The sequence below is a fragment of the Candidatus Poribacteria bacterium genome (assembly GCA_026702755.1).
GTDB lineage: Bacteria > Poribacteria > WGA-4E > WGA-4E > WGA-3G > WGA-3G.
In genome coordinates, this window is sequence record JAPPBX010000087.1 from 57672 (window position 1) to 114139 (window position 56468).

Below are 56468 nucleotides of genomic sequence, written 5' to 3' on the forward strand. Positions count from 1 at the left end.
CGATGGAACGATACATCTTTGGGATGCCGATACGGGCAAGCATCAGACGGCACTCATTGGGCATACATGGACGGTTTGGAGCGTTAGTTTCAGTCCCGATGGCAAGACCCTCGCAAGTGGGAGCGGGGACGATACGATCCACCTCTGGGACGTAGCTACCGGCAAGCGTCGGGTAAAGTTTGAACCTTTCGCAGGGACAGTTTTCAGCGTGGCATTCAGTCCTGATGGCAAGACGTTGGCGCATGGAAACGACAACAATACGATACACCTCTGGAGTGTAGATACCCGCGAACCACCAAAGATCCTCACAGGGCATTCGCGGCGGGTCTGGCAGGTCGCGTTCAGTCCAGATGGAAAAACCCTCGCAAGTGGGAGTGGTGACGGCACGGTGCTGCTGTGGCGGCTGCGTTAGCACTGCCGAACGGCTCCGTAATTTGACAAAAACCTCATTGCATGATACAATATACTGAACATAAATCCAAGAAACTACACCAAAACAAGCGTGGTTACTTGTTGAACCACCTGTCCTAACCACAATCTTGTTCTATTTTTTTGTAAGGTAAGGAAAAAATCGTCTATGACGCACGCAGAACTAACTTTAACGGAACGTCGCCCGTTTCAAACCCAACGCCGAGATACTTGGTGGTTACAACCTTTAGCTGTATTTATCGGGTTGGGACTCTTCGTCCTTTACGGACTCTTTCGCGTTTTTGAAGGTGATCATTTCATTCATGGCCCCTACCTGTCCCCTCTCTACTCACCGGTGCTTTTCGGGACTGAAGGTGTCGCGCATAGCGTTGAGCACAGTTGGTTTGGTAAGATGCCGTCTTGGGTGCCAGGTTTCATTACTCCGGCAGTCCTGATTATGTGGATGCCACTCGGATTTCGCTTTACCTGCTACTACTATCGTGGCGCGTATTACAAAGCGTTTTGGGCAGACCCACCCTCTTGCACAGTGTCAGAGCCTCGCAATAATTATAGGGGCGAACACTCGTTTCCCTTGATTATACAGAATATCCATAGATATTTCCTTTATATCGCGCTCATCTTTCTCGGTATCCTCGCTTACGATGTATGGAAAGCACTCTGGTTCGACGATGGGAATGGTGGAACGACTTTCGGTATTGGCATAGGCACTATCATTTTGGCAGGTAATGTCGTCCTTTTAGGGGGTTACACGCTTGGATGCCACTCTTTACGACACTTAGTCGGCGGTGGTATTGATTTGCTCTCCAAAGCACCCATTCGTCGGGGGGCATATAACTGTGTCAGTTGTTTAAATCATCGGCACATGCTCTGGGCATGGATGAGTCTCTGTTGGGTCGGTTTTTCCGATGTATATGTCCGTTTTATAGCACCGGCAATAGGTCAAGACTGGATTACATTTTAATAGGAGTTACAAATTTCCTCTTAAAATCCGCTGATAAAGGAGATTTAGGAGGTTAAATAACTAAAATATCTACTGTTTTGATAATATATCTTGCTTGTGGAGACAATGTGCCTAAATCCTGTTGGCTTATGTAGAAAGTATGTGCTACTGCTGTCACAAAGTCAATAAAAATGCAGGTTAAATTTACCATTAACATTTATTTTTAACATGAATTGTCCTGTTTACTTACAATTTTGAAAATGATCATATCAGTATGTATGGAGAATACATGTTACATTTTGATTATTTGAATCCCGGTTCTCGGATTAATTTGCCAGAAGTTGCAGCATGCCTGAATGTTCAAATTCCAGAATTTGAGATTCTTGCAAGTCATCCTGGAGGTATGGGTATATGTTTTCAACTCAAAAGTCTGTCCAATCTTGAAACTTATGCCCTTAAATGTATTCGCCCCGACTTGCTTGGGGACCAAGATTCTTTTGAACGCTTCCACGAAGAATTAATTGAAGAAACTCAGACAGTTGCAATGCGCCGCCTTGCAATCCGTAGGGATGTCCATAGCATTGAAGAAGCAGCTGCAGTTTTAAGAATACGGAGAGATCATCTACGGAATCGCGATTTACCCCGGGCAATGAGTCTTGCAGAAAAACAGTATAGCCTCATTAAGGAAGGATTGGTTTTAAACCCTCTTTTCCCTTCCTTACGAATTTCTGAAATTCAATTCCTTCGATTTGCTCTTAGTGGTGATAAAATTCTCAATGCTTGTCAAACAATGATGGACGATCAAAAAATTCACCGCACATACCGACAACTCGCTTTTTTGGAAGAGGTTGAGGAGATTAGTGAAGGTCAACATTTTAAATTTGCTCTGGAAATGATAGATAAAACCGTAAGTGAGGATGCATTTTCAACAAATTTTGACGCGACACTCCAAAAAAGACTATTTTTTATCAAACACAAAATTTATGCCGAACGATACATGATAGGAAGAGACGACCAGTCAGGCAAACGCATATTCATCCGAGAAATTATTGATTACTTTCTTGAAAAGGAGGATGGGAAATATCCGCATCCTGTCATGACAGCGCTAGTGCTTGAATGGATGGGACACATTAACGAGGCGGAAGATCTATTTCGTGAGGTTATTAAAACTTCCGAAGATTCATGGGAATCAGGTAAAGAATTGGTATTACTTCTTCAGCGAGATGGACGTTTGAAAGAAGCTTTATCTGAAGCGAATCTTCTTGTTGAATCAGCCCCTTGGCGAGCTGAAAGTTTTGACGTGTTAAGTTACCTTGCTGAAAAAGTTGGTGATACTAAACTGGCAAATCACGCAAAAAAGAAGGGCAACCTGATCTTTGATAAAGAGAAAAAACTTTTCGAGAAATTAAGAACTCTTATATCGTAACCCTATACTCTGCACTTCTGTAGTTCTCCGGGGCCGCTCACGTTTTAAATCTATAGAGAGGTATAAACCATGGTTACTTTGGATGATATTTTAGTGGATCACATAACAACTAAAATTGAACAAGACAATTTGGTTCCACAACTCCTATATTTATGCAATGAAAACTTAATCAATGAAATCAAAGAAATCGGATCTAATATCGCATTAGATGTTGCTTCTAAAATGCAAGGCACGAATCCATACGATTTATCTATGCGAATAACTGCTGATCAAGAGAACGAATCTCTACTTTCTAATTCCAAGGCAGCACAAGAGGCTAACGCACGACATGATACGACACTGAGAATATGTGATCGAATTGCAAGTGCTGAAGTTGCAATGAAGGTAATGGAAGACTTGAGAAGTAAATATGGGGAGCCTCAATAGAGCAATACTTGAAATTAGAAGGATAGACACTAGAATTAGCGTTAACACACTGGATTATTCCTCGGAATTAAACAGTTTGTCAGTTCGGTAGAGCATAGCGAAACTTAAGAAAAAATGCATACTTCTACCACGGAAAGACAGCAATTTTAGACAATATAAATTACATGCTGGGGAAAGTGAGGGAATTTTAATTTGGCATCTTACGAAACCCATGAATATGATGTATTGATAATCGGAGCCGGTGGTGCCGGACTTCGTGCTGCGATTGAAGCCGCTGTAGGCGACCTTAAGGTAGGACTTGTCTGCAAATCTTTGCTTGGTAAAGCACACACCGTTATGGCAGAGGGTGGTGTCGCCGCTGCTTTGGCGAATGTTGACGAAAGAGACAGTTGGCGTGTGCATTTCGCTGACACGATGCGCGGCGGCCAGTATCTCTCCGACGCACGAATGGCGGAACTTCATGCCCAAGAATCACCAGACCGTGTGCGTGAACTTGAAGCCTGGGGTGCACTCTTTGACCGGACACAGGATGGAGGTATCCTCCAGCGAAACTTCGGTGGACACCAATACCCGCGCCTTGCACACGTCGGTGACAGGACGGGATTGGAAATGATTCGCGCCCTACAAGATCACGGTATTCACCAAGGCATTGAGGTGCACATGGAGAATACGATCATTTCGCTCCTCAAAACCGGGGACAGAGTATCGGGTGCTTTCGGTTATGAACGCGAAAAAGGACGCTTCAAAGTCTTCACCGCAAAAGCCGTCGTTTTGGCAACGGGTGGTGTCGGAAAGGCATACAAAATTACGAGCAACAGTTGGGAATACACCGGTGATGGACACTCTCTCGCATATCACGCTGGCGCAGAACTGATTGACATGGAGTTCGTCCAATTTCATCCGACCGGTATGGTATGGCCCCCCAGTGTTCGAGGTATCTTGGTTACAGAGGGGGTACGTGGTGAAGGCGGTATCCTTACAAACAGTGAAGACAGACGCTTCATGTTTGACGATATTCCCGAACTCTATGTAAATCAAACAGCAGATAATCCTGAAGAGGGCTGGCGGTATACACAAGGCGACCGAGAGGCACGTCGTCCCCCTGAACTCCTCACACGCGATCACGTTGCACGCTGCATCGTCCGAGAAGTACAGGAAGGACGTGGGAGCCCACACGGTGGTGTGTTCTTAGATATTGCGTGGATAAAGGAGAAAATTCCAAACGCCCCAGAACATATCCGTAGAAAGCTGCCGAGCATGTACCATCAATTCAAAGAACTCGCCGACATTGACATCACGGAGGAACCGATGGAGGTCGGTCCGACAACGCATTATATCATGGGCGGTATCCGTGTTGATGCGGATTCACAGATGACAGCGGTTCCAGGACTTTTCGCTGCGGGTGAATGCGCTGCAGGTTTACACGGTGCGAACAGACTCGGCGGTAACTCACTATCTGATCTACTCGTTTTCGGTAAGCGTGCTGGCGAATATGCAGCGCAGTTTGCAACGGAAAACGAGGCGGTACCACTCGATGAAGCGCAAATTGATGAAGTCGCTGTGCACACCTTAAAACCGTTTGAGAATCCACCAGATGACGGCAACGGAGACAAGATGGGACCTTATGACATTCAGGCACAACTGCAAGAAAAAATGCAGGAACTGGTAGGGATTGCCCGAAGCCAAGAGAGTCTCACACAAGCGTTGGAGGAGATTCAGAACTTACGCGAAAAAGCCGAGATCGTCCACGCTATCGGCAATCGAGAATACAACTCCGGATGGCATACCGCGCTTGATCTCGATTGCCTACTCACGGTCTCCGAGGCGATCGCGCTTGCGGCATTAGAACGTAAGGCGAGTATCGGCGCGCACTCACGGGACGATTATCCAGAAAAAGAGGAATCCGGTGCGGGGAAATACAACACAATCGTCAAGAAGGCAGACGACGGCACAATGGAAATCCGGCGGCATCCGGTTGCTGAACTTCGAGCCGACCTGCAGGAAATCATAGACGAGATGGGATAGATAGTTTTCGGTTATCAGTTGTTGGTTAAAGAGGTTTCAGATGACGATAACCTAAACGGGAAAGGGAGGAAAGCAGTTGATGATTGTCTGGGGATAGTCGCGTCACAACAGACGTAACCGATAACTCTCACTGCGAGGCAAACTATTATGGCGAAAGCAACATTTAGAATCTGGCGTGGCAATGCAGATGGTGCGGAATTTGTCGATTATGATACCGAGGTTTCTGAAGGCATGGTGGTCTTAGACGCTGTGCACCGTATCCAAGCTGAACAGGCGAATGACATGGCTGTTCGCTGGAACTGTAAGGCAGGAAAATGCGGCTCCTGTTCCGCCGAAGTCAATGGGCAACCGAAGTTGATGTGTATGACGCGCCTCAACGACTTACCCCTTGATGAACCTGTCACAGTCGAACCGATGCGGGCATTCCCACTCATTAAGGACCTCGTTACGGACGTGTCGTGGAACTTCAAAGTCAAAGAGAAGATGAAACCCTTTACGCCACGGCCGCCTGATGCGGAAGATGGCACATGGCGAATGGAACAGGAAGACATTGATCATGTCCAAGAGTTTCGGAAGTGTATTGAGTGCTTCCTCTGCCAAGATGTCTGTCATGTTCTCAGGGAGCACGACTTGCATGATGAATTCATCGGACCCCGATTCTTTGTTTACGCCGCTTCTTTGGAAATGCATCCAATTGACACCGAAAACCGGCTGGAGGAACTGAAGGATTCGGATGGCATCGGGTATTGCAACATCACCAAATGTTGTACCAAGGTATGCCCGGAGCATATTACAATTACCGACAATGCCATCATTCCGCTCAAGGAGCGCGTTGTCGATCAATTTTACGATCCGATCAAAAAACTTTTTCGCGTCTTTAGTCGTTAAGCATATTGCTTAGATTAACGAAAAAATGAATTGACTTTCCTCAAAGTTTGTGGTAGACTTTCCACACCTTTGACGAAACCGATATACGAGTTTACAAATTCGACATAATGATACCCATAGTTTCTTTTGACCTATTCCGGAGATCTGATAATCATGAGAACCAGCAAGAATGATATTTTAAGAGTCGGCGTGATTGGACCAGGTGGTGCGGGACGTGGGAACACACTCGGTTTCGCAACTCGTCCTGATGCAGAAGTTGTCGCCGCCGCGGATACACACGAAGGAAGTTTGGATGCTTTAGAGAATGGACTTCAAGAGAGAGTCGAAGACTATAAAGCAAACAGTTTTAAACGCTACCTCGGTGATTACGAATTCATTGAGATGCTCAATCATGAAGACCTTGACATAGTTGGCGTTTTCTCGCCCCATTCCCTGCACGATATTCATGTGAAATATGCCCTCCGCGCAGGTTGCCATGTCATTGTCGAAAAACCGATGGCGAACATCGTCGGTGATGCAATCACCATAACCAGAATTGCGATGGGGAGCGGGTTACACCTCGTCGGTGGGTATCAACGACATTACGAAGACACCTATATGGCAGCCAGACGCGCAATCGCTGAAGGACGTATCGGAAACCTACAGAAATTTGAGGTTTACATGGCACAACGATGGGGCGCGGGCGGATGGCGCGGAGACCCACGCTTCTCTGGCGGTGGACAGCCTAACGACTCTGGCAGCCATCTCCAAGACATATTCTTGTGGATGATCGGTGCTTTGCCAACTGAAGTTTACGGAACAACCGACATGAAATTTGAGGACGACGACGGGAATCTCGTTCCGAAGTTTGTTGAAATTAATTCTTACTCCGATGTAGCCTTAGATAACGGTGCCGAAGGCACCATCACGATCCTTGGTAACACACGCGTCGGGTTTGAAGAATGGGTAATTCTTGAGGGCGACGAAGGTACGATCGAAATCAAAGGGGGGATCCGGTACATCCCCAAGGGCGGTGAGGCAGAACCTCTTACTTATCCGCGTCCAGAAGGCTATCCGCGCAACAAAGTCGATCAACTCGTCGGTTTGGTGAAAGGTGAGTACGACACAAACTATACCTCCGGTATCAATGGTGTACGCACCAGTTGGTTGACAAATTCGATTCTGGAAGCAGGAAGAGGACCCGATGCGAAAAATAGGGTGGATTGCGATGCCCTCATCCAGAAAGAGGGTTACACGCGTCAAGACGTTTCAGCCTTGATTGATGAATGTGCGTCCAGATCGTGCTATTAGAACACGCGGATGTCCATTCTCGCAGCCGTCCTTGAACGAAGCCAACACCAGAAAGGAGAAAAACTGTGAAATTCCTACGACAGATTGCAGATTTCCAAAAACTCGGTCTTAAGAGCATGAGGTATTACGCGTTTATTACAGCCATTTTATTCATAGCAGTGCAAACTGCTTGTGTGACCGGCGGTGGTGGATTGCGCAATGCGGAAAAACTCGCTGAAAGCAAAGACTACCACGGTGCGCTCGAGGCTTATCAAAGCATTGCGAATACCGAACCGGGGACACCGGAAGCCCGTCAAGCACAACTCGCCATAGGTAAACTCTCTATTGGTCAGATGAACCAACCCGCAGAGGGTATCAAAGCCTATGAAGCCGTCATAGCCACCGCACCAGAAAGCGACGAGGCAGCCGAAGCATACTATGAACTCGGCATGCACTATTTTAGGGAAAAGGATTTTAAAGCCTCAATAACACAATTCGACGCAGTCGTCAATAACTTTCCGCAGCTGGAACTGAGTCAAAACGCGCATCTGATGTTGGCGAAAAGTTACGAGGAAGCGAAAAACTATGAACAAGCAGCAGAGGCTTTCGATAGTTTTGCGAACCGTAATCCGAGAAGTGAGCGCGCAGCGATAGCCATTGCGAACAAAGGACGAATCCAGCAACAGTTCCTCAAAGATGAAGAGGAAACGAAACGTACGAATCAATTGCTCGTTAAGAGGTATGGAAAGGTTGAAGGTGCTGAAGAAACCGTTGAAAAGGCAAAAGAGATCTTGAGAGAACTCAATGCCACCATTCCAGAACCGGACAATCCAGAGGCAACACAGTACGGCAGAGAAATAGCACAACAAGAAGCACAGCGGGCGGCCAGACGTGAACGTGACCGACCCCGCGGCGAGGTTGGGAGAAGTCGTGCGATGGGTAATCCGAATGCCCAAATCGCAGATTCCGGATTCGGGATTAGTGCCGGAGAAGTCATGCGGAATTTCGGTGGACAGGGCGGCATCGCAGGCGATGAACAAGGAAGTTACTACGACGCGGAGCTTATGATCGCCAATTTCTTTTATGGGGACGAACACTACCGTGACGCAGGTGCGTTATACTTCGACGCAATTGCGCGGGCAGAAGCCGCGGGAGAGAAGATTGACCCATACAACTATCTCAAACTCTCAATTTGCTACCGAAAAGTTGGGATGCATCAACGTGCGAAACAGGTCTTGAAAAAAGCTGCAAGTCGAGATGGTGGGGTCATTGAAGCGGTCATCAACACCGGACGGAACCATTACACCTCGGAATCATACGAGAAAGCGTTAGAAACCTACAATTCTGTCATTGGAATGGCTCGAGGCAGAGATTCCGAGATTTACTGGCTAATCTCGCTTACCCATAAAAAGTTAGGTGAACCAGAGAAGGAACGAGAGGCTCTTGAGCGCGCTGTTGCGGTAAATCCGCAGAATGCAGATGCGCTACAAAGCCTTGCTGAAGTCCTCCATTACCGGTTGAAGGACCGGAAAACCGCTGGCATCTTCCAAGACCTCGTTGATGAGAAAGGTGATACATATATCGGCTCCAAAACACTTGGTGACCTTACCTACAAGTACGGGAATTATGTGCAAGCCCGCGCCAAGTATAGAGCCGCCGCTCGAACAGCGAAACGGCTGCTCAATCAGTCAGAAAACGATGCAGAAAAGCGAGAACTTCGCAATCAGATAATTTATGCAACTATTCTCGCCGCACGGGCGACCTATCAGCTGAACAAACTGGAAGATGCCCAGAAAATGATTGACGAATTGGCGGTGGAATATCCTGACCACGCTCTGATCCCTTACGGCAAAGGCGAACTCGCGCTTCTCAAGGGTGATGGAGAAACCGCTATTGCAGAATTCCAAGCGTCGATTGAGAAAAACCCACTCTCTGACATTCCAGTGTTAGCTCTTGGAAATTACTATGTTTCACAAGGCTTTAATGATGATGCCATAGCCCTTTGGGAAGGTTATTTGGAAAAAAACCAATATAACCAGAACGTTCGACGTAGCCTTACAAAGTTGAAGGGTGAGGGCGAAAACACCGAAAACGGCGAAAATTAAGTTGGTAAAGTGCGCGGTTGAAAACCGCGCCTATACCTCACGATTTAGAAATAACCAACTTTTTTGAAAAAAACTTGACCTTTTATAATCAATTGGGTATAATTAACAATTAAGATTCTTAACTTCCTAAGCGCGAGCGCGCTTTAATTCACAGATTCCCCTAACGAAACAACGCAAGATGCTGAGGAAAGCGCGCTTTGAGGGAAAATGCGTTACTGGTTGTAAGGTATTATGTGCAACACCGGTTTCGATCTATTCTTTATCTATTCTTTATAACGTGGAAAATATAGAAGTGCTGCCTTTAGATCGAAAGCATCTTCTAACACACCTTGTGAAACAACCATACAAGAAACATTCCCGCGGGCAACATTGCACCTACTCCATCAATACCCTTGTATACCCAGCATTTCGCGCCGTTGTGTATCCCAACGGTAATCTCTCAAGCATTCAGTTGGGGTGTTACATCAGATTAAGTGGCTTTGTCAGTAAACTCGGCTTTCGTGCCTTGTTCCTCCTATGCCTATTATAGTAAAACCTGTAATTACCTATACACCAGCGCAATGGCGAGGTTAATGAAGATTAAAAAATTAATTCGGTAATTTCTTGGCGAAGTCCAGTGCGGTTCCAAACCGCACCTACCGGGTCTGGGGCGAATTAGAATTACCGATTTAAATAATTAAACTTCATCAAACCTCGCCAGCAGCGGATTTTACTATAAATGGCACGGTAGTGAAACCCGGTAGCTGCGGTTTTCAACCGCGCACCAAAAACGATAGAAACCAATTTCAGTAAATTAGTCTATAGGATCAGCCCCGATTCCATTTTAACCTTTTCTTTGTATCCTATTCTGGTGAAAACCTTCAAATTGCGAACCCATTTTTAACATACCGCATATTTGAGTGGAGACAGAGAATTCGTCAGGTTGTCAGATGAACACCACGGTGGAACGATTACCTTGGAACCGGGCACAATGAGGAGTATCAGAAATTATGGAGAGCTTGGACATTGGCAAGCTCCAAGAAATGGAGTTCTCCGAACTCAAAGACTTTGCCTTGACTCTCGGAGTAGGTGAATATACCGGGTTTCGGAAAGAGGAATTAATCAACGAAATTATAGAAGCCAAATCCGAGGGGGACACCCAATTTTACGGTGGCGGCGTTCTGGAAATCCTGGATGACAGGGATCAACGCTACGGCTTCCTGCGTTCATCGCGTTCCAACTATTTGCAGAGTAATGAGGACATCTACGTATCCTCATCGCAAATTCGGCGATTCGATTTACAGAAAGGGCATGTTGTTGAAGGCTTAATTCGTCCGCCTAAGAAGACGGAAAACAAGGCTGAACGTTACTTCGCAATGCTACAAATTGAGAAGGTGAACGGTGAAACGCCAGAAGCGGTTAAGCAGCAGATCCTCTTCAATAAACTTATCCCTATTCATCCGTATGAAAAATTCAAATTGGAACACGATCCGTCAGAATTCGGAACCCGCATGATAGACTTAATCGCGCCGATCGGTAAAGGTCAGCGTGGATTGATTGTCGCTCCTCCGTATAGCGGAAAAACGACGTTGCTGAAAAATATTGCCGCTGGTATTGAAGCGAACCATCCGGAAGTCATTCTCATCTTTCTGCTTATTGATGAGCGTCCTGAAGAAGTTACAGATGTCGCTCGTTCTGTCAAAGGCGAAGTCATCAGCTCGACTTTCGATGAGCACCCCGAACGACACATTCAGGTTGCAGATATGGTGATTGAAAAGGCAAAGCGGTGGGCAGAGTACGGAAAAGATGTCGTCGTTCTATTGGATAGCATGACCCGATTGGCACGTGCACACAATGTCATGACCCCACACAGCGGAAAAACACTGAGTGGTGGTTTAGATGCGATGGCATTTGTGAAGCCGCGCCAGTTCTGCGGTGCAGCCCGAAAATTTGAGGAGGGTGGAAGTTTAACAGTTATTGCCTCCGTACTCGTTGATACGGAAAGCAGGCAAGATGAATACATTTACGAGGAATTCAAAGGTACTGCCAACATGGAAATCCACATGGAACGTTCCTTGTTAGATCTTCGCATCTTCCCACCGATTAACATCGAAAAATCAAAAACACGCCGTGAAGAACTCTTGTTGGCACCAGATGTCCTTAACAAAGTCTGGGTATTACGGAAGTTCACAAGTCAAATGGACAGTGCGGAATCACTCGAAATGCTTGTTGAGCAACTTGGAAGAAATGCCACGAACGAGGCGTTTCTCGAACGGATGGTAGACAATGCGACCTACGGCAACTCATCCGTGAGAAATAACGCGCGTCCGAAGCGGTAAATGTGAATGCCTATCCTCTGCGCTTTACACGCGTGGCTATAAAAATACTGGCGTTAGTTTTACCCGAATCGTAATCAGAAAATTCGGAAATTTTAAACTCAAAGGAGAACACTATGAAACCCGAAATTCATCCGGAAATGGTAGAATGTGTTATCACATGCGTTTGCGGCGCGACTCATGAAACGCTCGCGATTCAACCGCAAATGCGTGTAGATATTTGTGGGAAATGCCACCCATTCTACACCGGGCAACAAGCCCGATTCATTGACACTGCCGGACGCGTTGAAAGTTTCCGCCGACGTTACGGACAGACTGAAGCAGATAACAATTAGAAGTATCATCTCATAGGTCAGTCTATTGATCGGTGTTTCACGAAGATATTCCCGTGCCTTAACAACAGTAGGCACGGGAAATGCCTTATTGCTCACGAAAGAGCACTCACACCCTATGCAGCGAAATACGGATAAACGTCTTTTATTCTAACAGTTAACCGCAAGTTCTAACTTGCAAGTGGTACGAAAAAAATGTTTGAAAAACTCAAAGATATTGAAAACAGATACGCTGAAGTCGAACAGGCACTTGGGGACCCGGCACAAATTTCCAATCAACAACGTTTAATGGAATTATCGAAAACGCACGCGGAACTCTCCCCAATTGTGTCTGCTTATCAAGAGTACCAGCAGTTAGAATCAGCAGTCGAAGATACGCGTTTCCTGATAGAATCGGAAACGGATGCTGAAATGGTAGCGTTAGCACAGGAAGAGTTGGACAGTCTCACTGTGAAACAAGAAGAACTCACCGAAGAACTTAAGCTACTCCTGATTCCGAAAGACCCAAACGATAAAAAGAACGTCATCATCGAAATTCGGGCAGGTACGGGTGGTGAAGAAGCGAGTCTTTTTGCGTCCGAATTGTTTCGGATGTATAACCGCTATGCTGAACGTCAAAACTGGAAACTGGAACTACTCAATTCAAATGCGACAGGACTAAAAGGGTTTAAAGAGGTTGTCTTCTCGATTGAAGGAGAGAACGCCTACAGCCAACTGAAATATGAAGGCGGTATACATCGTGTGCAGCGAATTCCAGCAACAGAGGCGAGTGGACGCATTCACACATCCGCCGCAACGGTAGCCGTTCTCCCAGAAGCAGAAGAACTCGATTTGGCAATCGATGAAGCGACCGAACTGCGAATTGATACCTACCGATCTTCCGGTCCTGGAGGACAAAGCGTTAACACAACCGATTCCGCCATTCGTATTACACACATCCCCACCGGTCTGGTTGTGACATGCCAAGACGAAAAATCGCAACATAAAAATCGCTCCAAAGCGATGAAGATTCTCCGCGCCCGCCTCCAGGAACAAAAAGAATCTGAACTCAACAGTGAAAGAGCCGAAACCCGCAGATCTATGGTTGGCAGTGGCGACAGGAGCGAGAAAATTCGCACCTATAACTTCCCGCAATCTCGTGTAACCGACCACCGGATCCAATTCAGTACCTATCAACTCGATGCCGTTTTAGACGGCGACATACAAGTGTTTATTGAACGGCTAACAACTGCAGATCAGGCAGAGAAGTTGAAAGAGGCTTAAAGCCTCTAACTACGGAACACAAGCTTATGTCGAATAAAATCTGGCGCGTGGTGGACCTACTCGATTGGACGGTGGGGTACTTTCAACAACACGGCATTCCAAATCCGAGATTAGATGCCGAAGTCCTGCTCGGGCATCTGTTAGAAAAAACCCGTCTGCAGCTCTATCTCCACTTTGAAATGCCGGTCTTCCAAGAACATCTCACGCCGTTTCGGGAACTGATAAAAAAGAGAATCGCACACACACCCGTTAGCTACCTAACAAATCGAAAAGAGTTCATGTCTTTGGACTTCTACGTAGATGAACGGGTCCTCATTCCACGACCGGAAACGGAACAACTCGTTGAAACCATTCTCACAACAAAGACGGAGACCCCTCAGCGTTTACTTGAACTTGGTACAGGCAGTGGTGTCATCGCTACAAGTCTTGCGTTGCAACAACCGGAATGGGAAATCGTGGCAACAGACATCTCTGAACCTGCCCTCACAGTCGCTCAGAAGAACGCTGAAACACACGCGTGTACAGAGCAAATCAAGTTCCTATCTGGTGACCTATTTGAACCGATAGAAGCAATAAACACAAACGGAAACACGCGTTTCGATTGGATCGTCTGTAATCCCCCTTATGTGAAAAATACAGAACGGGACACCCTGAGTCCGGATGTCCGAGACTACGAACCGGAGATTGCCCTCTTTGCGGGTGATGACGGACTGGTTGTCATTCGTCGATTGATCGCTGAGGCACCCAAACACCTCGCACCCGGTGGAAAACTCACCTTCGAAATTGGTGAAACACAAGCCGACAGTGTTCGAGCTCTTATCGATGCTGAATCTACCTATTGCACATACGAACTGTTCAAAGACTATGCCGAGAAGGAACGAATTGTTCTTGCAAGTGTGCCATAAAAACGCGTTCTTTGTTTTTCTGCTGCAGTCATAACTGTCCAATTCGGGTTTCTATCCATAAGTTTTGTAAAAAGTTATTTTTCCCTTGACATATTTTGTGAAAATTTTGTATAATAAATTAACCTTTTTCTTTTAGGTCGTTTAGATAACATGAGTAGCGCGTTAATTCTCCACAGCGTGTCATCTTATCTGTTTTTTGAAACGCAACCGGTCTCGTTAACGTTATATTGTATTAGCCTGCTGAAAAGGATCCTTTTAGGCGAAGGAGCAGATTAGGATGGCGCGCCAAATATCTAACGATTTATCTGCTGTCGAAGATACCTACCTCGCGACACAAGCGAAAGCAGGCAATGATGCCGCGTTCAGGCAATTGTTCGACAAGCATTATAAATGGGTTTATAACAAAGCTTACCGGATGCTTGGAAACTACCAAGACGCTGAGGAAGTTGCCTCAGATGTATTCATTAAAGTTTGGCAAAAGTTAGGCAAATGGGATACAGAACAGGGTAGTTTTCAAGCGTGGTTAAACACGGTGGCTCGCAATACGATCATCGATGCGATACGGAAACGGGACCGGATTCGGGAACGTCCGCTCAGTGGCTTACCCGACGATGATGAACAGCCGTTGAGTAAGTATGAAGACCCATGCCCGGGTCCCGAGCAAGAATTAGAAGCCGCGGAAGCGCAACAGATTTTGGAGAGTGCCCTTGAACAGGTCACGAAACCAAACCATCGGATCGCGTGGATGTTGCGGCACCTCGAGGGTTATAGTATTGCAGAGATTGCCCGCATTCTCAACCGTAAGGAAGGAACGGTGAAAATCTGGATCTTTCGGTGTACGGAAGAGCTGCGGAAAATTCTGATTGCAAAAGGCATTCAGTGGATATACTAATTGGAGGATTAACTCATGCGCTTCTGGAAGAAATGGCGGAGAGCCGGTGTCTCGGCTGACGACCTGAAAAAGGCAGAAATGCTGGAAGCTTATACGTGTTGGCTGAAAAACGAAAAGTTATCACGTAAGCAGAAACGTCTGCTAAAGGAAGTCAATAACTTTCCGGAACTTCAGCCATTGAAACAATTAATAGACTTCTCACACTACCGCTTTGAGGAAAGAGAGAATGTCCAGCCGCCGCCGGGTGCCGAGCAGCGCGCGAGAGAACGCGTGATGGCGGAAATTCGGGGCGAAGCACTGGAAACCGATACGGCTTCGGTAGACGGACTGGAGCTGCAACCCGGTTACAGCCCACAAGGTATGGGCAGCGAAACAACTGAGATCATGCAGGTTGACGCGTCTTTACCCAACGCAGACGCATTGCAGAAGTGGGATACCGAACAATCGATTACATCGCCAGAGATGTTGAAACGTTACAACGCAATCCGGACGCTTTCCCGTTTGCACATCCGATTTGAACAGAAGGATGATGATGTGTATGTTACAGATTTGGGTAGCTCCAACACAACTTATGTTGATAGCACACGCGTTGAAACGCCGACTCTTATTCAAGACGGCTCTACGCTAAAATGTGGAAAAGTGAGTTTCAAAGTCGTCGATATTGAAAGGTCATAATTATATAGGGAAAAGGATTGTGTTGTGCATTAGGGCATAAGCCCTTAATGCACTACCATTCCTCATGAAGGCAGTGCAGATAACGCATACCAATCCATTGGCATTATCACATTTTCAGCAAGCAACGCTCAGTTATAAACAGGCTTGCTACGTTGAATCTATCCAACATTATCTCGCTGGCTTGAAATTGGGAGCGGCACAGCATCACTATATTTATGCCGATCTCGCGAAAGCTTATGAGATGATTGGAGAATGGGATACGGCATTGGCATGCTTAGACATAGCCCTTCGGTTATGTCCAGAGTCGCCAACAGCTCTTAGGCGTAAAGCACGCATTCTTGATGAGAAAGCATGTTATGATACACTGATCTGTTTGGACGGCTTTAAGAAACCGCCGCCTCGAAAATTCCTTAAACAATTGCAAGAGAACACCACAAAGTTCTCTAAACAGGTTGTAAATTCGGAATTTTTCAGTCTCACCTGTAATTCCGAGATAAATCCGCAAACGGTGTGGAACATCTGCCGACTCATTTACCGAACCTATTCAGAACTCGGTGAAACATTAGGGTGTTACCCCGTTTCTCCAGTTTCTATCTCAATTGAAAACACAAACGGTGTTGCCAAATCTCGATATTCTCTGCCAAAGTGGGCAAGTGGATGCTACGATGGTAGTATCCGTTTGGCATACTGCACAGCTGGCGAGCCTGTCCTTAGTATCCTATATGCCCTGCTACGACATGAGTGGGTTCATTTGCTGGTTCACCATCTGGCAAACGGACATTGCCCTGCATGGCTTGATGAGGGACTGGCACAAAGTCTCGCACGCCCTATGTTCCAGTCTGAAGGGCTTGAATTGCAAAAAGCAGTTCAGACGGAACGTCTACTTCCGTTTACGGTACTGAGCACACCATTTAGCCTACTCAGTCCGAAATGCCGGAAATTGGCATATATTCAATCCACAGCGATAGTAGAATTTCTCATCCAACAATTCGGTTTCCCTAAAATCCGCACGCTGCTTTACCAATTGAGCAAGGGTACCACGATTGAGACTGCAATTGAACAGGCGTTTGAACGAAGTTTGGTGGAAATCCCGCTTGCAGGCACGTTCTAAGGCACAATTCGCAAATCTCCCACACTGAAACATCCAAAATGACGAAACTCGATATCGGTATTCTCATTCTTGTTGGGTTGGCTGGCGTAAGTTGCTGCCGTGCTGGTTTCACCCGAAGTGTATGGGGTGTGTTCGTTATCGGTCTGGGTTTCTTCATCGCCTGTCAATTTTGGAGCCAACTCGCGTTGTTTCTCCAAAAGTTCGTGAAGGATCCCACTTGGGCAAAATGGCTAAGCATTGTTGTTATTGTACTCGCCACTTCTATTCTTGTTGACTCACTCTTTGAGCGTATCCAGCGGATTCTTGAAAAGGGAGTTCTGGGCTGGGTAAACCGTTTACTCGGACTCGGCTTCGGCATTGCTTCAGGTGGACTCGTTATTGCCGCTGCACTTATCCTATTGAACACATACAGCAGCGAAGGCTTTAAAAAAGAGATTGAAAATTCTCATCTTGCCCCACAACTCATAGACATCGGTAATAACGTTTGGGCAGTTGGCAAAGAACATGTGCAAAAGCAACTGGATACCGAATGAAAACCATCTGCTCTGCTTCAACACAATATAGGCAATATAGGCGTGTGAGTTGTGCCTTGTCTCTTATTTTCTTCTGGGTATTCTGCTTACCGACTGGAATGGCTGTCGGAAACCGTCAGCAATCAGCAGTCAGTAAAGAGATTCTCTTTGATGATGGTTTCCGAGTGCTGAACGCTGATCGCTATTTTGCAGATTCGCTTTTCCAAGCGGGTGATTACCTTAACGCTGCTCATGAGTATAAGCGACTCCTCTTTTTACATCCTGATACCCCTCAAATAGACTTCATAGCATTCCGTGTTGCCGCATCTTATCAGAACGCAGGTAAATTAGAAAACGCGATCCGTGCTTATCAACTGCTGATCGACACATATCCGAAAAGCGTCCTCGTCGCGCGTGCGAAAAATAATATCGCGCAGTGCCATGTTCTGTTGGGAGATAGCGAGCGAGGGATCGCATCACTCACACGTTTTCTCTCGGAACATAAGGAGAGCAGTTTGGCACCGCGCGCACATTTCACAATTGGGATGCTCCACATAGATAAGGGAGAATGGACACAAGCAAGCCATGTGTGGAACGAGGTTTTTTCAACTTACCCAGAAAGTCCTTTTGCGAAAATCAGCGATAGATTAGCACGGACAGTCAAAGACGTTGACACGCTCCCGCGCCGTTCTCCGACGGTTGCAGGCGTGCTTTCAGCGTTGGTCCCGGGGAGCGGACAGGTTTATAGCGGACGGACGATGAACGGACTTTACGCCTTTGTCAGCGTGGCAGTTTTAGGGAGTGCGAGCTTCTATTACGCCGACCAAGAACGTTACGAAGTTGCCGTTCCTGTCGGCGTGCTTGGGCTGTTTCTCTATGGCAACAGTATCTATCAGAGTGTCCAGACAGCACGCGCCTTTAACATCCAACAGGAACGATACTTCCGCAATCGGCTCCAACAGGAAATCCGAGATTCAGGGTTATTCGGGACACTATCGCCTCCAAAAGACGAGATAGCATTCGTCCTATGGAAATCCAGGTTCTAAAATGATAACTGCAAGTCTTTTAATCTCCATCATAGTTTTTGCGACGAGTGCGACTGCTGATGGAACAATTCAGCAATACCGTTACGCAGAGCAACTTTTTGAATCGGGCGACTATCAAGCAGCGAGGCGTGAGTATAAACGCCTTCTGTTTTATCAACCTGATACAGAATTCAGGGATGTAGCGGATTATCGGATCGCACAGAGTTATTACTACCAAAAGGAACCCGACCGTGCTGAACGTCTGTTTCATGAATTCTTAGGCTCCTATCCAAATTCGCCTTTCCGGTTTCAGAGCCAGTTGATGATTGGACAACTCCAATTTGATGCAGGCGCGTATTCACTGGCACGGACCACGCTCTTTGAACTTCTGCACGCAAGTGAGGACACAGAAGTCGTGGCAGCGGCACACTATCTACGCGGCTGGTGTTATGTCCATACGAGCGAGTGGAACAAGGCTATTACAGAATTACGGCGAGCGGATACGCTTCAGATTGATACGTCCCAGAGAAAAAAGGCGCGTCGATTAGCGGATACGCTCCTTGCAGAAACACCGCTGCCACACAAATCACCGCAAATGGCAGGATGGCTCTCCACAGTTGTCCCTGGAAGCGGGCAGCTTTATGTCGGAAGCGTTAAAGAAGGTGTCCTCGCGGCAGCACTGAGCGGAACGTTCATCTACCTTGCGGTAGATGCGATTCGTGAACGCCGATACGTTGACTGTACCGGCATCGCTTTAGTTGGTTGGCAATTCTACTGGGGGAACCGCATCAATGCCAGACAACTCGCTTCCGAATACAACAAAAACTACGAACAGGAACTCATCCAAACGTTGAAACGCCAAGCCAAAGGGGTTTCACCGTAGTGGCAAATGTTGTTTCTTTACCACGCCGCCTGCTTAAGGAATTCCAACGCCATCAAAGTATGCCCCTCTGCATTCGGATGAACGCCATCTTGGGTTGTCCAGAGCGCGCCGGGACGCGCGGCGACTGCCCTGTCAAAAGCGGCATTTGTAGGTATCAGTCTTGCATCAAATTCCACCGCGAGCCTGTGAATACTTTCATTATAAGCATCAACAGCCAATGGACGCGGCGCGTCAACATCTTCTTCAATATAAAAAATTTCAAATAGAAAAAGTGAGGCTTCTAATTCGGTTTTCGCACGCGTGAGAATCCGCCGATAACACTCTTCCCAAACCGGCAAGTAATCCTCTGTCGAAACGCCTTCCGCGTGCTGCCGACTCGCATTGTTAATGCCAATCTTTACCGAGAGCCATTTCGGTTTTTCGTCAATGACATCAACATCCCACCGACTTTCTAAACCCTCAACGATGTCCCCACCGATGCCTTTATTGACATAAGTGATCTGACGTTCTGGGTATTTTGCGGTGATAAGTTCAGTTATTTTGCGGACGTAGCCATTCCCCAACGGAGCGGCATGCGCATCTCGTCGCCCACAATCCGTAATGCTGTCCCCGATAAAGAGCACCTTATCTCCAGATTCAAATAATAAATTACTCACAAAGTACCTCCGAGATATGATATACTAAATTAGCAATCAGCAATCAGTAACAAGAGGCTTCTGTTAAACCAAAACCTCTTTACTGAAAGCCAAAAGCGAAGCGGCCTAACTGCTGACCGCTATCTATAATTTATCACATTTTGGATGATATGCCAATATGAAAAACATCGGTGTTTTACACGTCATCACGGACACGACGCTTCAATCTCGATTTACACACCCGGAACTGGCAGAACTCGCAATTGAAGGCGGCGCGGATACGGTGCAATTCCGGCAGAAACACGGAACGACGCGTGAATTGGTAGCAATCGCACAACAGATGCAAGCCGTATGCACACGGCACAATGTGCCGTTGATTGTGAACGACAGAGCCGACATCGCGCAGGCTGTCAGTGCGACGGGCGCGCACTTTGGACAAGACGATATGCCTGTCTCCATAGGGAGACAAATCCTATCTACAGAAGCCATCATCGGGGCATCCGCCAGAACCGAAGAGAAGATATTTGAAGCGATTACAGAAGGTGCCGACTATATCGGATTCGGACCCATCTATGGCACCTCTTCAAAACCGGATGCAGAAACGGCTAAGGGGTTAGAACGACTTCGCCGAATGTGCGACATCGCAGCGTGTCCCGTTATCGCTATCGGTGGTATTAGCGTACAAACCGCGGGCGAAGTTATTCGGGCAGGTGCACACGGTATCGCGGTGATCTCTGCTGTTTGCGCACACCCCGAACCAGATATCGCAACACAAGCGTTGCTCAACGAAATCCAAGGGGCAAAGTAAACTGAAACATACGGAAACAGATATGGACGATATAATCACAATTGAGGGTGCCCTTAAACTTTTCAGAGAAATTGACGAAACCTATAAGCCTGACTTGGATAAAATTGACGAGGCGTTTGTTCAGAAATTGTGGCAGGAGCAACGCTTTTTCAATACCAACATGGAGACAATTGATCGACGCCCCATTCGCGTCCTAAAACCCGGTGTTTGGAACCATAACGAAGGTCCCGATTTTATGCACGCTGAGGTTGAGATTGATGGGAAACTTCAAGTTGGTGATGTCGAAATTCACGTCCAATCTTCAGAATGGTACGCGCATAAACACCACCTCAATTCCAGATACAATCGCGTTATTCTGCATGCCGTGTTTTTTAACGATGACTTCAATCTACGGACGCGGCTTCAGAACAATAAACGCGTCCCGACCCTCGAATTGCTGAAATGGGTCGCTGTGGATACAGGGGATCTATACGATGATAATCAAGCCCCAGAAACAACTGACGGACGTTGTAGAATAACGGGGAAACAACTGAACATGGAGGTGTTGAAAAACGTTTTTGAATCTTTGGGACGTGAGCGGTTTTTGGAAAAGGCAGAATCAATACGCCTGTTAAGAACGCGCCTCGATTTCGAGCAACTCCTCTATGAAGGTATCATGGAGGCACTCGGGTATGAACGGAATAGCAAGGCATTTCGCGAGTTGGCGCAGCATGTTCCTTTCACTGATCTTGATGAGAAATCAGCGTTAGAAATTCAGGCGATCCTCTTCGGCGTTGCGGGACTCCTACCCTCACACCGAGAGAAATCGTTTCCACCTGAAGTAACAAACGATCCGAGTGTTATCGCATTAGAAGAATTGTGGTGCGCTTCAGAATATGCTGAACTCCCCTCACGCATGACAGAAGCACGCTGGAGCTTTACAGGAAGGCCTGTTAACCGTCCTACCCGACGGATCGCTGCGATGAGTCAACTCATTCAGGCGTGCCAAGGCAGCCTCATGATGTACTTTCTGCCAACCTGTGAAAAGGCGGCAGATGTAGATACACTAAAACTATTACGAACCATCGAAAAAACACTTCGCGCACTGCTGATGCTCGAACCGATCGGCTACTGGGAAACACATTTCGATTTCGGGACAGGCGGTGCCCGTAAAGCAATTCTGATTGGTAAGGATCGAGCCGTGGACATCATTATCAATAAAATTTTACCGGCTGCCTACGTTTGGGCTGTCGAAGCGGAGAGTCAGAAATTGCAGGAGGCGATTCTGCGACTCTACAGTACGGGTTCCAAGTCAACAGGGAACAAGATTATTCGCAAGATTGACAAACAGATTTTCACGACAGATGCACAGCAGATGCGTCACCTGAAACCGACCGCTAAAATTGAGCAAGGCATTCTCCGTCTCCACAAAAACTATTGTGCGGATTGGCTCTGCGACCTATGCCCTATTTTGGAACATGACGCGGTTCTCTCGGAGGAAGGTTAGCATGGATTCGCACGTTAAACCCTTGACAGATGAATCCTATTGGACGACGCTTTGGGATGGGCAACAACATAAAGTTCGTCACCTACGCTGGGCTTATGTAGCGAATCGCCAACTCGCCAAGTTGTTCGACCAGGCACTTTCAGGTTTTAAACAACCGAGGTTAATTGAGCTGGGGTGCGCCGATTCGCTGTGGCTCCCCTATCTTGCCCAGAACTATGAAAGCGATTGTTACGGTGTTGATTTTTCGGAGTTAGGGTGCCAACTTGCACAACGGAACCTTGCCCTTGCCGGTGCAAACGGCACAATCATCTGTGAAGATCTGTTCACATTTGCCAAAAAGCAGCGCGCAACGTTTGACTTTGTTTATTCAATGGGGTTGATTGAACATTTCGACACGCCGCAAGCGATCTTGGAGGAGATGTACAGCCTCCTCAAACCGGGTGGAACAATGCTCACGGTAACACCGAATCTGCGCGGTATGTATACACCGATCGCCCGCGTCGCGAGTCCGAAACTCCTCGCGACACACAAGGTAATCCTGCCGACTGACCTCGATGCAGCATTACAAGACACAGGATTTCACGTTACAGCATTTGGATATACAGGCGGTCCCTTGAAATTGAGTGTTGTTGATTATTCGCCGTGGCGGGCAGTTATTGGTAGATGGGGGCATGAAGTACTTTGTAAATGTGTCAATCTGACGGATATTGTCGTTGGTAATCTTTTAGTGGGATTCCGCGTGCCAAACCAGCAGTTGACTTCGCCTTATGTGTATGCACTCTGCACAAAACCAAATAGTGTGTGATTCAAGAACATGTTTTGTTTTTTTGAGGGTATTGCCTAACTAAAGGAGGTTAACTTATGTTTCTCCGTTTGTTTGCATGGTTCTGTATTTTGAACCTCGTTTTGAGCGTAACGACTGTAAAAGCGGCTCAAATTGCGCTTGTTGATTTTGCTGACCAGTGGACAAAGGTTGACGCGTTGCGTCAGACACTGGATGAATTCAAAGTTGAGTACGATGATTTAACAAAGTCGATTGAAGGTGGGAAACTACCTTTCAAAGCGGAAAATAGAACTTTCTTAATCGGTAGCATGGTAACCAACAGTGCTGAACTCCACCAAAACCTCGACAAGAATGCAAAAACGATTCAGGATTTCGTCGAAAATGGTGGTGTCGTCTGGGAACCGACCCAAGCTGATCAGAACGAAGCGAATGTGGATTGGTTGCCGCCTGGACTGAGTTGTGTTCGGACTGATGCGGACCTTCCAGATGTTAAAATACTGGCAGCGGACCATCCGCTCTTTAACGCACCAAACCGTATAACTGAGAACACATTTAAAGGCTGGGGACATCAAGGCTGGCCTACTGTTTGGGAAGTCATCGGTTCTCAAAAGGGATTTGACGTGTTGATGGAAAGTGGGGGACGACCTGCTATTATGGAAGCAGAATTCGGACAAGGTAAGTTTTTAATGATGGCAATTGCGCCTGATAAATACCATATCGCAGGTAACGATGACAACACGAAAGACATGGCAAAACTTTTCATGGAGAATTTGCTGTTCCATGTTGAAGAATTTGCCGCTGTCGAAGCGGGTGGTAAGGTCACAACGACATGGGCAAAACTAAAAAGGTGACAGGAGATAAATCATGTTGTTCAATATGCCAATACTTTTGTGCGTGATCGGTGCGTCACCAGAACCAGCGGCAAACGAGTCGGACATGGATCCAATCTTGCTCGCCCATCGCGGTTTGGTACGGCACGCGCCTGAGAACACTTTGCCCGGTTTTGCAGCGGCTATCGAGTTGGGCCTGTCGATTGAGTTAGACATCTACCAGACGCGCGACGAACATCTTGTGGTCATCCACGATGGGACTGTGGACCGTACGACTAACGGTACCGGCGAAGTGGTTAATATGACATTGGCAGAAATCCGAAAACTGGATGCTGGAAGTTGGTTCGATCAACGTTTCACTGGCGAGAAGGTGCCAACATTGGAAGAAGTGTTCCAACTCATTCGCGAGCGTCAGCGAACACCATTGACCATTGGACTGAATATGAAAGTCATCTCTCCAGGGATTGAGCAGAACATCGTGCAGCTCGTCGAAAAATACGACCTGCTCGACCAGCTCTTCGCCTTCGGTCAACCCATCGATTCGACTCGCCGCTTCAAAGAAGCCAATCCAAAGCTGCGGACGACAACGCAACACATTCGTAATACCGAGCAGTTCAACGCAGACCTGCAGGATCCACTGGCTGACGACCTGTGGGTGGTATTCGTTCCGGATGCGAAAGCGGTTGAGCAGGCTCGTCAACTCGGTAAGCGCGTCTGGATTAGCCTGCACATCGCCGAGAACCGACCCGACACCTGGGACAAAGCCCGCACCAACAAAGTAGATGGCATTTGTACCGATTGGCCGCTGGAGTGCGGTCTACATTGGCGTTTTACTGAGAAATCCACAGACAATGAATAACAGCGCGATAAGGCATCAACCAAAGGAGGGAAAAATGTTTCCATCTGTTATGAACATAACGAAAAAGGTGATTCTAAACTTAGCCGCTGTTTTAATTGCTGGACTGGGAATTGGAATTCCTGTTGCTGCCCAGACAGTCGTCATCGAAGATGGGTTAATTGGCTACTGGAGTTTCAATAAAGACACCATGAAAGGTAATACGGTAAAGGATGTCTGGGGCGATCAGGATGCCCAGATGATCGGAAAACTTCAAATCGTCGAGGGTAAGTATGGAGAAGCCGTGCGATTGGAAGGAGGCGCAGGTGCCCGTGTCCAAATCACCGATGACATCAAAAAGGCTGAGCTCCCCACAGAGGAGATGACTGTAGAATTATGGGTGTGGGATGAGCAGTTCATCGAATGGGGTGGGTACATGGTAGCCGTTCAGGACAACGGTGCTTTTGAAAAAGGTTGGCTGATCGGCACTCGATGGAAAGCGTTCAGCTTCGCACTCTCTTCAGATGGGGCTGATGATGGCGATGGTCTCTTAACTTACCTCAATTCCGCCAACACGTATGATGTGAATGAATGGCACCATGTGGTCGGAACATACGATGGTAAGGAGATGAAAATCTACGTAGATGGGAAACTGGAGGGCACTTCGAGTGTGCAATCGGGGGTAATCAATTACCCGGATCGCATTTTCTTTTCCATGGGTGCTTATAAAGATGACAACGAGGACTTCGTACACAAGGGGATGATCGACGAAGTGCGTCTCTATGACCGCGCGCTCAGTGAAAAAGAGGTATCGAACAATCTTGAAGCGGAAGGGTTGGCAGTAGAAGCTGCTGGAAAACTGAGCCTCACCTGGGGTCAAATTAAGGCTGCTGCGAATAGATAACCCGTGTCCGTTTTGGAGGGAAGAAATAATGCGTGTCTCTTTCACGGAACAAAGGGTTTTCAATGTGCTTGGAGCCATTTTGCTGGTTGGCTTATTGTTTTTTAGCTGCACAGCCCCGATCAGTTCCCAGGTTCCGGGCGTGAAACATGTGGTGATCATTGGGTGCGATGGGTTGAGTCCTGACGGTGTCCAGAAGGCGAAAACTCCCAATATGGATGACCTCATGCGGCGTGGTGCTTATACGCTGCGAGCGCGCGGCGTGATGCCAACCTCCAGCAGCCCCAATTGGGCTTCAATGATTATGGGTGCCGGACCTGAACAGCACGGTATCACGTCCAATGCTTGGAGGCCCGACAAATTTGAAATTGCACCGACAGCAGTGGGGTCAGGAGGTATTTTTCCCACGATCTTCGGTGTGCTGCGTGAACAGCAGCCATCAGCGGTAATTGCCTGCTTCCACGATTGGGGTGGTTTCGGAATATTGTTTGAACGGGAAGCCTTGGACATCATTGAAGATACGGATGGACCAGCCAAAACCACCGAACGCGCTATCGCCTATTTCAAGGCAAAGCAACCTGAGTTGACGTTCATCCATCTCGATCACATCGATCACGCAGGGCATAAGTACGGTTATAGAACGTCTGAGTATTACAAATCTGTCGAAGAGGCAGATCGGCTCATCGGAGAAACCCTTCAGGGACTCAAAGCGGTGGGGATGCTGGAACAAACGGTCCTTATCGTTACTTCTGACCACGGGGGTGTCGGAAAAGGGCACGGCGGTGCTACGATGGCAGAGATCGAGATTCCTTGGATTATCGCCGGACCTGGGGTTACACCTGCAAAAGAACTGACCTCTTTCGTGAACATTTATGATACAGCAGCGACGGTTGCCCATATCTTCGGGTTGACTGCACCCGACTGCTGGATCGCGAAGCCGGTGTTGGAGGCGTTTGAAACACCATAATCGGCACTGATGGGTCTAACCCCAAAAAGATTTCAAAATCTTTTTTGAATGTTTTTATTAAATCTGTTATTATTTTTATAATTGATGCGGGTTTTCGGCACGGTTAAAATGTCTTCCGCTAACTCCCGTATCATTATTTAATCAAAATCCTCAACCTGAATAGGAGGATGTCTTATGAAAACTATATTGTGTCTTTTGGCGATTACGTTGCTTTGTACCTCTGTGGCTGTAGCAGAGGAAACCTTCTTCTCTGCATTGGAGAGCAAAGCAGAAGTAGAAAAAGAGGGCGGCACGGTTGATGGCGGGAGCTTCAAACCCGGTAAATTTGGTAACGGTTTTGTCAGCGAAGCGGTTGGCGATGTTATCCACTTCCCCGTGGAAGACCGCTTTGTTAACCTCGATGAAGGCACCGTTGAGTTGTGGGTAACGATGGGGTTGGATGCCAGCGACATCAAGGGTGAACTTTTCACCTTTATGACTTATAAACGCGGTACTGATGCCGTATTTCTGCAGTTCAACAGTGGCGGGATCGCACAGATGCGGATTAAAAGTGCGGGGTCATGGCACAACGCCAATAGTGCTAAACTCGACTGGAAAACGGGAGAACACCACCACATGGCAGGAACATGGGGACCTGACGGTTTGAAACTCTATTTAGATGGGAGACTTGAAGGTGAAGCTGGTTTCAAAAAGGGACCTACCGTCTTTGCACAAACCTTTGAGATTAACAACGCATCTCCACCGGATCCAAAATTTCCGACGAATTGTGTCGTTGATGGGTTGCGGCTCTCTGACCATCAGAAGGAACCCGATGAATTTGTGATGGACGATCCAGCGGATGTCCAACCGATTGGTAAACTCGCGACAACGTGGGCACGCATCAAACGCGCCAAGTAACAACCACGATAGGGACAGTTGTTGTTAACATTTGCACTATACAAGGAGAGCTGATAAAGCATGTACAAGACGGAGAGTCCGCTTTTCACGGCGGGGACGGAAGGCTACCATACATTCCGAATCCCCGCGCTTGTCCGGTCAAACGAGGGAACACTCTTGGCGTTCTGTGAAGGTAGGCGACACGGTGGTGGTGACTCAGGAAACATTGATATTGTTCTGAAACGGAGTTTTGATAACGGCGAAAGTTGGCAGCCGATGCAAATCGCTGTCTCTACTGGGACCGATACGGATGGCAATCCTGCTCCAGTCGTTGACCGTGATTCAGGCACGATTTGGCTCGTTTTCTGCAAAAATCTCGCTGACGGTGCGGAAGGGAAGATCGTTGCTGGAGAAGCACCACGCACCGTTTGGGTAACCGCCAGCACAGACGACGGGGAGACGTGGGCGGAACCGAGAGAAATTACAGATACAACGAAAGGCGAAGAGTGGACGTGGTACGCAACCGGTCCCTGCCACGGGATTCAACTCGCCGGCGGTAGATTGGTAATCCCGTGTGACCATGTGCTTGGAAACAATCGAGACTACGCCCAATACGGCTACTCACATCTGATTGTTAGCGATGACCGCGGTGAGACATGGCGGATTGGTGGTAAGGCACAACCCGGGACCAACGAGTCGGTTGTCGTTGAGACGGTGGATGGTGGACTCTATTTCAACTGTCGGAACTACGTCGCCCCGAAACGGCGTGCTTATGCGCGAAGTAGCGATAGTGGCGATACATTCACGGAATTTGGTTACGAGGAAGACCTCATCGAACCGATTTGCCAGGCGAGTATGGTGCGGTATACGGACGCGAATCAACACGACAAGAACCGTATCTTGTTCTCCAATCCCGCCAGTGAGAGTCGCGAACGGATGACAATCCGTATCAGTTATGATGAGTGTCAAAGTTGGAGCAGTGGGAAAGTTTTGCACGCGGGGCCCGCGGCGTATTCCGATCTCTGTGTCGATTCAGATATGAATATATGTTGTCTTTATGAGCGCGGTGAGGATGGGGCGTATGAGACGCTGTCGTTTGCGAAGTTCGATCTGGCGTGGCTGACGGATGGGGAAGATGCTTTGGGGTGATGTGAACTTGATTTTGCGTTGGAAGGATGGAAGGGTGGAAGAGGAATCGCCCTCCAATCTTCCATTTTTCCATTCACCACCGATGTCAATTCACGTATGTCAAGCGGCAGGGTTTCAACCGATAGCTATCTGTACACCCGCAGAACCCATGGAGGACATTCAAGTGAAAGAACCTATAGAAAAGCACCCAGAATTTGACCCCAAAACTTATACGGATCCTATCCTTGAAGAATGCTATCGCATCAAAGCAGAACTGAGTGCGAAATTTAAAACTCAGGCGGAATTCTCTGCGTATTTAAAAGCCGGAGAAGAAGAGGACAAACGCAACGGGATAAAATATGTCTCATACTATGACCCATCCAAGCGCATACCGGTAGAAAAATCCGAAGACAATGACTAACCACCAACGGGAACTCCCACAGAACTGATGAAGGATATGCAGATAAAAGAAGTAAGGTGGCTGCACTTTACCGTGATTGGGTAGCCGAAGCCACAACGCGCGGACTTGTCGCTGATACGGTTGACGATCTGTTATCTCGCCTCGGACCTCATTTCATCCTTGCAACAGATAAAGATGGTTGTATCGTGGGATTTGCCATCGCTGAGGTATCTTCGGAGTATCTTTGCATTTTCCCCGCGGCGAGAACTATCTGGTTTTGCATGATTTATATGTCACTCCCGATAGTCGGGGACAAGGTATTGGTTCTGGACTCGTAGCTGCTATCCTGCAATCAGGCAGAACCCATGGCATTCATTGCTTCACTACATACTCTGCGAACAAGCATTGGCAGTCAACTCTCGACTTCTATCGTGAATTTGGGTTTGAAACGTGGTCATTTTCGCTATTTCTTGATGAAACACCGATGTCTATTTAGCGACACATCCGCCTAACAACTACCGTAAATATTCCTCACCGCGGTGCTCAGCAATCCATGTTTTCAACGGCACATCTGTATCCGTGGGTTGCCACCAACCTTTAATGTCCACGATTAAGAAAAGAAAAACGACTTGACGAATGCCGAAACTGCTAAAAAGATAGAAACGACAATACCGCCAATTTCCCAATGTTCATTGGTATCTGCCTTACGCTCACTAATGTTGGTGACAACCCCATCAATTTTGGATTCCACGCGGTCCAAACCGCCATCAATTTTGGATTCCAGCCGTTGTAAATCCCCGGCTAACTTTACATCGGCGGTTTCTGAACGGCGGCGATCGTCAGTTTGTTGTAATTTTACATCGGTTATATCTTTCTGTAGACCGCCTACATTTTTTCGTAGGTCTTTTACATCCTCTGCGAGTTCAGATAACTTTTGTAGAATCAATTCATCTCTGTCCATTTTGGTGTCCTCTCAATTTTCATCAGCGCGTATCTTGTTTAGTCGCGATTCGGAGATCGCTCCTACCAGCGTTTCTCCTAATTATCCGATATTCCACACCGAAATTTAAGAGAAAACGTAAAATAGTCAGAGCCATTCAGTTTTCGGTTTTTCGTTATTTTTGTGGAAGAAGTCGCGATTCGGAGGGGACACCCCCTACCGTGGTGTGTCGGGAATCGGAGTGTTTTTGCTGGGGTGTTTCTTCCCTCCTACGGGAGAACTGAATGCGTCTGCGTCTCTCACATTCGGAATTGATTTCCATACAATGATATGATATAATAAATCGTTAAGAATTTCAACAATAGGAAGAAAAAAATGAGACGTTTTGGGATCCAGGGATGCGTGTATCCGAAAGAGAACTATGTTGTCCTCCGCACTGAAGAGGGCGCGGAGTTCATAAATCGTGTCAAAGATGGCAAGTACATCGTCCTTTTTGCACCGCGACAGACTGGAAAGACGACCTTTTTTCGGTGGGCCCTTGAGGCACTCACAGCGGAAAATCCGACCTATTTTCCCATTCAACTGGATTTTCAACTTGTACGCAACACGACACCTGCCACTTTTTATGAGCGGCTCTATAAAATGATCCGCTCAGAAATCGATAACGTTTTCCAGGACCAAGGTAACATACCTTCTGAAACGTCAACACAATTTTTGGCAAATACGCCACTCACTGATTCGTTTTCAATGGTAGAATTCTTCAAACAATTCGCGAGTTTTTTGGTCCACCACACACATTGGCAAAAGGTTGTGCTTCTCATTGATGAGTTTGATGGGATCCCTCAAGTTGTTGTGAGTGATTTCCTGTACGCGCTCCGCCATATCTATCTCTCCCGCAAGCCAAGATGTCTCCACAGCGTCGGCATTTTTGGTGTCAAAAGCATTATGCAGCTGGACTACGACAGGTCTGTCTCTCCTTTCAATATCCAAGATGAATTCCGTTTGCCAAACTTCACTTTGGAACAGGTGCAAGAACTGCTCGGGCAATATACGGACGAAGTCGGACAGACCTTCGCGCCGGAGGTCATTGAATCTATTCATAAGCAAACAGCCGGGCAACCTGTACTTGTCAACAGACTCGCGCAAATTCTCACCGAGGAGATGTGCATTCCCGAAACCCAGCCGATTATGATAGCACACTTTTTAGAGGCACATACACAACTCTTGCGCGGCAGAAACACTAATATTGAGCATCTCACAACAAACATACGCAAAGACATACGCTTTGAAAGAGTCTTGATGAGAATCATGGCACATGAGGATGGCGTGGATTTCAACCTGCGCGATGAGATTATCGATGAACTTGCCACTTACGGTGTTATCTCCGAAGGGGCTGATGGGCTCTGTGAAATCGCCAATCCAATTTATTTGTATGCTATTTTGCAGGCGTTTAAGCCAGCAGTGAATCGATTAGAGGATGAGTACTTTCCCGAAGACACTGGAGAAGGTTTTTTGGATTACTTGACCCCCACAGGACAGATGGACATGGAACGGCTACTCAATAATTTCCGGGACTTCATTGCCCGTGCTGGATTCAAGATTTTCCAAGTTCCAGATACACCACAGGAATCTGTTGGTCGGCACCTTCTCCTCACCTATCTCGACCAGTTTGTAAGACTCGTGGGGGGTGTTATGCACATTGAAGTACAAACAGGACGCGGCAGGATGGACTTGCTGATCACACACAAAGGGCGAAAATACATTATTGAGACAAAGATATGGCGCGGCAATAACTACTACCAGGCAGGCAAAAAGCAACTCGCGGCATATATCGCGTCGGAGAAGGCAACAGAGGGTTACTACGTCATATTTGATCACCGGCAGGCTCCGGAGCCGCGGGTAGAGACAGAAACTTTGGACGGTGTGACGATTCGGAGTTACGTCATTCCTGTGATGCAAGAAGTGCCCTCAAATACGCTTCATCGAAAGATGTAAAAACTACAGAAACACAAACGGAAAACCTTACCGCAGATATTCTTCCCCACGATGCTCTGCAATCCACGTCTTCAGGGGGACATCCGCATCTGTGGGTTGCCACCAGCCTTTAATGTCCACTCCGTCACCGAGGAGCTGCCGCCGAATTGGGTCGCATTTTTCAAGGATTTCGGGTGGCATGAGGTTGTAATCCAAGCCACGCAACCAGCGATAACTATAGCCCATAAACAGGACTTTCCGCGTTGCATCAGAGAAATTCCAGCCGCGTGAATGCCACATCCGTCTATCGAAAAGCACCGCTGTCCCACGTTTGACGAGCAGGTCTATAGCGCCTTCCGGGTCACCATCAGGGTCGTCATCTCTGTTGGGTGGACGGGTGTCGAGCTTATGACTACAGGGAACAATGCGCATCGCACCGTTGTCGCGATCGGTAACATCGCTTAACCAGTAACTGACCTTCAATGAGAGTCGCGGGTGTGGACGTTCCATCTCCGGTACAGGTCTGCCGCCGTCTTGATGCCAATGTGCGCCTTTGCGAACGCGTGGTTTATCGGAAGGTTCTGGGGGATACATGATGAGATGCGAGATGTAAAGTTGGATGTTCCAACCGAGAATATCCCAGAGCAGCGGGAAAACCTTCTTGTTGTCAAGCAGTTCCAACAATATATCGTCTTCGATGACGGTGCGAAACTTCGACATCAAGGCGTGGGGTGCCATCCCCGTTTTGGCGCGTTCCTCGGCATCAAGTCGATCTGCGACCTCCTCTAACGCGTCTACCATCTCAGGACTTATAGCATCCTCAACAATGAGGTAACCGGTGTTGTTGAACGCTTTGAGTTGTTCTTCCGTAGCACAGTATTCAAGCCAACTTGTATCCATTGTCATCTCCTTCAGATCTAACGGCGGATTTTAGACTTAATCTGCCCCCACGTCGTTGTGAGTTTTCCTGTGACTTCCACCGCAAACGCGATGCCTTCTTCCATATCCTCCTGAATCTGTTCTTGCGTGATTGCGACATTGAGAATACGGAGCTCATCAAGCGTGCCATCAAGCCAGATATGCTCATTCGCTTTCTTACCGATCCAGACTGAGGCTTCGTTTTTGTTGATGTCCCCTTTCCGCGCAACCTCTCCATCCAATTCACCGTCCAGATAGATACGAATTTCTTCTCCATCGTAGACCATGGCGAGATGATGCCATGTGTCCACCTCCATCGGTGTTGTGCCGTTTGCGACGGCAGCGGCACCGGGAGCAGTATAGACAAATCCACGGATTTTTCCACCGGGTGTATCAAAACCCCATCCACTTTCAGCGACGGAGCCTTTTCTAGCGATCACTGGATGCCCACCCGGAAAAGAAGCGGGTTTGAACCATGCTTCTATTGTCAGTTCATCGCCACCGGGAACAAGGCTGTCGTGATGCGGGACTTCAATGAGAGCACTTGCGCCATTAAAGACCAATGCACCGCCATTTTTCCCATCCTCCGTCCATTCAGCATCGGTGATTTCGCCGTGATTCTCAAACTCAGATAGGTCTGTCGCTTCATCAGCTGTCTCTTCGTCAAAGAGGTATATTAAAACCGTTTCCTCTTCAAACGCAGCGAAACAATTCATCCCTAAACAGAGCAGGAGCGCGAAAACTGTGAGCATTTGAGTCATGTGAAAATCCCCCTTTTTATTTCAATATCTGGATCTAAGGTTCTCGCCTTCTCAAAATCTGCGTTCGCTGTATCCTGTTGCCCAAGTGCCTGTTTGGCAAGCGCACGGTCATAATAGGTAAGGGCATCCCTCGGATCAATTTGCAGTGTTATATCAAAATCTTCTATCGCGCCAATAGAATTATCCATGGCTGCCTTCGCAGCCCCGCGTGTGTGATAGAAGGCAGCCTCCGGATCAAGCTTGATGGCTTTGTTGCTGTCAATTATCGCCGCGTGGTATAACGCGCCTGCTGCTCCTATATTTCCTATAGAGGTGTTAGATTTCCCTAAGAGATACCTCGTCCAAGCGCGACTGTTATAAGCGTCACTATACTTTGCGTCTTTTTTGATGGCTTGTGTATGGTCTTCGATCGCTGTTTCATAGAGTCGCTGCGCTTCTGCTATATCACCTTGAATTGCTTTGAGAGTGCCAATTTCGGATATTACCTGCCCTCGGCGACGGTAGCTCCCGGCATCCTCTGGGTCTAATTTGATAACAGCAGTATAGCCCTCAACCGCTGCTTGATACAAATTTTGTGCCCGTTCCAGATTTCCTTGCGCCGCTTCAGATGCTCCAGCGTTGCTCTGTAGAACACATCGATTACGGTAAGCTATAGTGTACTCAGGATTTAGTTCTATAGCTTTGTTATAATCAGTTATTGCCTCGTCATAATCCTGAAACATAGACTTCGCGACCCCACGGGTATTATATAATTCAGCATTTTCAGGATCCAATTGGATAGCATTATCATAGTCACTTATCGCCCCTTCAAAATCATCAAGTTTGGACTTCGCACGCCCACGATTTCTATAGGCCGCAGCATTTTCAGGATCCAATTGGATAGCATTATCATAGTCACTTATCGCCCCTTCAAAATCATCAAGTTTGGACTTCGCACGCCCACGATTTCTATAGGCCGCAGCATTTTCAGGATCCAATTGGATAGCATTATCATAGTCACTTATCGCCCCTTCAAAATCACCAAGGCCGGATTTCGTACGCCCACGATTTTCGTAGAAGCGAGTATTTTCAGGATTCAATTGAATAGCACTATCATAGTCTTTTATTGCACCTTCAAGATCACCAAGTTCGGATTTCGTACAACCCCGATCATTGTATAAAGAGGCATCTTCAGGCCCCAGTTGGATAGCGTTATTGTAATCGATGATTGCACCTTCACGATCATCCAACTCAACTTTCGCCTCGGCTCTGAACCAATAGGCCTCACTCAATTTAGGATTTAGTTGGATAGCTCTATTAAAATCAGTGATTGCCTTGCGATAACGTCGGTTCCAAAAGTTCTGTTTTCCTTTTAAGAGTTTGGCAAAGGAGCGAATAAGTTTTCGCCTGCGCCACTTCCTCAAAGGCTCCGCGGGTTCTTCCACTCGGTCAAGCAATGCCTTGAGCGCGTTTAACGAAATAGCGACACTGTGAAGTTCTCTATTATCTCTACTGACCAATGAACTGACGATGACCCCTATAACGTGTCTTTTTTCGTTTAACACAGGGCTACCACTATATCCATCAGATAGATTTGGTTTTATTTTGAACCATTTTTCACTTTCTTGGAAGCCATAAACGAACCCTTCTGTGACCTTAAATTTGCCATAAGGAAATCCGAAAATAGAAATAGGTTCATCCTTCTGTAGAACATCACTGTTAGAAAGTAGAAGTGGTATACCTTTATCGGTCAACCGATGTTATCAAAATGGATTTCCGCTCTACAATGGCATGAATATTTGTCACGACCTTGTCCGGTTTCACAAAAAATCCACTACCCCCGCCTTGTAAAGTGTTGAATAGGATGTGTCTGTGCTCTATGCGGACGCTGACATTACTATTTTGGGGTTTCTGAGTTTTTTCACAACAAGCCATTTTTAGAAACTTCGCCAGCAAAAGTGCTTGTACCAGTTCTGTTAATCCTCTACCCTCTCAATAATCTGTCCGGTTTCCCGATCTCTGAAGATGCGTTTCATTCTACCATCTGGCATCCGTTCCTCTTTGAGGAGGGCATACTGTTCATCAGCGTCTGATTGGCTTGCCTGTGCATCAGTCGTTTCGGCGGTGCCGCGCCAATCCTGAATTTCAACCGCTTCCCACTGTTTAGACTTCGCGGATTTATAACAGGCATCAATAATAGCGTTCACGACGTAGCCATCATAGAAGGTTTCTAAGGGTTCTCGTTCCTCGTCGATTGCGTTGAACATATCAAGGAACATGTCGCGATAACCGAGTTCCGCGACCTCATCACCAACTGGGAAAAGCCAACCGGTATCGCTTTCGGCTTTTTCAGCGACATAGCCACCTTGTCCAACAGCGGTGAACATCTCATAACCTGTGCGGAGCCAGTGATTGAGCCAGATCGTTCCCTCACTGCCGGAGACTTCATCTCGTAAATCCATGCCGCCACGGAACGCCCATCCGACCTCAAACTGTCCCATCGCGCCGCTCTCAAAGCGGATGAGTGCGATGCCGTGGTCCTCTGCATCAATCGGATGCACAAGGGTATCCGCCCAGCACACCACCTCAAGCGGTCTGTTGTTTTTGCCGACAAAGTTTCGGATAATCTCGATACAGTGGCATCCCATATCGACGATAGCACCACCACCGGCTTGTTCCAGATCCCAAAACCAATCGCTGTGGGGACCGGGATGTGTCTCGCGGGAACGCACCCATAGAATTTTCCCGAGTGCCCCGTTTTGGACGGACTCCAACGCCTTGAGAGTTTTTGGCGGATATACCAAGTCCTCAAGGTAACCCCCAAACACGCCTGTGTTTTCAACGATGTCCAGCATCGCCTTCGCTTCTTCAGCGGTGCGTCCAAGCGGTTTCGTACAGAGAATAGCTTTGCCTGCTGCTGCTGCGAGTTCAACCGCTTTCAGGTGCAAGTTATTCGGCAATCCAATGACAACAGTGTCTGTCTCTGGGTGGTTGATGGCTTCTGCCAAATCGGTTGTCGCGTGAGGGATATTCCACTCTTCGGCGAATGCGGTTGCGCGCTCTTCGCGTCGAGAGTAAACGCTGTGGACGCGATCTGCACCGCGTTGATTGTGGAGCGTCATCGTGTAGAACATTCCGATGAGCCCCGTGCCGAGCATTGTGACTTTGTGGCTTCTCAGTTCCGACATTATTTTTCCTTTCGCTACGATCTTTTAATTACAGCGGAAGGGCAGGCACAAGACCCGCCCCTACAAGCAGGGGAAACACAGGGAGGTCCGCCACCTTCCCTTTTGTTCCATCCATCTATCTTCCCATTATTGCGATTTGTATCCTGCGATGACACCCCAATCGTTAACTGTCCAACAGTGGTCCTGATCCGTCGCATGAACGCCCTTGAAGGTCGCGCCTCCCGGTATATTTGAGACTGTCCATGTCTGGCCACCATCGGTGGTATGTAAAACGGAATTGTAACCGCCAACAGCCCAACCGACCATAGCATCAACAAAGATAATATCGTGGAGATCGTCGTAGGATTCGGTCTTTTGCTGATTCCACGTGGCACCACCATCAGTGGTATGTAGGATCAAACCTTCCTGCCCACAAATCCAACCCGTGTTCTCATCAAGGAAGTGGATACCGAACAAATTATTATCAAAACCGGGGTCGCGTTTCTCCCAGTTTTCGCCGCCATCCGTTGTATGCAGGAGCGTCCCGAATGAGCCGATAACCCAACCTGTTGTGGGTGAAACAAACAAGATATTCTCAAGATTATTTCGGGTTTCGCCGACGCGTGCGCGTTCCGAGCTGCCGATCCAAGTTTCGCCGCCATCGGTTGTTTTGAGAATCGTATTCTCGGATCCGGCGATGAAACCGGTGGTTTCGTTAATCATCTGGATGCCCATCAAATTGGCACGAATGCCGCCTGGTCTTCCGCCACGTCCAGGGGTATCACTCCTCGCCATTTTCCGTGCCCAGGTTTTACCGCCGTCTTCAGTCTTCAGGATGGTGCCTCTACCGCCTGTGATATACCCAACGTTTTCATTTATAAAGTAGATATTATAGAGAGGTGCGGGACCGCCGCGCCCGAAACCTGCTGGGGGTCCACCACCGCCCCCGCCTGGTCTTTGCCCGGCACCTGGAGGACGCATATCAACTTCTACCTTCTCCCATGTCTTACCACCATCCGATGTTTTCAACATGAGACCACCGTTTCCAACGACTAAACCGTTTTGGTTATCCATGAAATAGACATCCTGTAACATTCCGTCGATGCCATCACCGCGGAGGATATCGTCTTCGCGCAGAACGGTCCACTCTGCATTGGCAACCGTCGCGAAAGAAAAAAGGAGCGTAAATCCAATAAACACTCCAAAAGAACCGATAATTGTTCTGATCATGGTAATCTCCTTTTTATTAGCCGTCAGCCATCGGAAACCTTTAGCCTTCAGCAAAGAGGTTTCTGGCGAAATTACATCCTTTTGCCGACTGCTGACGCTATTCTTCTGACCACTGACTGCTGATTGTCGACTGCTAACGGTTATCTTGCCGACCGCTGATCGCTGACAGCCGACTGCTATTAACCCGACTGAAATGCATCATAAATCTGTCGTGCTCTCTCTTCAACACTCCCTAAATAATTTTGACCTATTTGTTTGATGTAAAGTTCGGTTAATTCACCACTTGCCTCACCGAAGGCTTTGGCGAACTTCCGACACTCCTCCTTATCGCCCCCGGAGGCGTAGGCTTTGGTCTTCGCATCTGTGCCGGATTTTCGGACTTCAACAAACTTATCATTAAATTTGAGATAACTCCCATCACCGACAAATCGGACATCCTCAAGCGTTGTGAAATCAAGGGTCGGAAGCGCATCCGCAAGGATGGCACGCGCTTGTTCCATGCCTATTTTCTTTTCACGGAGCGCAATGGCGATCCCGAGAAAAAATAGGTCGTTCTTGTCGCGTTTCGCTTCTCCCCCCAGTTTTGCCGCGCGGAGTTTTTCAGGGTTCGGTTCAGACTCGTTGTAATAGGTGATGTCCTCTCTGACATCGCACGTTGCGGTGATTCGACTCTCCGTAAAAACACCAGCGAGATAGTCAGACAAGGGCATATTCTCCTGCTTGCAGTGCGCTGCGAGTGCTGTGACGAGCACCATAGATTCGCCTGCCGACTTCTCACGCATCGCAATAGCAGTGCGACCGCCTTGACTCCGAATGAGTGCTTCAGGACCGGTAATCATTCCGCCGCTCTCTTCACCAGCGAAAATCAGTCGCGGTTGCACACCGAGGGAAATCGTTTCACCGTAGACATCTTGAACAACAACTGGATCATCTGGTGCCTCGGCGAGTTGCTTCTCAATCTTCTTCATAATCGCGGCGATCTCTTTGAAACCGACTGGCACGTTAATGACCTTAACATCGTTTGCCTCACCCCATTGGTCCCAAGCAAGGGCGGAAGGTGTCGTCTTAATCATGAACCGCGGATGATCTTTCCAGCGTCCAGAAGTTTTGAGCTGCTTGGCGTAGAAGTCCATCAACATGAGAAATGCTTGATTCGGCGTGTAAATCGTCAAGAGTCGGTCGTCACCGAGATCAAGATAATCGACACCGAGGTGTTCCAATGTCTCTGCTCGCGATGCGTCCTCTATTTCACAAACGATAAGCCGATCACCATCCGGATCGGTTGCTTCAATAACAGTCCCGATGGGCTGTGTTTTGAGTTTTGTTGCGTAATCTGTGGATTTTACAACGTCAAGAATACTAAAATCGCAGCCAAGGTCATAAAATTCAACCTCGCCGGTCTTCGGGTTTCGGTCGAGTTTCCCGATATTGTGATAGAGTGGATCTGCCTCAACGTGAAGCCAGCGGACAGAGTTCCCAATGCCTAACCGCTCAAAAATAGCACGCATCGGACGATACATACACCCACCGACGCAATCGACTACGATTGGCGGTTTCACTTTACGAATGAGATTGAGATTCGCCTCTGTGGCGACACCACCTTTGAGATAGCCGACATAAAGCTGCACACCGTCGTGGAGTTCATCCAGTCGTTCAAAATCAATGTGTTCGTTATCAACTGCGCTGAACTGAATTGGATAGCCTTGCATTTCAGCGGTTTTGAGAATCTCTTCAATCTTGTTGACGAACTGCATGGATTCTTCCGGCAGATATTGACTCCCCTGATTGTTGAGGTCCTTGGTTGCGTTTTTGGTGCTAACGGAGTGGCTCGATGTGACATGCTCGCCACCGTCCAAATCAAGCATGAAAATCAGGAAAGATGCCATCCAGATGGGCAGTGTACCGAACCCTTTTGGTACGTACGTGCGAATCCCTTGTGCGGCTTGGATTCGAGCGATGTATTCGACATACTTCTGGGAGTTATAGCGGACTTCACACCCTGCGAGCTTCTCAACCGGCTTACCATCTGCGGTTTCGTTTGCGACAAGACTCTTACCGAGTGTCGCCAAGATAATTCCGATCTGGTTAATCGGGAAGCGGGTGTCCCAGGGATATAAAATATTCTGCGGACCTCGGATGCCGGCGGTCGAGACCTGCGCTTCCTTCGCATAATTGCGAAACCACTCCCAGAGGTTCAAACGCTCAATCAGTGCCTTATCAAGATGGAATATGAATGCCTCTGATTCGTCCTGCGGGAAAAGGGGTGTTTTAATAGAATCGGGTGTATTCCGTTCAACGACTGCGAAAAGCTGCTGTTCGGTGTGGTCCCTCTGATGACGATAACTCTCGTCAACCCTGATAATCATCAACGCCTCCTAAGGCGGATAGGAATTTGACAGACATATTATCACACTTCCATATTTTTTTCAAATCTGAATTTCTGGTTTGCTGATTAACTCTGACTTTCAAAAACATTTACTTTTTTCGGCAATCGGGATATACTTAATAACATAACAATCAACCTTACATTCCCCTTGTGTTTTGGAGCGGAGTTCCATGAAACGCCTATATCTATTACTCCTTTTTGTTTTAATCGGCGCAGTGTTATATTTAGACACTTATCCTGTCTTTGCGAAAGCACCCGATACTCCTAAAATCGTCTTTTCGGCATATCGTGAAGAAAATCGAGACATCTATCTCATGAATCCAGACGGAACCGAGCAGATAAACATTACCCAACACAAAGCACTTGATGGGTATCCCGTATGGTCCCCTACGGGGATGCAGATTCTCTTTGCATCGGATCGAGATGGCGTACGTGATTTATACTTGATGGCGGCGGACGGCTCTAACGTACAGAAGGTATTTGCGAAACGAGCGGATCGCTCCTCAGCCACTTGGTCGCCGGATGGCAAACAGATTGCTTATAGACGGCGGGAGCCCAGTGGAGCATTCGTCTACATCGCCACAATAGATGGCAAAAACGAGGAAAAAATCGCTTTTGGAGCTAGTCCTGCGTGGTCGCCAGATGGAGAAGAAATCGCTTTTCTCACTGGATGGCCCGAACGTATGCAGATCACTATCCTAAATGTTAACACGCGCAAACAGAAAGTATTCTTTCCCAAACCGGTAAGACCCTCGTGGATGACATCCCCAGCATGGTCACCTTCAGGGAATAAAATAGCGTTTACATGGGTCCATAAAGCACCGCTGGGAGAGTTTGCTGATACAGAGACAATTTACACTATAAACCGTGATGGCACAGGGCTTCAACAGGTCATTGATGACGAAGGCTTTCAGGAAACTTCTCCAGTCTGGTCGCCACGGGGAGATGCACTTCTTTATGATCGGTACACTAAAGGCAAACAGATGCAAATTTACAAAATTGGATTGAATGGCGGCGTTCCTGAGCGACTCACAAATCCGAAATTCTGGCATCTTGTAGGGGATTGGTTCGATCCAGCGTTTGCCCTATCTGTTTCACCGCAACCACAATTGGCAACAACGATATGGGGACTGATAAAACAACAGTAGTCTTTTTGTGATTAACTGATCCGTCTCGTTTACAAGGTGCTACCGTTCCCGTTCCGAAACAAGCAGATCAAACGAATTGCTCTGCCACCCACCTTCCATGACGATGTTGTCTTTTGTTTCACGTAAACGATCGACCATACGTGCTTTCATGCGGCGGAGTACATGTTTGTAACCGAGGTGATTTGCCAAGTTATGGAGTTCATGCGGATCGCTCTTCATATCGTAGAGCTCATCCTCGCTGTATGGATTGTAGACGTACTTCCATGAATCTGTCCGTACCATCCTAACAGAGGCAAGCGTCGGTTCATACCCGTGAAATTCGGCAAACACGTCATCGGGCCAATCCTCCACATCTTCTCCTTGTAACAGCGGCACAATCGACCTGCCGTCAAGATTATCGGGCATCGCTGCACCACCGAGTTCCAAAAACGTTGGCATGAGATCTACAAGGTTCACAAATTCATCACACGTCGTTCCTTGTGGTGTTCCGCCCGGCCATCGGATGACCAATGGAATGTGGTGTGTTTCCTCGTACATGTGGAACCCTTTGTTGAAAAGTCGATGGCTGCCGAGCATATCGCCGTGGTCGGTTGAAAAGATAACGACGGTATTTTCTGCCAGACCGTTCGCCTCAAGGCAGTCGAGAATCCGCCGAACTTGGTCGTCAATGAAGGTGCAGAATCCCCAGTAAGCAGCGATAACCTTCTGCCAATCGTGCCACGTCAAATGGCTGGCGTTCCACCGGAGCATCTCCTTCTGCTGGATGAGGGGTTTGTTGATGAATTGCTCATCAAAATTTCCCCACCGTTCAACGGTGTCAGGATCGTACATCGTATCGTAAGGTGCGGGTACGGCATACGGGAAATGCGGTCCGAAGAAGTTCGCGGCAATCATAAAGGGTTGCTCGGAATCCGTATAGCCGTTGATTAGTTCGATCGTTTTATCGGCGGTCCACGCTTCCATCGTCCGTTCAACGGGGAGCGGAAGTCTTCCATAGAAGGGTGCCTCGCCACCCCACTCAAAGGGTTGGACGGCATCTCTATCAATTCGGAAGTCAATTCCGTCCTCGCGGAGCCACTGATGCCACTCATTATAAGGGTGCCATTTGTCGTAGCCCCAGAACTCGGTGTCGCCTTGCTTGGCGAGGTGCCACTTACCGATACAACTGACCTGATAGCCTGCTGCACTTAGGAGTTTTGGATATGCTGGTTTGTCAAGAATCTGGTTTGCGAACACGCCGTTGAAATTCCCCATGTTTGAGAGTTGTCCGTGGTTATGGGGATAGAGTCCAGTGAGCAGCGACCCACGCGCCGGTGAGCAGAGCGCGATCGGGGTATAGGCGTTCGTAAACCGCATACCTGTTGCGGCGATTTCGTCAACGGCAGGCGTTCTACAGACGGGAGCACCATTGCAGCCCAGAGAATCGAAACGCTGCTGGTCGGTGAGAAGGAAAAGTATATTGGGTTGTTGTGCCATATTATTCCTTTTCGGCTTTTTGATTCGGTAGAGGTTGAAACCTATGTATGACTCAAACTTTATAAAGGAGAGGTATCCCAATGCGAGCGAGGCTGATTCCGATTGCCGTGAAAACCCATTTTCTCATAAGTTGAATTGCAGTTGCAAGAACATTGGTGTCAGCATTCCCTTTGAGATTCAAGTGGGTTCGGATACGATAGCGATATTCTTTGGTCCTTTGAAGTCGAGTTCAATTCGCTCAAATTGGACCGAATGTCGTCGATAGAAGTCCTCAATTGCCGTCAACAATTCATACTGTCCGCGACGCTGTTCATCCCAGAAGTTACAGCACGGAATTATCACGGCAGGGCGTACAAGGGCTGCCTCTCCCAATTGACGTAATGCGCCATCCGGATGGAGTCCAACCAACAAGTCATAGTAGTCTGCCATCTCAGGTTCAAATTGTTCGGGACGATGTTCAATGCCTTTGAGTACTGTACGGCGCGGATCAATGAGTTCGCATGCGAAGTTTTTCTTTTTGGTGAGAAGGCGCGTTAATATTCCCTTGCCACCTGCAACATCGGCAACAGCCTGGATCGTATTGCCGTATCGCGACGCAATAAAATCTGCGACGACTTCAAATCGTTGTGGATCGCCGTATACTGGGTGTTGTTTTCTACTCATATCAAATTCTCCGGATTTAACGCCTCTAACGCGGGATGGACGAAGCGACCATCTTTCCGAATAAGGTTTCCGTCAAAAGACATTTCTCCACCACCGTGTTCTGGTGTCTGAATCATCACCATATCCCAATGGACAGCGGATCTGACTCCGTTATCCGCTTCCTCATAAGCCTGACCGGGTGTGAAATGAAACGATCCAGCGATCTTTTCATCGAACAGAATATCGAGCATCGGACTTGTGATATACGGGTTGAACGCAATAGCAAACTCGCCAATATAGCGTGCTCCGTCGTCTGTATCGAGGATGGCGTTTAGCCTTTCAGTGTTATTCGCCGTTGCCTCAACGATTTTACCATTTTCAAAGCGGAGTCGGATGTCTGTAAAGGTGGTTCCTTGATAGATTGTGGGTGTATTGAAATGTATAGTGCCGTTGACGGAATCTCGCACAGGGGCGGTGAAGCATTCGCCATCGGGGATATTCTTCTCGCCAGCGCAAGGAATAATGGGAATATCCTTGATACTGAATCGCAAATCAGTACCCTCACCGACGATGTGGACTTCATCGGTTTCCTCCATCAGGGACTTGAGGGGAACCATCGCGCGCTCCATGCGGCTGTAGTCGAGCGTGCAAACGTCGAAATAGTAATCCTCAAATGCCTCCGTGCTCATCTGCGCCTGCTGCGCCATTGCTGGATAGGGCCAGCGTAGGACAACCCATTTTGTGTGCGGCACGCGGATATCATTGAGGGGCCGAATCCAATACTTTTGATAGCGCTGCATTGCCTCTGACGGAACATCAGACATCTCTGTGATATTATGACTCCCACGAATACCGATGTATGCTTGTACCTTCTCCATACGATATATTTCGTATTCACCAATCAATTTTATTCCGGCATTGTCTCCACCAAGGATGACTTCACGTTGGATACGGTTCTGTTTGAGTTCAACGAGCGGAATCCCACCAGCGTTCCGAACCGCTCGAATGAGGGCAATGACCATCTCCTGCGGGATGTCAATGCCCTCTATGAGCACAAATTCGCCGGGTTGGACTTTGGTGGAATGGGTTGTGAGAACGTTTGCGAGTTTATCAAGTCGTGGGTCGTGCATATTTACCTCGAAAATGATTGTGGTTGCGTATGTAAAAATTCAAAAACGGATTTCAATTTTCAATATTGTTCATTTGATTTAAGGTGTTTTCTCCCAGAACAGCCATTGCATTGTCAGTGAGCGACATCCACCGCATATCATCTGCCCCGAGGCGTAACAGGTGTGTGGCACCCGGTGCATCATTTGCACCTAAACCCCGCTCGATAATATCTGTCCGTGGATCGCGTTCAAGCCATTTGGCAATTCTGTTTTCCAAACGTTCAGGAGAACGGATAGCAAAGATATTTACAATTTCCGCCGATTGCAGATCCAAGAGAAAATCGACATTCCAATGCAAGGTTTTTCCCTGTCTCGGCAATAGGTTTCCGCTTCCCAAACCGCATTCGGTGAATTGGTGTATCATTTTTTCCCGGATGGTGTGTGGTGGTTTATCACCGCTCCGCGTTGCGTGCCGAATGAGCCGCCGCGCCAGTGAAGTCGCGCCCTTCTCTGACAGTGCGGAACCGACATAGGTATAATCACCAGCAAGTAGTGAAATCCATTTCCCTTTTTTGAAGCGTCCGAATTGTAATGTGGTATTCCCTTTAAGGCGGATTCGCAAGATGTATGTTCCAGCCTGTGATTCATCGCCGATGATGCAGATGCTTGGATTTTCCATCGATTCAATACATAGGCTATATCTCTGTCAACCCTGGGACATGTTCGTTTTCATATTTTTCAGTAAAAGGAGCAGGCACCCGCTGTGTGTCATAGCGGAACCATACACAGGTAGTGTCTGTTATTTTAAGACTCATCGGACAGGAAGGCTCCGCTACAAGGCACATTTAGTTTTCAAGGTTCAAGAGGGCATGTGTGAACTCATCAATGCTTGATGCTTGCGCGGCAACACGGTGTAACTGATCCAGACGTTGTAGATCGTCAATGGCACTCAGAAAAGGCTTTAGTTTTTCCGCGACATCCGTTTGGAATCGGACATCTAACACTGTGAGTATTGCTTCAACTGCGTACTGTTTTTTCCCTTGTTCAATGCCTTGTTCAATGCCTTGCTCGATACCTTGCTCGATACCTTGCTCGATACCTTGTTCAATGCCTTGTTCAATGCCTTGTTGCAGTATATATCGGTAAGTCGATGATTCTAACATAGGTCCCTCCATTAGATGTTGAATGTCGGCAGGATCAACGATTAAACCACTCAAAACCCATTGCCATAGTAATAAATCCTTCTGAAGCTCTGGCTCTAACGACAGTGCACGCGTGATTTGATGACATTCCTCAACCCATTCGACCGCTGATACCCCTGCCCGTGGGCGCATCAACGGAGCAAACGCCATCAAGGAAGTCTGACCCGTCTCAAAAATGGACTGACCCTCAAGTTCACTGAGGCGGATCACTTGATACTCTATTTCAATCTTGTGTCCTGGAAACGCTTGGCTATACCCGCCCGGATCATTCTGACCTGCATCCGGGCTCAAATAGATGATGTAAGACAAAATCGGCAAGCCGTATCGTTCAAAGCATCGCCCGAAATAGCCAACCTTGCGTTGGATTATCTCTGTCCTCGTCTCCCTGCTGACTTGGAATTCAATATGCACTAAGACTTCTTGCTCTTCAACAAGTGTCTTCGCCAAAACGTCCATACGGCGTATCTCAACGGTGGGAAGTTCAGTCTCAAGTTGCTCAAGGAACTTCAGCCCTGGGATTTTGGTCAGGGCCCGCAATAAATCTTCGGTGAACGTTCCAAAGATATGTTTGCTGACAATATCGTATCGGTTGTGCGGTAATTCTTCAAGGAACTGGTTTAAGATATCTTCCATATCCAGATTATACCTCTATTTGTTGATGAATGTCAACTTTTTTGGCAGAAATATTCAATTGTCAAATTGTCTGAATCGCGGATTATCGCGGAAGACGCAGAGGACGCGGAGCTGCGGGTTTGGCAGGCAGCAACCGCTTGGTAATTTAGCGGGGTTTTGGAAGAATTGAATGGGTCTGACTTTTTTGGAATTGGGTATTGAAACAAAAGCGAAAATCTATTAGAATAGCAAAAGAGGAAGATCGTTACAGCAAGCGCACGTAAGTCCAACTTCGGCGGGCTGGATAAACGGAACGGTATTTTATTGCTATACCCACCTCAACGAACCGCAAGGAACATTAAAAGAATGAAAACGCGTCTATTATCTGTTGGATATGTCACGGTGATTGTGCTAATGGTGGTACATCTTCTGCCGGTTTGGGGTTTCAAGTATTTCCCGACACAAGACGGGGCAAGTCATATCTATAACGCTTATGTTGTGAAAGAATACCACAAACACGAAAACTACCGTTTACGCGAAGTCTATGAACTGAACGCGACTATCTTTCCAAACTGGACATCCCACGCACTCTTGGTATTACTGTTGTATGTCTTTCCGCCGCTCGTTTGCGAAAAGATCGTGCTGACGCTCTGTATCAGTCTCCTGCCGCTCTCCCTATTATATGTCCTCAACGGTGTTCAAAAGAAAAATATGGTCTTCGGACTGCTTGGGTTTCTCTTCGCCTATAACTACCTGCTTCACATGGGATTTTACAATTTCGTCCTCAGCATGTCGCTGTTTTTCTTTACGCTTGGCTACTGGTGGAGAGTTAAGGATAAACTCGGATTGATCAACATCGTGGTCATATACGTCCTGTTGTTGGCGACTTACCTAACGCACTATCACTCTTATGCGTTGCTGATTATGTCGTTGACGTTCTTCGCTCTTTTCTCATCAGGCTATGATGCGCTGCGTGGAATGTGGGGATATAAGGAGACATCACAACCACTGGCACAGCGTTTCAAAGAGGGTCTGACGAAACTTAAACCTGCCCTGACTTTCATAGGCAGTCTTATCCCTGCTTATTTTATCCTATTCTCCTACTATTTCTTCCTTACCAACGCTCACGGGGAGGATGGTAACCATAAGGGATTTGCGTGGTTAAATGACTATTTCTTTGGCATGAAATCTTTGGTCTCTTTTCGGGACGATCACGTACTTATCGGACGGGTGCTGTTAGTCTTTTTTGCTACTGCCTTTGTACTTACGGTCATCAATAGAATCTGGCAGTGTTATCAATTTCGCAAATCAGAGGAATGGAAAGAGACTGGCGAACGACTTTGGATGAGGTTTGTGAGCCAGATGGATGGGTTTCTGCTCATGGCAATTCTCATCACTGTAATGTATTTCATAGCCCCGTGGTCAGGCTACAGCGGCGGCTGGATAAACGACCGGTTTCATTTGTACATATTTCTTGTGTTGCTGCCATTCTTCGCTGTCAACCTGCATCGCTACGCAAACTATGCGGTAGCGGGAGTTATTATAGTTCTATCCCTATGGCATCTCGGCTACAATGTCCACACATACACGCTACTCAATCGGGACATCACCAACGCGCTCTCATTGGAGGGTATGGACGAAATAGATACGATTCTCACGAGTGAACCGGGAGAATGGGGTGGTTTTTCAGATTCGCTCGGTTTTCAACCGAAATACGTTGAACCGTTTGGGCATATCGAGGGTCTACTGGCAACGCATAAAGGAATCGGTTACCTCGATAACTATGAAGCGAATACGGATCACTTTCCGCTGCAATACAAACAAAAAGAATTGCCTTCTGATTACGCCATCATTTGGCGGACAGAGTATGACGATGTTGCCGGTTTAGAGGAAGAGTATGAACTCATTGATTCTAACGACTACAACCGCCTCTATCGCCGCAAGCGTGCAGCACCGAATGCCGAAATGTGGGGTGGTGGAACCACCGTTGCCTTTGATTTGCAACCGGACGATGGACAGACGGCACCCGGGTATATCGCTGTTCATGGGGATACGGTCTATATGGATGGGCAATACGGCTGGCTGACAGAATCAGAGCGGGAAGATTTCAAGAATGAATCTGAAGCCTCCCAACCCTACGAAGATAGCATTTGGGCGATGGAGGATGGCGTTTTCCGAGTGGCACTTCCCAACGGAACGTACGAAGTGACCTGCTATTTCAGTGCCAGCGAATCTGAACCGTTAGAGATAAACCTCATTGCGGGGGGTGAGAAGCAGATTCAACGATTGCGGATTCCTGTCGGAAATGAGACAATTGAGAAGCGTTACAATATCACGATTATGGATGAACACCTAACACAAGTAATATATACCCGTGGGAAAGGTAAGTACAAACGGTGGGGTTGGAGCGGTTTTAGCATTCAATCAACCGATGATGGACCGAACTTTCGTCTTTCTGAAGAAACCGAGCAATGATGATTCGGTGGAATGTTTAGTCCTTATGTCCTACGCCAGTGGTTTTCCCCAAGTACCCCTTGCTTCTAATCTGCCAAACTTCGGTGTTTGAATCGGGATGCGTAATCATCCCAGTATTGTCGTGGTCTTGCTGTTTTCATAGTTGTCAATGTTACCCACTACCTGAAGGTAGGGGCTTGTGCTTCCTCGACAACGGCACTTCCGAAGAAGCGACTTACATCGTCTCCACTTTAGGCAGCCAAGCCTGCCCGTTTGATATTGATAGCAGCGTTTACGTCTCGGTCGTGGTGCGAACCACATTCGGGACACGTCCACTGCCTATCAGAAAGAGAGAGGTCTTTGTTATGGTATCCACAATCACTACAAGGCTTTGTCGTTGCTGTCCATTGCCCGATTTTGACAAAGGTTTTACCGTGCTTCGCACATTTCTGTTCCAGTATTTGCAGAAACTGGTAGAAGGCGTGGTCAGAGACTTTGCGTCCCCAAAGCCGTTTCATGCCGTCAAGGTTGAGTGTCTCAAAAAAGAGGGTATCAAACTCTGTGCAAAGTTCGTCAGCAAGTTTCCACTGCCAATCTTCTCTTTGTCTGGCAACTTTTCTGTGTTGCCTTGCCAAAGCGCGAGCCGCACGATACCAATTGTTAGAGCCTTTGACTTTACGACTGAGGGCTTTACTGAGGGATCGCAACTTGTTGAGTGATTGCTTGAGAAACTGCGGAGATTCTATCTTGTGTCCCTCGTCGCTTGTAAGGAATGTTTTGTTTCCGTAATCAAACCCTGCGCTCTTACCCGTCTTGGGTTTGTTTGTGGAATCGTCAACATTTTCACACGAAAAGTATATCCAATAGTCTCCACACCTATCTCGCTTGATGGTGATTGTCTTAAGGATACCTTTGATTTCACGGTGTTTGTGGAAGGAAAACCATGTATCTATGCAATTGATTTTGATACGGTTTCCTTCGAGGGTATAGCCCGCTTGTGTAAACGTCATAGAGGTGTATTTATGACGCGGTTTTATCTTCGGTCTACCAACTTTGCGGTTCGTTTTACCGGCTTTTCGGTCTTTCTTATTCTGAAAAAATGCGTCTTGCGATTTACCATACCGTAATACAACGTCTTGCACAACTTGGCTCGGCAGGTCTTTCCAATGCGGTTTCGTTCGCTTTTTGAGGGTGGCAATATGCCTTTTGAGTCTATATGCCGACACATCTTTTCCAAACATACGACGATACCGACGTGCCAACAGCATGATATGCAGGTGAATGCCCCACATATCATCAATCATGTTGCCAAGTTTGATGACATTCTTTTGAGACTGAAGTTTGAACCCGTAGGCTTTTCTCATTTACCGCTTTGACCTTCAATGTAATCTTTTATGACTTGGAGGGTTACACCCCCACAGGAACTGACAAACTTTGAACGTGTCCACAGAGAGGGTAAACGACTGTTCAGGGATGGATACTCTGAACGCAAAGCTTTGGAGGTATACCCTTTGATTTTGCCAATGATTTTGTCTATAGAATGCATGGGCGGTATATCTATCAACAAATGGACGTGTTCAGGTTGAGTTTCAATCTCTATGATATGGTAATCGTAGTCGTCCTGCTTTTCGCGTATCAGTTGCTTAAGACGACCTTGTATCTGTGTATCCAAAACTTTACGCCGATACTTGGTACACCAGATGACATGATATTGACAACTATAGATTGTTTTGTTCGTTGTTCGATAATCACGCTTTTTATTAGCGATTTTCAGTGGCATAATATCTTACCTTTCTATTGTAGTATATGATACATTATACCACATTTTGATTAGATTGGCAAGTTTATTTTCAACAACGTCCTACGCCGTCTACATCCCCTACCTAAAGGCAGGGGGTTTGACGGGAATATGCTAAATTGTCAGGCTCCGTCTCACAATCACGATCCCGGACATATCGCCTTCCAGTTCACGATAGACCTGAAAGCCGGCCCCAAGGAACATGTCAAGACGTCCGTGGAAGTTCGAGTAACTGTCGGTGGCTCGACGGTCTGGGTACGCCTCCACAATCCGTAGGTTTCGCTTGGCGAGTAGATCACACGCTGCCTCGAGCAGAAGGCTTGAGAGTCCTGTGCCTCGAAAGCGTTTGGTTACAACGAAGCACACAATGGACCCAACAGATTCATCGTCAGGACTCGCCAGAACGCCCATAGCAGCTAAGTGCGAAAGGGAACGTTTTTCGGCTGCGTGGCACCACCCAACCGGACGGTTGTTGAGATAAGCAAGGATGCCTGTCGTTTCACCGCGTTGGATAAGTTCAGCCTTCCACGCACGGTTTGCTGCGGCAGTTCTCTCAGACCAATCTTCGCCATTGGCTCCGACCCAATGGAAATAGCAACAGTAGCATGAGGCTCCCTCGGGATTGTCGGCGAATGCGTCTCCATCGAAGTAGTCAAGGAAATCGTCGGCACGGTCTGGTGTAAGTTCGCGGAGTTCAAGGTTCGTCAAGTCTATATCATGCGGCATTTCTGCTGATCCTTTCCAGAGTCAAATAGTGTCTATAGTAAACCTACAATTAATTAGACATTGTAGAAGGGCGAGGTTACAAACCTCGCCAGCGGTGGTGAGGTATTTTATGTTTTCCAAAGCACCCTCTTACTTTCGGGTTTACTATATATCGTTCCTTGTCCACACCTTGATTTAACACAACAACTCAGGAAGATCCCTTATTGAGTCTGCCCGTCCTAAAGGAGATGCACCAGACCATTTCAAATCTCGATCTTGATACCACGCTGCCTGAATCACCCTCATGCCGACAGATGCCGCACCTTGCAGTTCATCGTAACCGCCATCCCCAACAAAGTACGCTTCGGAAGGTTGAACACACATACGTGAACACGCTAACTCGAATATCTCCCTATCAGGCTTCATTACGCCGACACTGCAGGAAAATACAACTGGGTCCACGTGATCTTGAAGCGGACAGAATCGCCAAGCGAGGACCTCTTCTGGTAAGGCATTGCTGATAACCCCAACTTTCAGCCCACGCGCTCGGACTGCGCGTAACATTTCAAATATCTGAGGCTCGACACAACTCAAGACTTTTGATTTCCATACCTCATGCTCTTGGGCGGCCACGACAATTTCATTTTCCGTGAGGGGCGACCCGACTGCTTTGCACAAATGGGTGAACCTCGCCAGACAATCAGGAAATTTTCCGATCATCGCGGCATCCTCGTTCTCTGACCACCAAAGCAAAGATTTATCTTCGGTCGTGCCCAGTCGTTCATGGAACGGAGCTCTTGCTTGGAAATCACTTCTCGTTTTCTCAGTTATGAGCGTCTCGAATAAATCAAAGAAGACTGCTTTCACATTACCGCTCCGTTAGGTTGTCAATTTTCCACATACTGTTTCTCGTCCCCCGAACATGAAAACATACTGTTGGCGCGATTGTCGCGCAGCACTTGAGGTATCATCTCTCCAATACATCGAGACAAGATTTCAAGCGACGATCATGATCGGCATATTGTTTTAGCCACTCAACGACCGTTTTGCCATCCTCAAGTCTGGCTTGTAAATCCGCGCCATGTTCTACAAGATACCGCGTCGTTTCTACATGTCCATGACCGGCTGCGCAGTACAGCGGAAAATGCGCGTGATCTGATGTTACATTGACATCCGCTCCACTGCTGACCAACTGTTCTACAATTTCTTGGTCACCGTTTCGCGCAGCATGGTGCAAGGCTGTATCACCACGGGCGTAACGCTCCTGCACTAACGTTGGATCGTCATGGAGCATTGCGTTGACTCGCTGTACATTGGCTAAGAAAACGGCGTATATAAACTGGCGAGCGGCTTCGCTTGATGGTTTGGCATGTGCATCCAAGCCGCCATACGCAACGAGTAATGATACGACCTCCTTATTGTCTGGTACTTCCCCAGCATAGTGAATCACATAACCATCATGCGCTGCCAAATCAGCACCACAGTCTATTAGATATTTAACAACATCATAATGGCGGTTTAATCCGGCATGAAATATAGGGCACCATTCGTATTTGTCGTCTTGATTGACCAGACGAGGATCCTGTTCAACGATTTTCTTTACGACATCGAGGTCCCCGTTGGCTGCCGCGTCATGAATTGAACCGAGTTTCATATTTATTCTCCATCGTGTTAGGTTAATTGTATTTCCAAAAAATAAATAGTAATTTAAGTTTACATTATATATGATAACATATTTGATTCAAAAATGCAAATTCATTTTACTTGTTGAAGGCATTTTTCTTTGGGAATGATTCCGGGGAGACTCTCAATACATACCTATGTCGAAATGGTGTGAGTTGACTCATGGTGTCCATAACGCATCAATCTTGCCCATAATTGATGCCACTTTCTCAGGCTGGTTGTGTTCAAGAACATAGAGTAAATCCGGCAATGGAGCGGTATGGCGATAAAAAGCGCAGCGAGAATACCAACCTTCGTCAATAACGCCATCGTAATAAGCAACCAAATCGCCAACATCTTCTGCCGGATCACCAATCGTGCAACTTCCCCAATCAATAATTCCAGTGACGGTTTCCCTATTGACATCGACTAAAATGTTGTGTGAATAAAAGTCTTGGTGAATAAGAACGGGGGTAAAACAAAAGATAGACGGGTTGGCTATTACCTGTTTGAAATAGATGTTAAGTTCTTCTTGCTGTTTGTGGGTGAGCAGCGGAAAGATATGGGTTTGTATTTTTCCGTGCATTTTAGTTATCCCTTCCTGCCATGCCTGTGGTGTCGTATAAACATCGGTCTCAAATAAGTCTTGCACACGGTCTACCGGAAAGCAATGCAATGCGGTGAGAAAAGCCCCTAACGGCGGTTTCCACCACGATGCCGATTGTACGTGCGATGGACACTGATCCAGTGGCGTTCCCTCAATGAAGGCATATCCCCCAAACACAAACGGATAATGTTGTGTGGGTTGCCCATGGTAGAGATACTGCGGAATAGGTAAGGGAACGGTAGGAGCAAGTTTGGTCAGTAAACGTATTTCACGGACCAAGGCGTGTGCTGCGACCTGATGTTTAGGGAAGCGAAAAACGAACTCCTGATTGACCAAAAACGTCCGGTTCGCCCAGCCTTCGTGGAGTGGTTCCCATGTTTCAATCGACAACTGAGGGAAGTTTTCGGTAATCGCTGCGTGGTAATTTTTCTCAGTTGCATGGTGGTGGGATCGTATTTCGACCATTGTTTCTCGTTTCTATGTGTCACTTCAATTACCATACATACAAATGGGGTTCTCTTTCCCGAATCAACGCCTTCACCTGAGTTGACTCGATTTGCAGAGCAATCTCTTGGCTGCCCATGTAATTGCGCCATTCTGTATCGGGAAGTAAATCCATTTTATAAAGGATTTCCCGAATTGATTGACAGATGGTGTGGATGATCTCACCGCGCGTTTCATGATTGTTTGCTGATTCGAGTTTCTTAAGAGATGGTTCTATAATGTCTATCCATTTCGGGAGGCTTTGTGCCTGCCAGTGTAGCCATTTCCAGTATACGGGAAAACGCTTATTGAGCAGACACAGAAGTCTTAGAGTCCCTTCAACAAAAGCACCCTGGCCGATGAGAAAACCTATACCGTCTCCGCGTTTAGCTAAACGATGGCACGAATTGTAGTCGCCATTGTGCCAAATTCCCCATAGATCACTCGCGATCTTCCACTTCCAGATGTCTGCCGGATAGTATGCCTTTTGGAAAGAGGATATGCGTTCGCTAAGGGCATTTGAAGGGTCGTAGAGAACAAAACCAGACGACGCGTAACAGAGGTTGTTGTCATCAGCGGCAGCCCATTCCTTGATCGTTACCGGTGGATAGGCAGACTCGTGAAAGTCACGATAGACTGCGTCAATGGTGCTTATCCGTATCGTCTTAGGTTGCAATTTGGCTGTGTCAATTCCTAATAGCTCATCTGGAATAACTGTTTCTAAAACCTGAGAAATAGAGGAGCCATACTCTGCAATATCCTGTTCCGACAGCAGTAGTTGGCACTTGTTCGGTCCCCAGTCGTGATCGCGTGACAGTTCGTCGTCGGCACCCAAAACGTCAGATCCTAATCCGATGACTCCAGCACTAAGACGGGGAAGGACATCCGAAAAGCGTTCTTTTAAGACGGGTAGAAAGACTTCATCAAATAAAATTTTACAGTACACGTGCCCCTTCAGCGGTAACTCATAGTTTTCAGGGTTGAGCTGCGAAGAGTCTTGTTCTTTCATCAGCCACCTCTTTGGTGATGCGACGATTTTGTTCAACGAATGATCTTGCAGAAGTGAGTTGGAGAATCCGCTTCACCTTGGATCCCTGCACTCAATTGTTAAAAATATACTAAATTTTCTGGAAAAGGTCAAAATTTTTGAGTCGTTTTCTTTGTGGTACGGGCAAAAATTGTGACGGGCACTGATAGTGCTGGCGATGTTTCAAACCTCAACCAAGCGCATTCACCACAGCGTCGCCGACCTGTGAGGTTGTGGCTTGACCGCCAAGGTCCTGTGGGAGGGTTTTGCCTGCCTCGACGACCTTTAGTACGGCTGCATCTATCGTTTGTGCCGCTTCTACCTCACCGATGAAGCGCAACATCATCGAACCAGAGATAATTGCTGCCAATGGATTCGCGATGCCCATCCCCATGATGTCCGGGGCACTCCCGTGAACCGGCTCGAACATCGACGGGAATCGACGTTGTGGGTCGATATTGCCGCTCGGAGCCAGTCCCATGCTTCCGGTGATAATTGCGCCGATGTCCGTGAGGATATCCCCAAACAGGTTGCTGGCGACGACTACATCAAAGTCTTCTGGTCTCCGCACGAAATCCATACAGGCTGCGTCCACAAGCAACGATTCCGTCTCTATGTCGGGATACTTTGTGGCGACTCGCTCGAAGGCTGTATCCCATACAATCATGCCGTAGCCTTGCGCATTCGATTTGGTGATCGAAGTGACTTTGCGCTTCTTATCTCGTGCCCGAGCTTGCTCGAAGGCATAAGTGATAATCCGCTCGCAGCCGTGGCGCGTAAATACGCCAACCTGCACGCCGATCTCTTCGGGGAATCCTTGGTATTGAAACCCACCGACGTTGGCATATTCCCCTTCTGTGTTTTCTCTTATCACCACCAGATCAATATCCCAAGCACTTTTGTCCTTGAGCGGCGTGTTAATGCCGGGATAGAGGACACTGGGTCGCTCACAGACGTACTGATCGAATCTACGTCGGATAGGTAACAGAAGCCCATTGAGCGCAATGTGGTCTTGGATGTCGGGGTGCCCGACTGCGCCAAGATAAATCTGGTCGAATTCCGCAAGGGTATCAAGGGCATCTGCTGGCATCATGTGCCCATGCTCGAAATAGTAGTC

General features: G+C 47.5%; 53 protein-coding genes (1 of these 53 only partly in view). 32 read left to right on the forward strand and 21 right to left on the reverse strand.

Annotated features, from left to right (window positions below):
• The 18 genes from OXH39_16445 to OXH39_16530 all read left to right on the forward strand — a co-directional run.
• A protein-coding gene (locus OXH39_16445; GenBank protein ID MCY3552052.1) for a WD40 repeat domain-containing protein crosses the window boundary here: on the forward strand, positions 1 to 412 show its end. The gene continues 1478 nt to the left of window position 1, outside the view; only the last 412 of its 1890 coding nucleotides appear in the window; its start codon lies off the left edge, out of view; it ends in the stop codon at positions 410 to 412.
• Between the two features lie 165 nt (positions 413 to 577).
• A complete protein-coding gene (locus tag OXH39_16450) occupies positions 578 to 1390 on the forward strand; it encodes a succinate dehydrogenase (GenBank protein ID MCY3552053.1) in 813 nt (270 codons plus the stop codon).
• Between the two features lie 268 nt (positions 1391 to 1658).
• Positions 1659 to 2795 carry a hypothetical protein gene (locus OXH39_16455; GenBank protein ID MCY3552054.1) on the forward strand — a complete coding sequence of 379 codons (1137 nt, stop codon included), beginning with the start codon at positions 1659 to 1661 and terminating at the stop codon, positions 2793 to 2795.
• Between the two features lie 69 nt (positions 2796 to 2864).
• On the forward strand, positions 2865 to 3221 hold the full coding sequence (locus tag OXH39_16460; GenBank protein ID MCY3552055.1) for a hypothetical protein: 357 nt from the start codon (positions 2865 to 2867) through the stop codon (positions 3219 to 3221).
• A 192-nt stretch (positions 3222 to 3413) separates the two neighbouring features.
• The gene (locus tag OXH39_16465; GenBank protein MCY3552056.1) at positions 3414 to 5246 is read left to right on the forward strand and encodes a fumarate reductase/succinate dehydrogenase flavoprotein subunit; all 1833 of its coding nucleotides are present in this window, start codon (positions 3414 to 3416) and stop codon (positions 5244 to 5246) included.
• A 147-nt stretch (positions 5247 to 5393) separates the two neighbouring features.
• Positions 5394 to 6134, forward strand: coding sequence for a succinate dehydrogenase/fumarate reductase iron-sulfur subunit (locus tag OXH39_16470; GenBank protein MCY3552057.1), 741 nt, complete (start codon positions 5394 to 5396; stop codon positions 6132 to 6134).
• A gap of 153 nt (positions 6135 to 6287) precedes the next feature.
• The gene (locus OXH39_16475) at positions 6288 to 7424 is read left to right on the forward strand and encodes a Gfo/Idh/MocA family oxidoreductase (GenBank protein MCY3552058.1); all 1137 of its coding nucleotides are present in this window, start codon (positions 6288 to 6290) and stop codon (positions 7422 to 7424) included.
• Positions 7425 to 7489: 65 nt separating this feature from the next.
• Positions 7490 to 9508 carry a tetratricopeptide repeat protein gene (locus OXH39_16480; protein ID MCY3552059.1) on the forward strand — a complete coding sequence of 673 codons (2019 nt, stop codon included), beginning with the start codon at positions 7490 to 7492 and terminating at the stop codon, positions 9506 to 9508.
• Positions 9509 to 10497: 989 nt separating this feature from the next.
• The gene (gene rho / locus OXH39_16485; protein MCY3552060.1) at positions 10498 to 11826 is read left to right on the forward strand and encodes a transcription termination factor Rho; all 1329 of its coding nucleotides are present in this window, start codon (positions 10498 to 10500) and stop codon (positions 11824 to 11826) included.
• A 113-nt stretch (positions 11827 to 11939) separates the two neighbouring features.
• Entirely contained in the window at positions 11940 to 12158 is a 219-nt protein-coding gene (gene rpmE / locus OXH39_16490) for a 50S ribosomal protein L31 (protein ID MCY3552061.1), read from the forward strand.
• Between the two features lie 192 nt (positions 12159 to 12350).
• Positions 12351 to 13418, forward strand: coding sequence for a peptide chain release factor 1 (prfA, locus tag OXH39_16495; protein MCY3552062.1), 1068 nt, complete (start codon positions 12351 to 12353; stop codon positions 13416 to 13418).
• Between the two features lie 26 nt (positions 13419 to 13444).
• Positions 13445 to 14323, forward strand: a complete 879-nt coding sequence (prmC, locus tag OXH39_16500) for a peptide chain release factor N(5)-glutamine methyltransferase (GenBank protein MCY3552063.1) — start codon at positions 13445 to 13447, stop codon at positions 14321 to 14323.
• A gap of 277 nt (positions 14324 to 14600) precedes the next feature.
• Complete coding sequence (locus OXH39_16505; protein MCY3552064.1) at positions 14601 to 15215, forward strand: RNA polymerase sigma factor; 615 nt, start codon at positions 14601 to 14603, stop codon at positions 15213 to 15215.
• A gap of 15 nt (positions 15216 to 15230) precedes the next feature.
• Positions 15231 to 15890: an FHA domain-containing protein gene (locus tag OXH39_16510; protein MCY3552065.1), complete on the forward strand. Its 660-nt coding sequence runs from the start codon at positions 15231 to 15233 to the stop codon at positions 15888 to 15890.
• 64 nt (positions 15891 to 15954) lie between these two features.
• Positions 15955 to 17001 (forward strand): tetratricopeptide repeat protein, encoded by a 1047-nt coding sequence (locus OXH39_16515; GenBank protein ID MCY3552066.1) that lies wholly within the window; start codon positions 15955 to 15957, stop codon positions 16999 to 17001.
• A 38-nt stretch (positions 17002 to 17039) separates the two neighbouring features.
• On the forward strand, positions 17040 to 17534 hold the full coding sequence (locus OXH39_16520) for a CvpA family protein (protein ID MCY3552067.1): 495 nt from the start codon (positions 17040 to 17042) through the stop codon (positions 17532 to 17534).
• Positions 17531 to 18559 (forward strand): tetratricopeptide repeat protein, encoded by a 1029-nt coding sequence (locus tag OXH39_16525; protein MCY3552068.1) that lies wholly within the window; start codon positions 17531 to 17533, stop codon positions 18557 to 18559. Before OXH39_16520 ends, OXH39_16525 begins: the two co-directional genes overlap by 4 nt.
• 1 nt (position 18560) lies before the next feature.
• Positions 18561 to 19421 carry a tetratricopeptide repeat protein gene (locus OXH39_16530; protein MCY3552069.1) on the forward strand — a complete coding sequence of 287 codons (861 nt, stop codon included), beginning with the start codon at positions 18561 to 18563 and terminating at the stop codon, positions 19419 to 19421.
• A 17-nt stretch (positions 19422 to 19438) separates the two neighbouring features.
• Here OXH39_16530 and OXH39_16535 read toward each other — a convergent pair whose 3' ends face one another.
• Positions 19439 to 20077, reverse strand: coding sequence for an SGNH/GDSL hydrolase family protein (locus OXH39_16535; GenBank protein MCY3552070.1), 639 nt, complete (start codon positions 20075 to 20077; stop codon positions 19439 to 19441).
• A gap of 157 nt (positions 20078 to 20234) precedes the next feature.
• Here OXH39_16535 and thiE point away from each other — a divergent pair, with 157 nt between their 5' ends.
• The 11 genes from thiE (at position 20235) to OXH39_16590 (ending at position 29409) form a co-directional block, all read left to right on the forward strand.
• Entirely contained in the window at positions 20235 to 20864 is a 630-nt protein-coding gene (gene thiE / locus OXH39_16540; GenBank protein ID MCY3552071.1) for a thiamine phosphate synthase, read from the forward strand.
• Positions 20865 to 20886: 22 nt separating this feature from the next.
• A complete protein-coding gene (locus tag OXH39_16545) occupies positions 20887 to 22350 on the forward strand; it encodes a DUF2851 family protein (GenBank protein MCY3552072.1) in 1464 nt (487 codons plus the stop codon).
• A 1-nt stretch (position 22351) separates the two neighbouring features.
• Positions 22352 to 23155 (forward strand): methyltransferase domain-containing protein, encoded by an 804-nt coding sequence (locus tag OXH39_16550; GenBank protein MCY3552073.1) that lies wholly within the window; start codon positions 22352 to 22354, stop codon positions 23153 to 23155.
• A 56-nt stretch (positions 23156 to 23211) separates the two neighbouring features.
• Complete coding sequence (locus OXH39_16555) at positions 23212 to 23985, forward strand: hypothetical protein (GenBank protein ID MCY3552074.1); 774 nt, start codon at positions 23212 to 23214, stop codon at positions 23983 to 23985.
• An 85-nt stretch (positions 23986 to 24070) separates the two neighbouring features.
• Positions 24071 to 24823: a glycerophosphodiester phosphodiesterase family protein gene (locus tag OXH39_16560; protein MCY3552075.1), complete on the forward strand. Its 753-nt coding sequence runs from the start codon at positions 24071 to 24073 to the stop codon at positions 24821 to 24823.
• Positions 24824 to 24857: 34 nt separating this feature from the next.
• A complete protein-coding gene (locus OXH39_16565) occupies positions 24858 to 25703 on the forward strand; it encodes a LamG domain-containing protein (protein MCY3552076.1) in 846 nt (281 codons plus the stop codon).
• A gap of 139 nt (positions 25704 to 25842) precedes the next feature.
• Complete coding sequence (locus OXH39_16570; GenBank protein ID MCY3552077.1) at positions 25843 to 26667, forward strand: alkaline phosphatase; 825 nt, start codon at positions 25843 to 25845, stop codon at positions 26665 to 26667.
• A 174-nt stretch (positions 26668 to 26841) separates the two neighbouring features.
• Entirely contained in the window at positions 26842 to 27564 is a 723-nt protein-coding gene (locus OXH39_16575; protein ID MCY3552078.1) for a hypothetical protein, read from the forward strand.
• 60 nt (positions 27565 to 27624) lie between these two features.
• Positions 27625 to 28692, forward strand: a complete 1068-nt coding sequence (locus tag OXH39_16580) for a sialidase family protein (protein ID MCY3552079.1) — start codon at positions 27625 to 27627, stop codon at positions 28690 to 28692.
• The gene (locus OXH39_16585; protein MCY3552080.1) at positions 28679 to 29092 is read left to right on the forward strand and encodes a hypothetical protein; all 414 of its coding nucleotides are present in this window, start codon (positions 28679 to 28681) and stop codon (positions 29090 to 29092) included. Before OXH39_16580 ends, OXH39_16585 begins: the two co-directional genes overlap by 14 nt.
• Positions 29093 to 29148: 56 nt before the next feature.
• The gene (locus OXH39_16590; GenBank protein ID MCY3552081.1) at positions 29149 to 29409 is read left to right on the forward strand and encodes a hypothetical protein; all 261 of its coding nucleotides are present in this window, start codon (positions 29149 to 29151) and stop codon (positions 29407 to 29409) included.
• A 272-nt stretch (positions 29410 to 29681) separates the two neighbouring features.
• Here OXH39_16590 and OXH39_16595 read toward each other — a convergent pair whose 3' ends face one another.
• Positions 29682 to 30032: a hypothetical protein gene (locus OXH39_16595; protein ID MCY3552082.1), complete on the reverse strand. Its 351-nt coding sequence runs from the start codon at positions 30030 to 30032 to the stop codon at positions 29682 to 29684.
• A 354-nt stretch (positions 30033 to 30386) separates the two neighbouring features.
• Between OXH39_16595 and OXH39_16600 the strand changes: the two genes are divergently transcribed.
• Entirely contained in the window at positions 30387 to 32006 is a 1620-nt protein-coding gene (locus tag OXH39_16600; GenBank protein MCY3552083.1) for an AAA-like domain-containing protein, read from the forward strand.
• Positions 32007 to 32033: 27 nt separating this feature from the next.
• Here OXH39_16600 and OXH39_16605 read toward each other — a convergent pair whose 3' ends face one another.
• From OXH39_16605 to OXH39_16630, 6 genes are all read right to left on the reverse strand, one after another.
• Entirely contained in the window at positions 32034 to 32885 is an 852-nt protein-coding gene (locus OXH39_16605; GenBank protein ID MCY3552084.1) for a phytanoyl-CoA dioxygenase family protein, read from the reverse strand.
• A 17-nt stretch (positions 32886 to 32902) separates the two neighbouring features.
• Positions 32903 to 33664: a LamG domain-containing protein gene (locus tag OXH39_16610; protein MCY3552085.1), complete on the reverse strand. Its 762-nt coding sequence runs from the start codon at positions 33662 to 33664 to the stop codon at positions 32903 to 32905.
• Positions 33661 to 35208 (reverse strand): tetratricopeptide repeat protein, encoded by a 1548-nt coding sequence (locus tag OXH39_16615; protein ID MCY3552086.1) that lies wholly within the window; start codon positions 35206 to 35208, stop codon positions 33661 to 33663. Before OXH39_16615 ends, OXH39_16610 begins: the two co-directional genes overlap by 4 nt.
• 411 nt (positions 35209 to 35619) lie before the next feature.
• On the reverse strand, positions 35620 to 36831 hold the full coding sequence (locus tag OXH39_16620; GenBank protein MCY3552087.1) for a Gfo/Idh/MocA family oxidoreductase: 1212 nt from the start codon (positions 36829 to 36831) through the stop codon (positions 35620 to 35622).
• Between the two features lie 126 nt (positions 36832 to 36957).
• Positions 36958 to 38040, reverse strand: coding sequence for a YCF48-related protein (locus tag OXH39_16625; GenBank protein MCY3552088.1), 1083 nt, complete (start codon positions 38038 to 38040; stop codon positions 36958 to 36960).
• A 179-nt stretch (positions 38041 to 38219) separates the two neighbouring features.
• A complete protein-coding gene (locus OXH39_16630; GenBank protein MCY3552089.1) occupies positions 38220 to 40406 on the reverse strand; it encodes a hypothetical protein in 2187 nt (728 codons plus the stop codon).
• Between the two features lie 190 nt (positions 40407 to 40596).
• On the opposite strand from OXH39_16630, the gene OXH39_16635 reads away from it, so the two are divergent.
• Entirely contained in the window at positions 40597 to 41574 is a 978-nt protein-coding gene (locus OXH39_16635; protein ID MCY3552090.1) for a hypothetical protein, read from the forward strand.
• Positions 41575 to 41613: 39 nt separating this feature from the next.
• Here OXH39_16635 and OXH39_16640 read toward each other — a convergent pair whose 3' ends face one another.
• The 5 genes from OXH39_16640 to OXH39_16660 all read right to left on the reverse strand — a co-directional run bounded on the left by OXH39_16640 (position 41614) and on the right by OXH39_16660 (position 46636).
• The gene (locus OXH39_16640) at positions 41614 to 43050 is read right to left on the reverse strand and encodes a sulfatase-like hydrolase/transferase (GenBank protein ID MCY3552091.1); all 1437 of its coding nucleotides are present in this window, start codon (positions 43048 to 43050) and stop codon (positions 41614 to 41616) included.
• 177 nt (positions 43051 to 43227) lie between these two features.
• Complete coding sequence (locus OXH39_16645; protein ID MCY3552092.1) at positions 43228 to 43713, reverse strand: hypothetical protein; 486 nt, start codon at positions 43711 to 43713, stop codon at positions 43228 to 43230.
• The gene (locus tag OXH39_16650; protein MCY3552093.1) at positions 43710 to 44822 is read right to left on the reverse strand and encodes an aminopeptidase; all 1113 of its coding nucleotides are present in this window, start codon (positions 44820 to 44822) and stop codon (positions 43710 to 43712) included. Before OXH39_16650 ends, OXH39_16645 begins: the two co-directional genes overlap by 4 nt.
• A 52-nt stretch (positions 44823 to 44874) precedes the next feature.
• Entirely contained in the window at positions 44875 to 45480 is a 606-nt protein-coding gene (locus OXH39_16655; GenBank protein ID MCY3552094.1) for a DUF123 domain-containing protein, read from the reverse strand.
• Between the two features lie 166 nt (positions 45481 to 45646).
• Positions 45647 to 46636 (reverse strand): hypothetical protein, encoded by a 990-nt coding sequence (locus tag OXH39_16660; protein ID MCY3552095.1) that lies wholly within the window; start codon positions 46634 to 46636, stop codon positions 45647 to 45649.
• A gap of 345 nt (positions 46637 to 46981) precedes the next feature.
• Here OXH39_16660 and OXH39_16665 point away from each other — a divergent pair, with 345 nt between their 5' ends.
• Complete coding sequence (locus OXH39_16665; GenBank protein MCY3552096.1) at positions 46982 to 49090, forward strand: hypothetical protein; 2109 nt, start codon at positions 46982 to 46984, stop codon at positions 49088 to 49090.
• A 230-nt stretch (positions 49091 to 49320) separates the two neighbouring features.
• Here the strand turns inward: OXH39_16665 and OXH39_16670 are convergent, their stop codons facing one another.
• The 8 genes from OXH39_16670 to OXH39_16705 form a co-directional block, all read right to left on the reverse strand.
• Positions 49321 to 50433 (reverse strand): RNA-guided endonuclease TnpB family protein, encoded by a 1113-nt coding sequence (locus tag OXH39_16670; protein ID MCY3552097.1) that lies wholly within the window; start codon positions 50431 to 50433, stop codon positions 49321 to 49323.
• Positions 50430 to 50843 carry an IS200/IS605 family transposase gene (gene tnpA / locus OXH39_16675; GenBank protein MCY3552098.1) on the reverse strand — a complete coding sequence of 138 codons (414 nt, stop codon included), beginning with the start codon at positions 50841 to 50843 and terminating at the stop codon, positions 50430 to 50432. Before tnpA ends, OXH39_16670 begins: the two co-directional genes overlap by 4 nt.
• Before the next feature lie 138 nt (positions 50844 to 50981).
• Entirely contained in the window at positions 50982 to 51593 is a 612-nt protein-coding gene (locus tag OXH39_16680) for a GNAT family N-acetyltransferase (GenBank protein MCY3552099.1), read from the reverse strand.
• A gap of 174 nt (positions 51594 to 51767) precedes the next feature.
• Positions 51768 to 52439, reverse strand: coding sequence for an HAD-IA family hydrolase (locus OXH39_16685; GenBank protein MCY3552100.1), 672 nt, complete (start codon positions 52437 to 52439; stop codon positions 51768 to 51770).
• A 100-nt stretch (positions 52440 to 52539) separates the two neighbouring features.
• Positions 52540 to 53226 (reverse strand): ankyrin repeat domain-containing protein, encoded by a 687-nt coding sequence (locus OXH39_16690; GenBank protein ID MCY3552101.1) that lies wholly within the window; start codon positions 53224 to 53226, stop codon positions 52540 to 52542.
• A gap of 189 nt (positions 53227 to 53415) precedes the next feature.
• Positions 53416 to 54306: a phosphotransferase gene (locus OXH39_16695; protein ID MCY3552102.1), complete on the reverse strand. Its 891-nt coding sequence runs from the start codon at positions 54304 to 54306 to the stop codon at positions 53416 to 53418.
• A 28-nt stretch (positions 54307 to 54334) separates the two neighbouring features.
• On the reverse strand, positions 54335 to 55333 hold the full coding sequence (locus OXH39_16700; protein MCY3552103.1) for a DUF4037 domain-containing protein: 999 nt from the start codon (positions 55331 to 55333) through the stop codon (positions 54335 to 54337).
• A gap of 208 nt (positions 55334 to 55541) precedes the next feature.
• A partial coding sequence (locus tag OXH39_16705) for an isocitrate/isopropylmalate family dehydrogenase (protein MCY3552104.1) occupies positions 55542 to 56468 on the reverse strand: 927 nt, incomplete at its 5' end.

Excerpts from the sequence above, each read along its gene's own strand:
- OXH39_16450 (MCY3552053.1), top strand. The coding sequence starts at position 578 with ATGACGCACGCAGAACTAACTTTAACGGAACGTCGCCCGTTTCAAACC.
- OXH39_16455 (MCY3552054.1), top strand. The coding sequence starts at position 1,659 with ATGTTACATTTTGATTATTTGAATCCCGGTTCTCGGATTAATTTGCCA.
- OXH39_16460 (MCY3552055.1), top strand. The coding sequence starts at position 2,865 with ATGGTTACTTTGGATGATATTTTAGTGGATCACATAACAACTAAAATT.
- OXH39_16470 (MCY3552057.1), top strand. The coding sequence starts at position 5,394 with ATGGCGAAAGCAACATTTAGAATCTGGCGTGGCAATGCAGATGGTGCG.
- OXH39_16475 (MCY3552058.1), top strand. The coding sequence starts at position 6,288 with ATGAGAACCAGCAAGAATGATATTTTAAGAGTCGGCGTGATTGGACCA.
- rho (MCY3552060.1), top strand. The coding sequence starts at position 10,498 with ATGGAGAGCTTGGACATTGGCAAGCTCCAAGAAATGGAGTTCTCCGAA.
- rpmE (MCY3552061.1), top strand. The coding sequence starts at position 11,940 with ATGAAACCCGAAATTCATCCGGAAATGGTAGAATGTGTTATCACATGC.
- prfA (MCY3552062.1), top strand. The coding sequence starts at position 12,351 with ATGTTTGAAAAACTCAAAGATATTGAAAACAGATACGCTGAAGTCGAA.
- prmC (MCY3552063.1), top strand. The coding sequence starts at position 13,445 with ATGTCGAATAAAATCTGGCGCGTGGTGGACCTACTCGATTGGACGGTG.
- OXH39_16505 (MCY3552064.1), top strand. The coding sequence starts at position 14,601 with ATGGCGCGCCAAATATCTAACGATTTATCTGCTGTCGAAGATACCTAC.
- OXH39_16510 (MCY3552065.1), top strand. The coding sequence starts at position 15,231 with ATGCGCTTCTGGAAGAAATGGCGGAGAGCCGGTGTCTCGGCTGACGAC.
- OXH39_16515 (MCY3552066.1), top strand. The coding sequence starts at position 15,955 with ATGAAGGCAGTGCAGATAACGCATACCAATCCATTGGCATTATCACAT.
- OXH39_16520 (MCY3552067.1), top strand. The coding sequence starts at position 17,040 with ATGACGAAACTCGATATCGGTATTCTCATTCTTGTTGGGTTGGCTGGC.
- OXH39_16525 (MCY3552068.1), top strand. The coding sequence starts at position 17,531 with ATGAAAACCATCTGCTCTGCTTCAACACAATATAGGCAATATAGGCGT.
- OXH39_16530 (MCY3552069.1), top strand. The coding sequence starts at position 18,561 with ATGATAACTGCAAGTCTTTTAATCTCCATCATAGTTTTTGCGACGAGT.
- thiE (MCY3552071.1), top strand. The coding sequence starts at position 20,235 with ATGAAAAACATCGGTGTTTTACACGTCATCACGGACACGACGCTTCAA.
- OXH39_16545 (MCY3552072.1), top strand. The coding sequence starts at position 20,887 with ATGGACGATATAATCACAATTGAGGGTGCCCTTAAACTTTTCAGAGAA.
- OXH39_16550 (MCY3552073.1), top strand. The coding sequence starts at position 22,352 with ATGGATTCGCACGTTAAACCCTTGACAGATGAATCCTATTGGACGACG.
- OXH39_16555 (MCY3552074.1), top strand. The coding sequence starts at position 23,212 with ATGTTTCTCCGTTTGTTTGCATGGTTCTGTATTTTGAACCTCGTTTTG.
- OXH39_16560 (MCY3552075.1), top strand. The coding sequence starts at position 24,071 with ATGGATCCAATCTTGCTCGCCCATCGCGGTTTGGTACGGCACGCGCCT.
- OXH39_16565 (MCY3552076.1), top strand. The coding sequence starts at position 24,858 with ATGTTTCCATCTGTTATGAACATAACGAAAAAGGTGATTCTAAACTTA.
- OXH39_16575 (MCY3552078.1), top strand. The coding sequence starts at position 26,842 with ATGAAAACTATATTGTGTCTTTTGGCGATTACGTTGCTTTGTACCTCT.
- OXH39_16580 (MCY3552079.1), top strand. The coding sequence starts at position 27,625 with ATGTACAAGACGGAGAGTCCGCTTTTCACGGCGGGGACGGAAGGCTAC.
- OXH39_16585 (MCY3552080.1), top strand. The coding sequence starts at position 28,679 with ATGCTTTGGGGTGATGTGAACTTGATTTTGCGTTGGAAGGATGGAAGG.
- OXH39_16595 (MCY3552082.1), bottom strand. The coding sequence starts at position 30,032 with ATGGACAGAGATGAATTGATTCTACAAAAGTTATCTGAACTCGCAGAG.
- OXH39_16600 (MCY3552083.1), top strand. The coding sequence starts at position 30,387 with ATGAGACGTTTTGGGATCCAGGGATGCGTGTATCCGAAAGAGAACTAT.
- OXH39_16605 (MCY3552084.1), bottom strand. The coding sequence starts at position 32,885 with ATGGATACAAGTTGGCTTGAATACTGTGCTACGGAAGAACAACTCAAA.
- OXH39_16610 (MCY3552085.1), bottom strand. The coding sequence starts at position 33,664 with ATGACTCAAATGCTCACAGTTTTCGCGCTCCTGCTCTGTTTAGGGATG.
- OXH39_16620 (MCY3552087.1), bottom strand. The coding sequence starts at position 36,831 with ATGTCGGAACTGAGAAGCCACAAAGTCACAATGCTCGGCACGGGGCTC.
- OXH39_16625 (MCY3552088.1), bottom strand. The coding sequence starts at position 38,040 with ATGATCAGAACAATTATCGGTTCTTTTGGAGTGTTTATTGGATTTACG.
- OXH39_16630 (MCY3552089.1), bottom strand. The coding sequence starts at position 40,406 with ATGATTATCAGGGTTGACGAGAGTTATCGTCATCAGAGGGACCACACC.
- OXH39_16635 (MCY3552090.1), top strand. The coding sequence starts at position 40,597 with ATGAAACGCCTATATCTATTACTCCTTTTTGTTTTAATCGGCGCAGTG.
- OXH39_16640 (MCY3552091.1), bottom strand. The coding sequence starts at position 43,050 with ATGGCACAACAACCCAATATACTTTTCCTTCTCACCGACCAGCAGCGT.
- OXH39_16645 (MCY3552092.1), bottom strand. The coding sequence starts at position 43,713 with ATGAGTAGAAAACAACACCCAGTATACGGCGATCCACAACGATTTGAA.
- OXH39_16650 (MCY3552093.1), bottom strand. The coding sequence starts at position 44,822 with ATGCACGACCCACGACTTGATAAACTCGCAAACGTTCTCACAACCCAT.
- OXH39_16655 (MCY3552094.1), bottom strand. The coding sequence starts at position 45,480 with ATGGAAAATCCAAGCATCTGCATCATCGGCGATGAATCACAGGCTGGA.
- OXH39_16660 (MCY3552095.1), bottom strand. The coding sequence starts at position 46,636 with ATGGAAGATATCTTAAACCAGTTCCTTGAAGAATTACCGCACAACCGA.
- OXH39_16665 (MCY3552096.1), top strand. The coding sequence starts at position 46,982 with ATGAAAACGCGTCTATTATCTGTTGGATATGTCACGGTGATTGTGCTA.
- OXH39_16670 (MCY3552097.1), bottom strand. The coding sequence starts at position 50,433 with ATGAGAAAAGCCTACGGGTTCAAACTTCAGTCTCAAAAGAATGTCATC.
- OXH39_16680 (MCY3552099.1), bottom strand. The coding sequence starts at position 51,593 with ATGCCGCATGATATAGACTTGACGAACCTTGAACTCCGCGAACTTACA.
- OXH39_16690 (MCY3552101.1), bottom strand. The coding sequence starts at position 53,226 with ATGAAACTCGGTTCAATTCATGACGCGGCAGCCAACGGGGACCTCGAT.
- OXH39_16695 (MCY3552102.1), bottom strand. The coding sequence starts at position 54,306 with ATGGTCGAAATACGATCCCACCACCATGCAACTGAGAAAAATTACCAC.
- OXH39_16700 (MCY3552103.1), bottom strand. The coding sequence starts at position 55,333 with ATGAAAGAACAAGACTCTTCGCAGCTCAACCCTGAAAACTATGAGTTA.